The sequence below is a fragment of the Alkaliphilus metalliredigens QYMF genome (genome assembly GCF_000016985.1).
Lineage (GTDB): Bacteria > Bacillota > Clostridia > Peptostreptococcales > Natronincolaceae > Alkaliphilus_A > Alkaliphilus_A metalliredigens.
In genome coordinates, this window is record NC_009633.1 from 3,513,127 (window position 1) to 3,570,797 (window position 57,671).

Sequence of the window (57,671 nt, forward strand, 5' to 3'; positions counted from 1 at the left end):
AGAAGATTATTGATACGCGAAATATCACAAAGAACATTCCAGATCGAGAAAACAACGTCATTCTTATGTAATCGTATAAGTAAAAAGAGAACCCCTTGTGAAAACAGGAGTTCTCTTTTTACTTATATAGTATCTATGATTAAAAAAGTCGGATTGCTTTTGATGTATTTAATGTCCTTATTTTTTAATCTAATATAAATACCATAATTATCCCTTTCCTTTAAACGCCACTTTTTTTCAAAGCCTGTCATATCAATGATGATTTCTTCCTGCCCCGGGGCGCATTTTAGGATTTGTTTTTCTTTAGAACGAAGAGGAAAATCGCCTTTCTTCATGGCTTTCTCGCTCCACCCTGTTGTAATCTCCTTTATATACACAGTGGTGGATGTTGAAAATGACAAAAGTGGTACGTGAAGGACCATGGAAGTGACATTCATATCACGGGGGATGCCCGCTAAATTAAAAGAAACAAATAATTTATCTTTTTTTATAAACATCCTGCTAGGTAGAAAGAACATTTTCTTCTCTAGAGAGATCAACATAAATCACCTTCCTTCACTTAAAATCATGGTTACAACTACCTGCTATAGTGCAAGATTTGTTTTGTCATCACCCCTTACACTACAATTGAGAATAAATAGATAGTAATTTATTTACCACGACAGTTCTTTCATGAACCTGCTCAACATACTTCCTTCCTTTAACACCCAAACGTTTCCTTTCGCTTAGACTTTCCAATAACATTTTTATTTTTTCCTTCACATTATCAGGATTTCCATTGACGATAGGTAGATTAGGCGGAAACTTATTAACTAGATCCGGGCGTATAAAAGTAATGACCGGTTTTCCCAGTGCCATAGATTCAACACTTAAAAGCCCGTATGAACCACATCGGATTTGGTCCACAATGATATCTGCTTCTTTATAAAGGGTAACCACCTGCTCATGACTCATTTTTTCTATCCGTCTATAGTCAAAGTCGTGGGTAGACCTTAATTCATCAATTGCCTTTTCGATAAAGGCAGTCCCCTTAAAGTCTGGATTTGTTGGTGCGTGTAATATGAGAGGTCTTTTTTTTCCTACATTGGGATAGGATGGCGAAAATTTACCTAGGTCAATGGCTAAAGGTAAAACATGTACTTTTTGATAATACTTTTCTACATAGGGTAGCACTTCATAGTCCTGAACAATGGCTTGGGATATATATTTTGAAATAATTGATAGCTTCCGATGAATTTCTTCATTAGAGGGGGAATCCCCTGTATAAACATAGGGATTATTCAATCGAGCCATGTCATGAAAGCGTACATCATTTCCCCAGTGATGCATAATGACTTTTTTACCTTTACGTTTAATCCATTTTAAATCTTTAAACTGTCCCGATATAGTACTAGCATAATGATAATGGAACAGATCATAGAAGTTAAGAATATGCTTAAAATCTTTGCGTAACTCAACAGCATCGGTGTTAATAAGATGATCCTGATAGCCTAAATAAGAATGAAAAGTATTATATCCAACAGCTATATTTCCTTTTTTCTTTAGGGCACCACATAAAATTCCCATTTGTCCAGCAATCTCTATAATACCGTGGAAAACCTTCATCGAATTTTTTCCTCCTCTAGCCATTTGAAGGTTTTTTCCAGCCCTTCAGAAAGAGAATGATTAATTCTCCACTGCAATTCCATTTGAATTTTCAAAGAATCTATATTTCGTCTTGCTACGATATCAACGGGCCGCTTTCCCTTAAACGCCTTTAGATTTTGTGTGGATCCTGTCACTGTCTTTATTTCCTTTGCTAGCTTAATAATTGGCGTTTCCATTCCTGTCCCAACATTATAGACCTGACCGATAGCTTCCTCATTTATGGTAACAAGTAAAAATGCGTCTAGTGCATCTTCGATAAAGGTAAAATCCCGAGTTTGGTGTCCATCACCATAAATCACTAGGGGTTCATTTTTTTCCACAGCTTCAAAAAACTTAGCGACTACTCCACAATAAGGATTTGATGAAGTTTGGCCGGGACCATAAACGTTAGACAGACGCAATACTGTCACCGGAAGCTGATACATATGATAGTAAACACTACAATAATGCTCAGTGGAAAACTTACTAGCTGCATAGGGCAAACTAATCTTATAATAATCTTCTGTTGTGGGAATGTTCGCTGCATCACCATAGATGGAGGTAGTGGAAGCATAAACAAACCGCTTTAAATTGGAACCGTAAATTTTAGCACTTTGGAGCAATAAAAACCCACCTAGCAAATTGGTATGAAAATCCAGATCCAGATCATCAACAGACTTCAAAATATTGGAACAGGCCAAATGAAAAACATACTCTACCTTTGGTATAATATTTTTTAATACTTTTTTATTTGTTATACTGTCTTCAATAAAAGTGATTTTAGGAGAGATGGGAATCGCTTCCCTCCGTCCCGTGGATAAATCATCAATTACATAGATGTGCTGGCTCAAGGGTAGGATTTTTCTTATCAGTTGCGAACCAATAAAGCCAGCACCACCAGTTACTAATACATTGCCAAACATCACAGTAATCCCCTCCTCTGGTTACATATTTCCTAGCTTTTGTTCTATTATCCGCTCTAATTTTGGCCAAATTTTATTGATATGCTGTTCATAAGTGTATTGCTCCATTACTTTCCGCCGAGCATTGGCCCCTATTTCATGCCTTAATTCTGGTCGATTGAGATAGTATCGAACCAAATCAATGGTTTCTTCTGGGGAACTGGTCAGGAGAACCTCTTTTTTATCTTTAAAAAGTGCTGTCATTGCTTGGGTTCGACTGGCAATCATAAAAGCACCGGAACCTAGTATCTCAAATGTACGCTGTGTCACCTGATCCATGGCATTCTGTACACCTAAAACAATCTTTGATGAGCGATAAATAGAGCCAGACTTCCCATACAAAAGATGTCCTTGAAGCCAATCCCGGGGGATCTTTTTTCCAAACTCCTTTGCTATCAATGCTTCATCCTTTCGCCAACCTGTGCCCCAAATATGTGCCTTTTCCCCTATTTGAACTAGAGGAAATAATAAGTGTCGAAGGCTTTCAAAACGGTAGGTTTTTTTAAAAAGATGTGTGGCACCAACAAAAGAAATATCGTATATCTCTTTTTCATTTTTTTTCTTTTCAGGAAACATACGGGGGTTAAATGCAAAATTTAAATAACTAGAAGGAATACCTAGTTTCTCATATTTTTTAATACAATCTGGATGAATGGTCCACACAAAATCAGGTCTAGTCCGTTTTACATATGGAAGTGACCAGCTTGTGTGATTAATAAGATCTTCTGTGGCCCAATACAGGTGAAACAAACAGTACTTTTTACATAATCCAGATATTTTATCTGCAAAAGGGGAAAAAAGCCTACGATTATAGCCTACGGTAATGAGGATATCTGGCTTGAAATATGAAATCCCCGCTTCTATCTCTTCAGGTACCCATGAGGACTGATACATTATTTCATGGCCCATTTGGGCTAATGAATCACCTAGTGTGTTTATACAATATGTCCGGTGATCCAGAAAAAAAATTTTATAAGTCTTCATACATTTCTCTCCTTTAGAAGAGTCTCTCTTGATAAAAACGTAACCCTATTTTATATTTATTTATGATTTTTCCTTAGATAAAATGTTACAAGGTCACTGCCTTCTGATCTCGATTGGATAAATAGATGGCCTCAATCAATGCCAAAGACTTTCTTCCAGCCCTACCATCAACTAAAGGACTTTCTCCTTTTGTAATGGCATTAATCACATTTTCATAATACGCATCATGACCAAAACCATAAACCGAATCAGTGTGGGCAACAGGTCTACTAACAATCAACTCTATTTCTTTATCACTAAATTTCCAGTATAGTATTTCATTAACCGCAATACCACCAACACGAACAGTCCCTTTTTCTCCTATAATTGTGATTGAGCCTTCAAAATTCTTGGGGTAGGTCAGCATCGAAACATTAATCGTCGCAATGCATCCTGAATCAAACTTAATCATAGCAGCCCCTGTATCCTCAGCCTCTATCTTTCTTGCTAATGTGTCTGTTTGAGCCATTACCGATGTGACTGGCCCACCAAACCATTGAACAAGGTCTACATAGTGGGAAGCTTGGTTGCAAAACGCACCTCCATCTAAAGCCCAGGTTCCCCGCCAGTCTGCCAGATCGTAATATGCTTGGGGACGTGACCAAAATACATTGGCAACAATCATATAGAGTTTCCCGAAACGTCCATTATCAATGGCCTTCTTGACCATCTGAATTGAAGGATTTAAGCGATTTTGCAATACGACAAAAAGTCTAACACCATTTTCATCACAAGCTTCAATTAGTTTATCTGCATCAGTTAGCTTGACCCCCATGGGTTTTTCCGTTAGAACATGTTTTCCATGGTTGGCTGCCATGATTCCATGTTCTGGATGTAAACCCGAAGGTGTACAAATACTAATTAGATCGATCTCTTCTTGTTTTAACAATTCTTCATAATTGGTGGTCCAATAGGGAATATCATAGGTGTTTGCAGCCTCCCTAGCCCGTTCCTCAATAATATCGCAGCACCCTACTATTTTGGTATTAGGTATTTTTCTAATGGCTTCAAAATGATTTTTAGAAATTCTGCCGCAACCAACAAGACCGATACCCACGATTAACACCTCTCTCTTTCTTTCACAACTGTATCACCAGTCATTTCATATTCAGATCCGCAAGAAGTACATCTGGCCAGTTTATTCTCAAATACCAGCTTTTCTGAGCATTTACAAACCCACCCCGTTTGTTTTGCTGGCACCCCATACACAAAGCTAAAATCCGGGGTGTCTTTAGTCACAACTGACCCAGCTCCAACTAATGTATATCTGCCGATGGTGTTTCCACAAATGATCGTAGTATTTGCTCCAATTGATGCACCTCTTTTCACTACTGTTTGTTTAAATTCATCTTTCCTTTCAATAAAACTCCTAGGATTAATCACATTGGTAAACACCATTGAAGGTCCAAGAAATACCTCATCCTCACAAATCACACCAAAATATATCGATACATTGTTTTGAACTTTAACATAATCCCCCAAAATAACACCCGATGCAATAAATACGTTCTGAGCAATAATACAGTCCTTACCAATCACTGCATTGCTCATTATATGTGAAAAGTGCCAAATTTTTGTGTTTTCCCCAATTTCGCAGGGCTGATCTATGAATGAAGATTCGTGGACAAAGTACTTAGACATTAAGTCCCCTCCTTCTTTCTCATTGATTTACTCTCTTTCTATCCATATATTATGAGAGGTGGGTCTTAAGTGTGCAGTTTTGCAATAGTCCTAATTAACCTCAAAAGTGCTACTTAAGTTCATAAGACAGCACCATGTAAGTCACAGCATCTCACCTCATGGGTAGTCACCTTTTGGGAATCAGTTTAAATTTTTTCAATTATAATAATTTCCTTTTACCAAGGAGCTAGCATACTCTAAGGGCAAACCATATATTTGCTCACAAGCCTCAGGGCTTGCTTCCCTGTACGCTATGCTACTGGGTCTACTATTCGCCTCAAGTAACCACAGTTTACCATCTCTATCTAATGCCACATCTAAACCTACCTCTCCTAAACTACCAAAAGATTTTTCCATAGCATAGACTGTCTTCAGACTAAAGCTTTCTAACATATCCCAGGAAAGAGCAGCATGAAATAGTTCTTCACCAGGTGATACAAAGAGATCCCTAGCACCAGCAGAAAAGTTAGTTACGATTGCCTCAGGTTTGGCAATTCTAAAGTTCAATCCCGAGACAACCCAACGGCGATCAGGTTTTTTTTGAACTAAAATACGCATATCAAAGGGACAGTGATGGATTTTAGCCAGAAAAATCCCCTGTTGTAAGACAAGATTTGCTCCGTAGTTTATATGCAAAAATGAATGTAGTTTTTGCATATCAGTAAATTCCCAACTTTTAACTTCACTTCCACCAGTTTTGCAAATATAGAATCCTTCCCCCTTCTCTATACGCACAACTTGACGGCCACCTCTGCCATAATTATTTTTTATAAAACAGTGCTTATATTTTTCTAAAAATGACATCAGTTTCGATGAAGTAAGCAGAGCTGTTTCTGGTAGGTATTGAGACGTTTTTCTAAACAGACTTAGAGCTTGAAAAGTTTCCCACTTACCAAATGTTCGTGTGGTATTGATCCATTGAATATTATGTGCCTTTCCTTTGTGATTGAAACTTTCTACTGTTTCGGGTCCAGGATAAGACCCCCTGTCGTGGATCACCTGAGGAAGGGGTATTCTTTTTTTTACCCATTCATTGTTGGTTGGATCTAAACAGTATGCTTTAACTAAATTCGTTTCCCAGTTTACCCTATTGAGGATAAAACAATAAAACAGAATGCCTTTTTCTAAGGCTAATAGCGCTCTTTTCTTAACAGCGTGACTCTTATCAATATTTTTCCATGTATAATGAGATATCGTTAGTCCTAGGGAAGGCCCTAAAACAAATTTGTTTTTGGAAATGAAAATTGCCTTTAAAGGCTCTCCTTGGTAATAGTACAGATCTTTCAATACGTTACTTGATAGATAAAGCATATTCATTGAAGGATTAATATATTGTGTTGCCACTTCTACTTGTAATTCTGTCATACCAACTCGTAAAATTAGATTTTCACCAGGGGTGAACTTCAAATTTTTCAATTGGATATTGTTAAGAAAAAGCAGTGTTTTATATGATTCTTGATTCAAAACTCCCAAAGTAAAAAGTCCATAACGTTGATGGATTTTCATTAATTGATTATCTCTTGTCATATTAAAGTCCCCTCTACTTATTTCATTAGAATAATATAACGTTTAGAGTCCATAAAATCTTTCCATAACAATCTATCTTAAGCATTAATACGATTTGATTGTCTATGGCTAGTAATCAATGTCACAACTATTTCTCATAAGCATATTATTCAACTTCATAATCAAGGTTACTTTTAATGTATGGGGCTCTATTCCGCTATCTGTTTGGGGTTATGCTCTATTCCATTTTGAGCATAAAGCTTTTCCATTGGGCCCGGTATGTAATGTGCTATAGACAGTATCACACTAAAAAAAACTAAATCCCTGTGAGTCTAATGACTGGGATTTAGCTATGGCGAACTTTTGTTAAACATTCTTCCGGTCTTCTAGAAGTGAAACTCAATATAGAATGTATTCCCAGCGGCTATGATCCCTATCATCTCATTTAATAGCACCTGTTGCGTTCTTAGCATATACTGTAGTGCAAGTTAGACAATATAAAAGGAGGAACAAAAATGGGAATTAGACTCTGCCAGTGTCCAGAGCGAATAGCTGATTTTATTAATCAGGAAGTAGTCGTCAATACCATTTGTGAAAATGAGATAGTAGGTACACTAGAAGAAGTTACAGACGAGTATCTTGAACTCAGCGGTGTTGATCCGAACTTAGGTCCTACTATAATCATTATTCTTTGCTGTCACATATGTGCCGTTACAGTTTTACAAGAATAACCTTATCTATATTAATTCTAAAATGTCTAGACTTTATAAAGTACATGACAGCAATATTTTGCTTTTCAAGGGGGAACCATCATGAAAAGAAAACCATTAATTGGGATTTTAGTGGGCAACAGTAAAATAAGACCCTCTTCATACTTTTTATATAATCAATCCAAAGTTAATTTATTCTGCTTTACTCGGAGTGCAATCAACTGGTCTAACATGACAATTTCAGGGTTATTCCTAGACAACAACCAGTGGAAGCGAGGAACATTTCCATTTCCAGATGCAGTATACAACCGTTTATATAATAAAAGTCTCAGAAATGTTATTAAAAAAATTTCAAAACAAATTGGCCAAGAAAAAGTGTTCAACACTTTTAATCATCTCGACAAATGGTGTGTCTATGGCATTTTAAATGGTTCAAGTTTAAAGAATCAATTACCTAATACTTTTCTCTATAATGAAGTCAATTTAATTGATAGCTTACAATCACACCAACAAATGATTTTAAAACCCCGTTATGGAAATTTGGGCAGAAATATTTATAGCATCGAAATGAAAGACGATGGTGATTTATATCTTTATAGACAAACAACCAGGCCACATCTAATATTTAAGGACCCAAGTGCCTTCTTGGAAAAAATAAATAGTTTGATTGATTGTAAAAAGTATATTTTACAAAAAAAAATAGAGATAGCTAATGTCAACCAACGGATTTTTGATATCAGAACCCTAGTTCAAAAGAATAAATATGGTCAATGGCGCGTTACAGGTACATTATCTAGAATCGCAGTAAGAAATTTTTACATCACTAATGTATCCCATGACGTAAAATCAGTTGAAGAAACACTCCTACAGGCCGGAATGAATTATGAAAATGTGATAGAACAAATTATTAAAATAAGTTTAGAAACTGCTAAATGTCTAGACGGAAAGCTGGGACTCATGGGAGAAATAGGAATTGATCTTTGCCTGGATTACGAGGAAAAGCCATGGATTCTTGAAGTCAATGGCAAACCAATGAAAAGTTTGTTTACACAATTAAATGATGAAAAAGTAGTGGAGCGTGTATTTTCCACGCCCATAGAATATGCAACATTTTTATCGCGAATAAAAAACTAACTGTTTATTCTTTAAAAACTTAAAATTGGAGGTATTATAATGGCTAGAGCTTGTAGATGTCCAGAACGATTAAATGATTGTCTGGGCTATAATATAACCGTAGCAACACGCTGCGACAGTTTTACGGGTACGTTAATTTCAGCCAATGAAGATACAATTGAGTTACTCTTAGAAAACAATAGCGTACAAGTCATTTTATGTTGCATGGTATGTGCCATCACGATTCTACCTATATCCGCTATCGACCAACCTTTTTTCGATGATTTTGAGGATGAACCATTAGGAGACGTAGGTCCCGGTGCAAATGATGGCCCCTGGGCTGGAGCAGCAGATAACTTTGCCTTTGTGGTGAATATCGATGCCGAAAGCATCCGTCCAAACACCCCTATTGACAGATTTGGTTTTCAGCTTCTTAGATTCGATAACCCATTCGCAGCAGGCAGTCCACCATCCATGACCATTGACCAAGCTAGTAGAGAGTTTAATAGTACGCCTGTAGGTTTAGACTTCGAAACCCCACTTATTCTTACTTTTGATATCCGAACAATTCAGACAGTATCCTTAAATCCTGGGATTCATGCCGAAGTAAATATAGGCCGTGCCCGTGCAGGAAGATTTGTTTTTACCACAGATCCAGCTGGTGAACTACGGGCTGTATTGTTTTCTGGTAGTCCTCCCACCCCAGTTTTTTTCTCAGAACCCTTAGTTTTTGGCCAGTGGTATCGTATTAGTTATGAATTAGATGTGGCCAATAACCGCTATAATTATATTGAAATTGACGGCATACGTTTCGATAACGATGGCGAAGGATGGGAAGCCAATGTGGGTGTATTTGGTACTGATATCCAACATGTTCTCTTAATTCAAGGAAGTAGCGATGCAGATCAGGAAGGTATTTACTTTGATAATGTTTCAATTTGGGCTCCCATTACGTGTAATGGGTAATTTGCAGTCAAATTATATGCTAAATATCAGACGCCTTAGTCCTAGGAATCCCCCTATGTGTTAGGATAGTTGTCGTATAGAATTAAAAGTATATAATAAAACTACGACAATAATCTGATGATAATTCTCTCACCACTTATCCTACTCTATTACTCATAAACGATGGTTTTAATCTATTAAAATATTGTATCCTATATATAGTAAAGGTAGGTGAACCTCTATGCCAAAACTAACTGCCATGATGGTTGTGCGGAATGAGGCTGATGCTTTCTTAGATCGTTGCCTTAAATCTTTAGAAAGCTATGTAGATGAAATCATCATCTTAGATGATGGATCTACTGATGAAACGCCTGATATCTGTCTCAGCTTCCCAACGGTAAAACTTTATCGTCACAGCACCTCACAATTTCTTATCAATGAAGCCCAGTTACGTCAAAAACTATGGCATTACACTACATCCAGGGATCCCCAGTGGATTTTAGCTATTGATGCTGATGAATTTATTGAAACAAGTTATCCAAATGAGATCTCTCATTTATTAGAACAAAATTATTTTAATGCCATAAGCTTTCGTCTTTTCGACTGTTGGAAAAGCGAAGCATATTATCGAACTGATGGTCTTTGGAATCCGTGGTTACGGGGGTTTTCTATCTACATGATAAAGTACCAACCACAACTGCCCTCAGATTGGCCTTCACTAAAATTTCACTGTGGTCGTATCCCCCTAGCTTATCGAAAGTTACCCTCTTATGAAAGTCACCTAAGAATCAAACACTTGGGATGGGTCAACCCAGCAAATGTTCATGCCAAGTACCAACGGACAATGGGTCAGGATCCTACCTGTAAATATATGAGTAAAGAACATTATGAAAGCATTCTTTATCCACCAGAAAAAATAGTACTTGAAAAATGGTAGGGAACTATCTTAATAATGTAATCATATAGTATACCAAAGAATGATCTCTAAAGTATATTTCAGGGGATTTCTTTTAATAAAATATCAACATGGGGGGATAAAAATGCCATTTACCATTTCAACTACCAATAGTGGCAATACTGCTGGTACTGCTAATGTCTCTATAACAGTAAGTCCTGAAGATGCTTTGTTTTCAGAAACTAGTTTGATTCCAGGTGAATCCATTGGTTCACCGTCTTTGGAAGTTTCTAATGATGGTGATGCAGATGCATACTACTTTATTTTTGCTGATTGGAAAGCTGAGGGAGATACAAGCGCAGTGCAGGCACAAATTTTAGCTGATCGTCTAAATATTGCGATTGAAGATGATGCAGCAGCCGAGATTTATAATGGTTCTGTGGCTGGTCTTTATGAGCAGCCTGCAACCGGACGTCTCTTAGATGCCACTGCAAATGAAGAGATAACATTTGTCGTTAGCCTGCCACAAGATGTTGGAAATTTAGTTCAGGATATGGAAATTAGTGTGGACTTAGTTTTTGTTTCACAGGCTTCACCTATAAGTTAATGGTTCTTTTTAAGTACTGTAGTCTGATGGATCTTATTAATAGCCCAGCTTTCTTTGGGCTATTAATATACTTATACAATACACGATTAACTTACTAAGGAGTGTGCTATCATAAATGACAAAAAAAATAGCTTTACTCACAACGAACTTTTTTAATCCTACAGGAAGTAGAATTATTATGGGAGGTGCGGAACGCTATCAGGTGGATCTCTGTAGATTGTTAAGAAAACTGGGTCTTCATGTTGAGGTTTGGCAAATAGGTGATCAGTGGACCAAGGAGTTTGATGGGGTTAAAATTCATGGTATTGCTACAAACAAAACAGAATATAATACCTTTCCTGAACTCAATATGGCTTTTTATGAAAATTCTATGTCCTTTGATTATTCAATCTATTTTATCCTCTCTTTAGCTTATCCTATCGCTCATGAGAAAAGTATCGCCATCAGCCATGGTGCCTATTGGGATTCTCCAGGGTTTCACACAACCACAGGTCGGCAGGAAATTCAACAAGAATGGCTGAGACGTATGGGAGGTGCCCTAGCTGGACCTCAAAAACTAATTTCAGTGGACACCAATACCATTAACTATTTTAATACTACTTTGCCTAGCTTCTATCATAAATGGGAGTATCTCCCTAACTACGTAGATACCGGGATTTTTTATCCTATGGAGCATACTGAAAATAGCCATAATACTGTACGCGTTCTTTTTCCCCGTCGATTGGTACCCGTTCGGGGCATTAATGAAACAATGAGGGCTGCTGAAATACTTACAGCACGCTATCCTGAAATAGAATTTCATTTTTGCGGTCGGGGTCATGATGACAATATAGAAATGTTGATGTCTCAATGGGCTACTTCACAAGAACGCTGCTTTTACTATTGGAAGTCCTTTGAAATGATGCCTGAAATCTATCAGCAGGCAGATATTGTCCTTGTCCCTTCCCGTTCCACAGAAGGAACAAGCTTAGCTGCTTTAGAAGCTATGGCCTGTGGTAAGCCTGTCATTGCTGGACTGGCAGGTGGTTTATCTGATATTGTTTTGCATGGGTATAATGGCTATCTTATCAAACCCTCAGTAGAAAATTTAGTAACAGCTATTGAAGAACTGGTCAAAGATAAGAAGAAAAGAAATCAAATGGGTAAACGAGGAAGAGAAATAGCCATGAGTTTTAGCAAAGAAATATGGGAGGAACGTTGGACAAATGTCATGTCTACAGTCTTCCGATGACTTTTTAACATTCTTTTATTAGAGAGGTTATCTACTATGCCTTTTACATCTCCAAGTATTTCCAATAAAAATAACAACTTTCGCATTGGACCATTGGCTCCAGTACATGATGTGCTTATTATCGTACAAGAATGTATTGTATTTACTATTTTACAAGGGGTGTCACTGTTAGTTCCTAGCTTTCCCCTGTCTCTCGCTGAGGAGTTATCTATTGAGTCAAATCCTACGCATATCCAGTGTATTAATACTGATTTGGTGTTAGATTCTCGTTATCAAATTGACGAAAATATGCTTACCATAAGTCTACCCCACATACCTAAGAAAATCATTTCATGTACTATAGACAATATCACGCTAAAAGAAAAACTAAACCCCTGTGAGTCTAATGACTGGGATTTAGCGATCGCGATATACCAATATAATGTGGTCGTAAAATATACAGATTTTTTTGAAAACCTTTTTACAATTAGTCAAAGGTCATGTTCTCGCTATCAACGAACTTTTGTTAAACATTCTTCTGGTCTTCTTGAAGTGAAACTCAATATAGAATGTATCCACTCCAAAATCTAAGAAGATCATGTTTTTTAATCAAAAATACGAAAATTATTCAACAGTCTGGAGTCATCTACAATGGCTCCTTTTTTGTGTAATAAGCCACCCCTATTGCACCAGGTCCTACATGTAACCCAATCACAGGGCCTATATCCTGTATCATAATCTCAACATCTACCACTTTTCTTATTTCAGTGGCTACATTTTTAGCTTCATCTGCACAATTAATATGATGAACCACAATTTCTCCTACACCAAAGTCCTCAATGTCTTTGAGCACCTGACCGATGATGGTCGAGGTAGCCTTTTTCTTTGTCCTGACTTTTTTAAAGATCGTTGTCATCCCATCTTCTACAGTTAAAATCGGAATGATTTTAAATAAGTTTCCAATAATGGCATTTGCACGGCCAATTCGCCCACCCTGCTCTAAGTATTTTAGGTTATCGGGTATAAATAAAAACCTACTTTTTTTCATATTGTCCTCAGCTGCTTTTTTCACTTCTTCCAATGTTTTGTTTTCCTTAGCAGCCCTTGCTGCTTCTATGACAGCAAATCCTAGTTGCATACAATTTGACCTAGAATCTAAAATTTCTATATTGGCATTGGGATAACTCTGTAAAACCATGTCCTTGGCCATATGAGCCGTAGCATATGTGCCACTCATCTCTGAAGATAAAAAGAGACATATCAATTCGTCCCCTTCCTTAACCACATTTTCCATCTCATGGCATAACTCCCCCATAGGGGGTTGCGATGATTTAGGAATCCCTTGCTCTGCCATCATTTTATAGAAGCGCTCATTATCTATCTCTGTTTCTTTAAAAGTATGCTCTGAAAATGCGACCCTTAAGGATACAACCCTTATGGCTAGCTCATCTTTTATAGACTCACTTATGTAACTTGTACTGTCAGTCAAAATTTTAACAGTCATATATATATCCCCCCAACGATTGATTTCTATTGTAGCAATTTTTCTGATCTCAATATATATAATATACCAACGCTCAAAATCTAGCAACAACGTGAAAACACCCCTCAGTTTAGACCTTTTAAATGTCAACTCTGTGGGGTGTTTTTGCTCTTCTTTTTCCAATTATCTTAATAGCCTTTTTACCATCTTCATCTTGTCTCTATATATTGTAAATCAAAGTTCTTGTCTGGATTTTTTTCATATCAGTTTAGATATGATAATCATACCAATACCCTTTATAAATTTATTCAAACGACATCGCTTGTATAATTAGGTTTCCCATTTCTGCTGTCCCAACTAACTTACATCCATCACTCATAATGTCTGGAGTCCGATACCCACCCTCAAGAACCCTTGTAACCGCTTCCTCGATTTCCTTGGCTTCATTTTCTAAATCAAAGGAAATTCTGAGCATCATTGCTGCTGATAAAATAGTGGCTATGGGATTGGCTTTATCCTGACCAGCGATGTCCGGAGCAGATCCATGAATGGGTTCATACATACCAAACTTTCCTTCCCCTAAACTAGCCGAAGGTAGCATTCCGATGGATCCCGTGATCATACTGGCTTCGTCAGAGAGAATATCCCCAAACATGTTAGTCGTTACTAAAACATCAAACTGTCTCGGATTTCGAATGAGCTGCATGGCAGCATTGTCTACATACATATGCTCTAGAGTCACCTCTGGGTAGTCCTTTGCGATTTCTATCATAACAGAACGCCATAGCCTAGAGCTTTCTAGTACATTGGCCTTATCAACACTGGTTACTTTTCTATCTCTTTTTAATGCCATTTCAAAGGCCAGTCGTCCAATACGCTCTACTTCACCCACACTATAGGCTTCTACATCAAAGGCCTCCTCACCCATATCATCATTATTTGTTCGACGTCCTTTTTCTCCAAAATAAATGCCTCCCATAAGCTCCCGTACGATACAAATGTCAATACCCTCTCCAACAATGTCAGACCTTAGGGGACATGCATTTTTTAAGGACTCATGTAATATAGCAGGACGAAGATTGGCATAAAGTCCTAGCCCCTTCCTTAAACCCAGTAAAGCTGCTTCAGGACGTTGATGTCCTGGGAGTCCATCCCATTTTTCTCCCCCCACTGCTCCTAGAAGTACTGCATCACTTTTTTGACAGCTATCAAGGGATTCCCTTGGTAGGGGCTCACCGGTGGCATCATAGGCGCATCCCCCTACCAACACTTCTTCAAAGTCAAACTGATGTCCAAAAGTGTCACCCACAGTCTCCAATACCCTCACAGCTTCCTTAATTACCTCAGGTCCGATTCCATCCCCTGGTATTAATGTAATTTGATAGGCCATGCTACTCCCCTCCACTCTTTTGTTGTGCTAAGCCTTTAGCAATATATTTGATCAATCCATCGGATTCCATGATTTTTTGTATAAATTCAGGAAAGGGCTGGGCTTCATAGAATTCCGTTTTTGTCATATTATGAATGATACCTTTTTTGAAGTTGATCTCAATGACGTCACCATTTTCAATTTTCTCAACAGCCTCTGGACACTCTAAAATCGGCAGTCCAATATTTATTGCATTTCGATAAAATATTCTTGCGAAGCTACTGGCAATGACACAGGAGATCCCCGATGCTTTAATGGCCAAGGGGGCATGCTCTCGTGAAGAACCACATCCGAAATTTTTCTCTCCAACGATGATGTCTCCACTTTTCACCTGACTGGAAAATGTTGAATCTAAATCCTCCATGCAGTGCTTTGCTAGTTCACCAGGGTCAAATGTACTTAAGTATCTTGCAGGGATAATGACATCAGTATCCACATTACTTCCATATTTAAAAACCCGTCCATTTGTTTTCATCATCTCACCATCCTCCATTTACACGATATCCTTGGGATTCGTAATTTTTCCAGTGATTGCAGAGGCCGCTGCCACTGCGGGACTAGCTAAATAGACCTCTGATTCTGGATGTCCCATTCTCCCTACAAAGTTTCGATTTGTGGTTGCAATGGCTCTTTCACCCTTTGCCAACACACCCATATGTCCTCCAAGGCAAGGACCACAGGTAGGTGTACTTACCACTGCCCCTGCTTTTATAAATGTTTCCAGTAGCCCTTCCTTCATTGCATCAAGGTATATCTTCTGGGTAGCAGGGAAAACAATGACTCGAACACCCTTTGCAACCTGCTTTCCCTCCATTACCTTTGCTGCCATTCGAAGGTCTTGAATCCGACCATTTGTACAGGATCCAATCACAACTTGGTCAATTTTCACATCTCCCACCTCGTCAATGGTACGGATATTGTCAGGTATATGTGGGAAAGCCACCGTTGGTAATAAACGACTTAAGTCGATTTCATAGGTTTCTTCATAGACTGCATCTTCATCTGCTCTATACACAGTATAGGGTCTTTTGGAATGAACCCTTACATACTCCAGGGTTAGCTCATCCACTGGGAAAATACCATTCTTCCCCCCTGCTTCAATGGCCATATTTGCCATGGTAAAACGATCATCCATGGTCAGGTGTTTTATGCCCTCCCCCACAAATTCCATGGATTTGTATAGGGCTCCATCCACACCAATTGTTCCAATGATATGAAGAATGATATCCTTTCCGCTGACCCACTCTTGAGGTTTACCCTTTAATATAAATTTCAGGGCACCAGGTACCTTAAACCAACATTTCCCCATGGCCATTCCCGCTGCCATATCCGTGCTTCCAATTCCTGTTGAAAAGGCCCCTAGGGCGCCATAGGTACAGGTATGGGAATCCGCTCCAATGCCCACATCCCCTGGAACCACCAGCCCTTTTTCCGGGATCAGAGCATGCTCTATTCCCATCTGCCCGATTTCAAAATAGTTTTCTATCTCCATCTCATCTACAAACTCACGAATCAGTTTACAGTTCTCCGCAGTTTTAATATCCTTATTGGGTGTAAAATGATCTGGTACAATGGCTATTTTTTTCTTATCGAAAACCTGATTAACTCCGATCTTGTAAAACTCTTCCATAGCCACCGGTGTGGTAATGTCGTTGCCAAGGACTAGATCAAGATCCACTTGGATTAACTGTCCCACCTCTACTGTATCCAAGCCTGCATGAGCCGCTAGAATTTTTTGCGTCATCGTCATTCCCATTTTTTCATCCTCCTCATACTCTCTTCTTTATTACATCGCCGCCTGTTGGCCCTGTGGTATATTTTCACTCATCATTTTATTAATGGCGTTGATATAGGCTTTAATACTCGCTTCCACAACATCTGTACTCAATCCTCTGCCATTGTATATTTCATTGTTTCGCTTTATTTTCACCACAGCTTCTCCCAGGGCATCTTCTCCCTCTGTCACCGATTCAACAGAGTAATCTTCAAGTTTAAAGTCTCCTCCAACGATATTGTCAATTGCCTTAAATGCTGCATCTATAGGTCCAAATCCCTTGGCAACCTCTTCAAGTTCTTTACCATCCTTGATTAATTTGATATTTGCCGTAGAGGTAATTATATTCCCACAGTTAATGACAAATTCTTTTAGTTGGTAAATTTCTTCAAAGTTTTGTTTTTGATCTTGCACCAATGCCTCTAAATCTCGGTCATAAATGACTTTCTTTCTATCGGCTAGGATCTTAAATTCCTTAAATACTTCATTTAATTTTTCTTTTGAGATTTCATATCCTAATTCCTTTAGGCGATCCTCTAGGGCATGGCTACCAGAGTGTTTCCCAAGGACTAATTGGTTTTTTGATAAACCAATTGACTCCGGTGTCATGATTTCATAGGTACTTTTGTTGGCTAACATCCCATGCTGGTGAATTCCCGACTCATGGGCAAAGGCATTTTCACCTACAATGGCTTTATTATGCTGAACCTTCATCCCAGTCACTTTACTTGTTAATCGACTGGCCGCATAGATTTGGCCTGTGTCAATATTTGTGTACATTCCATAAAGATCCTTCCGGGTATTAATCCCCATGACAATCTCCTCTAAAGCCGCATTTCCTGCTCGTTCACCAATTCCATTAATGGTACATTCTAGCTGGGTTGCTCCCGCAGCTGCTGCAGCTAAGGTGTTGGCCACCGCCATGCCTAGGTCATTGTGACAATGAACTGAAATTTCAGCTCGATGGATGTTGGCTACATTTTCCTTGATTCCTTTTATCAATCTATAATACTCATCTGGAGTTGTGTATCCCACAGTGTCAGGTACATTAATGACCGTTGCCCCAGCTTTAATCACAGCCTCAAATATTCGATATAAAAACTCAGTTCGACTTCTAGAAGCATCCTCTGCTGAAAACTCAACATCATTACAATAACCCTTTGCCCGCTTTACCATGGCAACCGCCTGTGCTAATACCTCTTCCTCTGTGCTCTTTAGCTTATACTTCATGTGTATATCTGAAGTGGCAATAAATGTATGGATTCTTGGATTTTCAGCATACTTTACTGCTTCATAGGCTCTATCTATATCCTTTGGTAAAGCCCTTGCAAGACTAGCAACAGTGGCATTTTTGACTATTTTAGCAATTTCCTTCACTGCATTAAAGTCTCCTGGGGAAGCAATGGCAAATCCAGCTTCAATCACATCCACTTTCATCTTCTCTAATTGCATAGCCACCTCTAGCTTTTCTCCGAGATTCATACTACACCCTGGAGATTGCTCTCCATCCCTTAATGTGGTATCAAAAATTTTAATTTGTCTTGTTGTTTCCATATTGACCATTCCTCCCTCTACTCTTTTTGTACAATATAAAAAACCCCGCCTCTGCAAAATGTTGCCTTTGCAGGGACGAGGATTAATTCCACGCGTTACCACCCTAATTGTTTCTATCAATAAGAAACCTCTCATCTAGGTTCTATCAAACCCATCGTCTATAACGGGACTTCCCGTTTACCTATAATCACACGTTGAACCAACGTCTTTCCAGGTAACTGCTAAGGAGTGAGTTGCATTCTACTACAGTATCGGTTCGCACCACCCACCGACTCTCTGAAACTGCTTTGTAAAACACTAGTCTCCCTAATCACATTTGATTTGTTTTTTATATGTTTTTTATATTGTTTTCAATATTAACAGATAACTTCCCATACGTCAATAGTAAATTTAGAATTATTTTTATTTTCTGTTAATCTCTTAGTAAATTTTACTGTTTCCATTAATTTAATCCTTTATTTATATTTTCTCTTTTAGTGGTAAAAAATATAATGCAATTATATTTTCCGATTTAAAATCCAGTCACACTGAGGAGTGCAATCATATGTATGGCGTAAATAAAATTTGGAAGCCTGAGATTTTTCAAGGGAAATATAAAAAGCGAAACTATTTTGAAGGCTGGTACTTCAAACTAATTAACGCTCATCAAGATCAAGTTTTTGGTGTGATTCCCGGTATTTCCTATGGATCAACTCCTCAGGATGCCCATGCCTTTATACAGGTTTTAGATGGAATAGCCTGTCAATCCCATTATTTTCCCTACCCCTCTGATGCTTTTAAATTCTCTCAAAATAAATTTGAAGTGCGCATTGGCCAGAATGCTTTCAGTAGGGATCGAATGATCCTAAGTCTAGAAAATAAAGAGACTAAGGTTGAGGGCGAACTTCATTTCTCGAATATAGTCCCTTTTCCAAGTACCCTCATCAATCCAGGGATTATGGGTCCCTTCTCATTTATTCCCTCTATGGAGTGCTATCATGGCATTGTTAACATCCATCATGATACCATGGGGAGTTTAACTGTGGGAGATCAAAAGCTCAACTTTGATCATGGTTATGGCTATATCGAAAAGGACTGGGGTCAATCCTTCCCCGAAGCCTACATTTGGCTTCAATCCAATCACTTTTCCAGAGAAGACGTGTCTATTATGTTTTCCATAGCGAAAATCCCATGGCTAGGAAAGCATTTTATTGGACATATTTCTTTTTTAAGAATCGGAGAAACCTTTTACCGATTTGCCACCTATACTGGAGCTAAGCTTATCAGCTTGGTTGTAACAGACCAAGGAATCGAAGTTATTTTACAGGACAAGCATCACCGACTAGTAATCACAGCTATCTCAAGTAAGTCCAGTATGCTAAAGGCCCCCCAAAAAGGACTTATGAATCGTGAAATATTAGAAAGTATCACTGCTCAAGTACAGGTTTTGTTGACAGATCCCAAAGGAACAGTCATCTTTCAAGGGGAGGGTGTCAATACTGGATTGGAAATGGTAGGGGATTTGTCTATTCTGTTTCTGTGTTAAATAAATTGATTCCATTAGTTAACCAAAACAAAACGGCTACACTCTTTTAAGAGCGTAGCCATTTTTATCTATTATTATTTAGGGGGAAGTTAACTATTTATTCTTTGCAGCGTTTTCGCCAGCAATTCTTCCATAAACTGCGATGTCAGCTAAAGCGTTGCCACCTAAACGGTTAGAACCATGGATTCCTCCTGTTACTTCACCGGCTGCATATAAACCAGGAATCACATTTCCATTTACGTCAAGAGCCTCAGCATTTGTATTGATTTCGATTCCACCCATGGTATGATGAACGGTGGGTACCCGTGCACCAGCATAAAATGGTGCAGTATCGATCTTCGTATCAAACAATGTTCTACCAAATTCGTCTGATCCACCTGCTTCTACTACTTTGTTGAACTCCTCTACTGCTTTCACTAAATTATCTGGATTGACTCCAATTTTCCCAGCTAGTTCTTCAAGGGTATCACCTTTAAAGGCTCGATCTTGGGCAATTAACTCTTCTATTGTTTCATTAAAGTTATTTGTTGTTTCTGGTGTTGGATAGTTTTTCTGATCAAGAACCACCCATAAGAAGGCATCTTCTTCCTCAAGCAGTGCTTTTGTCATCACATCTCGTCGAGCTCCTTCGTCAACAAAACGATTACCAGATTTATTGACAAAGATTCGATTTTCAACACCTTGCTCAATATTTCCACTCAGACTTCCCGTATTAGGATCTCCCAATGGAAGCAATTGAAGATGTTCTAACCCAATCAGACTGGCTCCAACAGCTTCAGCTATTGCTAGACCATCTCCTGTTGCCCCTGGGTGATTAGTGGACTTCACATTTGCAAGGGAAGGCCAGCTTTGGTTATATTTTTCTATCATCTCAGTATTGGCACCAAAACCACCAGCTGCCATAATCACGCCATTGTTAGCATGTACAATCACATCTCCACTTAACCCAACTGCTTTAACACCAACGACTCGTCCATCTTCAACTAATAATTCTATTGCTTCAGTATCAAGTAAAATCTCAATACCTTCATTGGCATTAATATAATTTTGATAAGTATCGATAAATCCAGTTCCTAGAGGTGTAGAGGGTTTATGAGCCCTTGGCCACAGTCCACCTAATACAGTAAATACTTCATCATTAAAATTCATACCTAAGCTCTCTAGCCATTCAACGGCTGGATATGCATTCTCAACAAGAGTTTGAATTAGATCGGTATTTCCTAGTTCATCCCCACCCTCATATGTTTGTGTAAAATGTTTTTCAACTGAATCTTCAATTCCTTGGGCAACCTGTCTTGGCGAACCCGCAGCATTTAATGCACCACCAGCAAGAATTGTATTTCCTCCTAATCTCGGCATTTTTTCAAGGACGATTATTTGGGCACCATTTTGATGGGCTGAAACAGCCGCTGCTAAACCGGCACCACCACCACCTATAATAACAACATCAGTTGTATATTCAACAGTTTCACCTACAACCCTTACATTCTCACCTTTAACACTTAGTGCATCAATATCTGCACCTGCCTGCTCAAGGGCATTAATAACCGCTGCAATAATTGCATCACTTGTAATTGTTGCCCCAGAAATAGCATCTACGGCTAATGTCTGTCCATCAACGATGGCGTTTGGAATTCGATCTATTGCTGGATCTGCTATTCCTTGACTTTCATTATGCTCTAAAATGTTCACACTCTGAATTTCGTTTTCATCAACAGTCACTTCCACTGTGATGTCTCCATTATGTCCTGGTGCAACACCTGTGTATGTCCCGGCTTGAAATAATGCTTCTTCTACTGTAGTCTCAGTGGTAGGTCCAGATTGGCAACCGACCATCAGGATCGCCAGTACAACACACAGGCTCATAAATACCACTTTTTTCAATAATGCTTTTTGCTTCATCAATAATCCCTCCATTATCCATTTTTAAGTACTACTTAAACAATTTTTTAAGGACTTTTTTACTTATTTGCTACTTTCAATTCATCATGGAACTTCTTTTCAATACCACAAATTTACTTACATCAATGAGCCTATTGTTCTTAGTTCTGTTCAGTGAATCCATTCATTGAACAGATTCATTTAACAATTACATTTTATACTATTGTTATTTTGTTGTCAATACATTTTACTACTTAATTATTATGATCGGATATATTTCACATTAAAACATAAGTTTGCTACAATCAAATCATTTGCGTTAACGCAACTCATAATTTGTTACGGTTCGTGGTCCTGTATACAATTGGTGCTTACATGATTCTATTGCACATCATACAAGCAACCGTACTATATACATAGCACGGTTGCTTTTTAATGAAGCCTTTTACTTCTTCTTAACTCACCTATATTAACAATTTGTCACTTCTATGCTTCTATCTTTTTATCTACTTCAAGAGGTGTAATTGTAAATCCGATATAACCATAAATAACGGCAATGATAGGTGTTAAGATATTTAAGAATGCATAGGGACCATAAGCAACAGCACTTACTCCTAGGGTTCCGAACATGAAGGCACCACATGTATTCCATGGAATCAATACCGAAGTCAGGGTTCCTGAATCCTCCAATGTTCTTGAAAGTACCTTTGGATGAATTCCTTTTTCTCTATAGGTATCCTTGTACATTCTACCAGGGACAACAATAGCTATATATTGCTCTGCAGCCAATAGGTTCACAGCAATACAAGTTAAAACAGTGGCTAAGATTAAAGATCCTGTACTTTCAGCTAAGCTTAAGATCGCTCGACCAATAGCGTGGAGCATACCTGATTTCTCCATAAGCCCACCGAAGGACATGGCAATTAGGATTAAGGATACAGTCCACATCATACTATCTAGACCACCACCACTTAATAGGTCATCTACTATTTCTACACCAGAATCCAAATAAAATCCATAATGAGCTGCATCGATGATGTCTCCAATGGCTGCGCCTTGGAAGATTGCAGCGAAGAGACCACCTAAAAGTGTACCGGCCATTAATCCAGGTAAGGCAGGTACCTTCAACACAACAATTGTAATAACAAGAATCGGTGGAATTAATAATAGTGGGGAAATCATGAAGTTAGAACTCATTGCACCAAGCATTTCATTGATACCGACCATATCTAATTCACGACCTGCATATCTTGATCCAATAATTCCATAAAGAATTAAAGAGATGATTAAAGCAGGAACCGTTGTGTAAACCATATGCTTGATGTGTTCAAACAATTCAGCGCCAGCCATGGCAGGTGCTAGATTTGTTGTGTCGGAAAGAGGAGACATTTTATCTCCAAAGTAAGCTCCAGAAATGATTGCACCAGCCACAAGACCTGCAGGCATTCCTAGACCTAGACCGATTCCCAGTAAGGCAATACCCACTGTACCGGCAGTTGTCCAAGAGCTTCCTGTTGCAAGGGAAACTACAGAACAAATAATTGCTGTGGCCACAAGAAAGATTCCTGGCGATAAGATCTGTAGACCATAGTAAATCATGGTTGGGACAGTTCCACTTAGGGTCCATGTACCGATAATTGTACCAATAACCATTAAAATTAGAACAGCTTGCATTCCCATTTTAATCGTATCGATCATACCTGCTTCCAGTTCACTCCATGTGAACCCTAGAGAAGTAACGGCAACAATAGCCGCCACAATAATAGTGGCAATCAGCGGGATATGAGGATCAGCACCAAATACAATGATTGAGGTGGATAGTGAAACGACTAGAAACAAAATTGGGATAAACGCATGTTTCAGCGTTGCTTCTTTTTTAGTTTTCATTGAATAAATTCCCCCTTTAAAAATATTTTTTCCAATTTAGAATGAGAAATCCAAATCCTGATGACGTAGTATACCATTCCCCGCTTACCCTAATGTTATCAAAACCACACTAAAAAAATCCTCATTTCTTGCTGTCGAACATACTAATTTCAATAAAAATTTCGTGTTCATTCATCAACAAAGTCCAGTAAAGGAATCTGGTAAGTTTAAGGCCACCAAAGTTTCTATGTCTAAGCGTGGATCTAGACTAGCTAGAAGGGTCCTTTTCACCATTGCTATTAGTTCTGTTATACATGAAGTCTCTTACATTATTTTTGCTGTATTTAGAAATAACAAACATTTTACTTTGGCTTATTTGCTGTGAATTTTTTATACCTTCTATTTTAAACTTTCTTTAAGAATTCTCTTGACTATTGCTAACTGGTCTATATTTATTGGCTCTTAATACCTTATTGACTCATTATAGAGCTCAATGAATATCACCTTTAAAGATTCATTGTACTATTTTAACTTGTTTTTTGTGGGTTACTATGCCTATAATATTGGTAACTATTATTGAAATGGAGTGATAAAGTATGGCTGCAAAAGATAACTCTTTCGATGTTGTTTCTGAGGTGGATATGAATGAGGTTACCAATGCAATGTCCCAAACAGAAAAAGAAATTGCCCAGAGATTTGACTTAAAAGACAGTAAAACCATTATTACAAAAAGTGAAAATGAGATTAGCATTGTTACATCTGATGAATTTAAACTTCAAAATGTAATTGATATCCTACAAACAAAACTTGTCAAACGAAATGTATCTATCAAATCCTTAGAGTATGAAAAAATCGAAAAATCCTTAGGTGGAAAAGTAAAGCAAGTCATTAAAGTGAAACAGGGAATTACCAAAGAAGAAGCAAAAAAAATCACCACTTTAATCAAGGATTCAAAGCTAAAGGTACAGGCTTCAGTGCAAGGAGATGTTGTCAGAGTCTCCGGTAAAAACAGAAATGATCTACAAGATGTAATGCAAGCCTTAAGAGATGCCGATCTAGCCTTTAGTGTACAATTTACTAACTATCGATAAATTTACATACTAAAAAGGAGTCGATTTTCTTAAAAAATCGACTCCTTTTTTAACCATTTTTCAGACCCCATGCAAATCATTACAGGTAGTCCCTTGTAAGTTTGATCCCAGTCTATACAAAAATCCACCATTCTTCCCCTTCATTAAATAACTCAATCAGTCTTCCATCAATATTGCATTTATATCTGATGGCATTATTGAAAAGCTTCATGCTTCTCACTGGATCTATTATTTCAAACTTTTCATCATTGTAAGTCAATTCAACAGGGATATTCCATTCGTTATCATCAAGTTTACCTTCAACCTTGACAAACATCTTATCAACTTTATTTCCCCAAGCCATATTTAATAACCTCCTCCATCAATTCTTCAACTAGTCTCTATTTTCTATCTCTAATCCCTTTAAGAACCCCCTGGCATACTTATCAGAACACTCTTTGTAATGCTTATGCCCTTCCTTTCTAAATAGATCACTTAATTCTCCCTTTGATACAATGACCCCTGCTTCTTCAAATATATCAAGCATATCGGCACTTGAGAATGATAGGGCTATTTTTAATTTCTTAAGCATTATGTTATTAACCTTTTCATTATTCTTTATGGCCAGTACTGGCCTTTCAGGTTGTCCTGGTTTTGGATCTTGTTTGCCTCTTCTAAATACAATAAAGCCATTTAAAAATGACTCTAGGGTACTATTGTCGCATTTTATATTCTCTTCTTTTTCTTCTGCTTCCTCTTGATCCTCAACTTCATCAGGGAAACTGTCTTTTGATTTTATGAGCATCTTCCTCACTTCTTCTTCCGTTAATTCAGCCCCACCAAGTTTAAATATCTCTACCATAGCTGTGTTTTTTATATCCAAGGCATCTGATAATCTAATTAATATCTCATTATTATTCATTTATAATCCTCCTATGCTAAAGCTTTTTCTAATTATACCTCTATTATAGCATAATATACCTTTTATTTTTGACATGGGAAGAGCCAACCCATTAAGATTGACTCTCTGCCTTAACTAATTTATGAAACTAAGTATCTGGAATGATACAGTTCATTATTTACAATATTATTATGTTATACTAATAATTCTTGTTTTACCTGTATTAAGAAACACTGCCCAAGCTTTATTGGCATGGCTCATGATATTACCAATGTTTTTTTTATCATCTGCTGTTTTACCACCTATATATCCATTTCCTTCATCAGAAGTCCCCCATCGAGTAACATAATTCATCTTTTCAAACTCAATAGGATCTTCTTCATCATGATATTTAACGATTTCAAAAATCCCATCGGTATTTAAAATTAGATGTTGTTCTTCATTACCCTTTACTGATGCAATTACATCTAGCAGTTGTTGTTTGTTTAGCATTTTGCACGCTCCTTTATTTTTCCTAGTTTTATTATATAGGCAAATATCTTCTTTGTAAATAGCTTAACTCATTGAAATAACTTGATTTTAGGATCATGGCAGACTACGATGTCCTAGTTCCTTTCCCTATGGGTCCGTCATAGCCAAGAACATAGTCATCGTCATCATCCTTGTAGAGTAGGTACTATGAGGAAATGATCCGCATAATGTGGTGATAAAAATCCCATAATATAGAAGATGTATTCTAGATTTTCCATAGATTAAAGTCGAATGAAAGAAAAATTGAAATTAACAAGGAACCTATGTTTTAAAAGCAAGACCCTGGGTAATAATGGAATAGATATAATTTAAAATGAAATTAACGAGGAGGATTTACATGAAAAATTACACAAAATTAAATGAATACTTATCAAATTTAGCTGTTTTAAATGTAAAACTACATAATATGCATTGGAATGTTGTGGGCATGCAATTTGTTCAAGTCCATGAATTCACTGAGTCAATGTATGATGATTTCTTTGCAAAGTATGATGATGTAGCAGAGCTTATGAAGATGAGGGGCGAAAAGCCTTTAGCTAAAATGGCGGATTATTTAGAAAATGCATCTATCAAAGAATTAGATAAAGATAAATTTTCCAGCACTGAAGTTCTTGAAATAGTTTTAGCTGATTTAAATAAAATGATGGCTTTAGCAACTGAAATCAGAAGTGCAGCAGATGAAGCTGGTGATTTTGGAATAGTAGCTGAATTTGAAGATCATATTGCTGGTTACAGTAAGAATTTGTGGTTCATCAATTCAATGCTTGCATAGCACCTACTTTACATTAACTAAATGTGTTTATTTTAAAGACTAACTTCTATATTTTAAGAAGTTAGTCTTTTTTAATTTACAAAATACTTCTTTTTAATTAATCATAAATTTTTATATGCCAACCACAGGAATTGTCCCCTTGGCTGCCAGCCTTATTTAATTTTGCTTGTTCTCGTCTTCATCAACTAGGGCATCATCAAGAACGACTGCAGAGATGACTTCATTGATTACATGGTCTTCCCTTACAGATATTAATTTCTTCCTAACAATTTCTTCAACTTCAAATTCTTGTTTCAGTCCTGCATAAAGAGAATAAATAATGAGTAATAGAATAATCGCAAAAGGCAAACCAGTAATGATAGAAGCCGTTTGTAAAGCGCCAAGTCCACCACCAAGCAATAAAGTAGCCGCAACAACGCCTTCCATAATAGCCCAAAATACTCTCTGAGGTACTGGTGAATCTAATTTTCCTCCAGAAGTCAAGTGATCGACAACTAAGGATCCAGAATCCGAGGAAGTAACAAAAAATACAGTAACCAACATAATCCCTATGAAAGACGTTACACTGGATAAAGGTAGATTTTCTAGCATTGCAAACAATGCAATTGAAACATCCTCATCAACCACAGTGGCAATATCTGCAATGCCACTTGTTTCAAGAAAGATTGCAGTTCCACCAAATACTGACATCCAAAAGAAAGATAATAGAGTTGGGATAATCATAACACCTAAAACAAACTCTTTAACTGTACGGCCTTTGGATATTCTTGCAATAAACATCCCAACAAATGGTGACCAAGAAATCCACCAAGCCCAATAAAAAATCGTCCATCCACCTTGCCAACCGGTATCTCTAAAGGTTTCTGTCCACATACTCATTTCAGTAAAGTTAGATAAATAATAACCGATGTTCTGAGTAAAGCCTCCGAGAATATATACAGTAGGCCCTACAATGAGAACAAAAAGTAAAAACACACCTGCCATCACCATATTGATCTCACTTAATCGCTTTACGCCACCATCAAGACCCATGACAACTGATCCTGTAGCAAGAGCTGTAATCCCAGCTATTAGTAGCACTTGTACTGTGATGCTTATATTAATACCAAACAAATAATTGAGTCCTGCATTGACTTGTGCTACGCCAAACCCCAGGGAAGTAGCAAGACCCGTTAGTGTAGCTAATACAGATAAGGTATCGATTAGATTACCCCAAAAGCCATAGATTTTATTTCCGATAATTGGATAAAATATCGAGCGAATGGTTAGAGGTAGTCCCCTATTAAAAGAGAAAAAAGCCAAACCTAACCCAACTAAAGCATAAATAGCCCAAGGGTGAATTCCCCAGTGGAAAAATGTTGTTGCCATTGCCGCTTGGGCTGCTCTTGGTGAACCTGCGAGTAAATTTCCAAACATGGGTGATGGCGTATTTAAATGTGTAATAGGCTCGGCAACACTCCAAAATAGCAAGCCAATGCCCATACCAGCACTCAAGAGCATAGAATACCAAGCAAATTTACTGAACTCCGGCTGGGCTTTGCTTCCACCAATTCTTATATTGCCGAACTTTCCGAAAGCAAAGGTAAGAGCCGCAATAATAAAGAGGTTGGCTACTAATATAAAGAACCATCCTGCATTTTTGGATATAATAGTCATTGTATTGTCAAAAAACACTTCTGATGCCTCAGTAAAAATTAGCGTTAAGCTTATAAAGGCAGCTAGAAACACAACTGAGAACATGGTCACTTGAGGATGAATATCGAAACCAAAGCCTTCCCAATTGTTCTCTCCAGGTTCTTGTTTCCCAGCTTCATCAAACAGTGAAACCGTCGGACGAATTTGAAGACCTTTAAAAGGTTTTCTTGCCTTAATTGCCTTTTTCCTTGCTTCTATTTCAGCGTTCTTTAGCTTTTTTGCCAGTGCTTTCCGTGGGTCGATTTTTTTATCTTTATCCTGATCCATTTAGATTAATACCCCTTTCTTCTTCATCACTTAGATTCACTTCAATTCAATTCCATTATTTTCTTAAATACATTCATTTAATATCACCTTGATTTATAGCTAACTTGCAAGGAATTTAGAATTCACAAAATACCTTCTATATTGTACCATTTTCGTCACATATTTTCTATACATCTGGTAATTCTTTTGTATATGCCCTGACATTCATATATTCAAATGTAAATATATAGAAACCTATCTCCATCATCAACACCCTTATATTCTCCATACTCATTGTCTAGTATACCCACCAATTGGCTTATTGTATTACTACTACCTGCTTAGGTTGGCAGGTTATCAGTATGCTCTTTCCTGCTCTTTCTAGCTTCCCAGCTTCAAGTCTCCACCTTCTTTTTGTTTATTCTTTTTAGTACACAAAAAGAGCCAATCGGCTAAGATTGACCCACTAATATGTTAAGTGCCTGGCTTGATTCATTTGATTACTTTTTTCCTTAATTCTTCAAAGTTGGTATACTCAATAGGGGTTGTATCACCTAAATAAGCCTTCACCTGGTCAATAAACTGCCAGGAATGTTCAATCTCATCCCATCTAGGAAAAAGAGTGGTATCTCCTAATACAATGTCTAAAAGCAACTTTTCATAGGCCTCTGGTAAGTTTCCTATGGCCTGACATCCATGACAATAGTCCAAAACCACAGGCTTAACATCGGAACTTAATCCCGGTATTTTTGTATTGATTTGAAAGGTGATGCCATCTTCAGGATCCACTCTGATAATCAATCGATTTGACTGGATACTGTCCTTTGGCCACTTTTTATGACTATGACTGTTTTCTAAAAATTCAATGATGATTTCAGACTTCTTTTCGTCAAGTTGCTTACCCGTAAGAATATAGAAGGGAACACCCTTCCATCTCTCCGTATCGATTTCTGCCTTTAAGAAAACAAAGGTTTCTGTTTTTGAATCAGGATCTACACCTTTTTCTTTTTTATAACCTTTATATTGTCCAACCAAAAGATTTTCAGCATTAAAATTTGCTTTTAGTTTTTGAATCACCTGAACCTTCCTTTGACGGATATCATCAGTATCAAAATCCTCTGGAGGTTCCATAGCGATAAGACTCAACATTTGCATCAGATGATTTTGAACCATATCCTTCAATGCCCCTGATCCATCATAGTAGCCTCCTCGATTCATAACCCCTCCTGTTTCCTTAGCTAAAATTGTTACACTTTTGATTCCCTTATTGTTCCATATATCTTCAAAAATCTTGTTGGAAAATCGAACAACCAAAATATTCTGGATCATTTCCTTCCCTAAGTAATGATCAATTCGATAGATCTGATTTTCATCGAAGTAATCTCTCACCATCTGATTATATTTTTTTGCCGAATCCAAATCTTCACCAAAGGGCTTTTCAAATACCACTCTTCCCTTAAGGTCTTCTTTACTTACTAAATTCCCCTCACTAATCCCCCTTGCAATTATTGGGAACAAACCTGGTGCAGTGGCCAGGTAAAAAATACTATTGTCTGTGTACATTTGACAGTTGTTTTCAATAAAGGTTTTTAATGCTATGTAATCCGGCATTGATTCAATATCCATTTGATAATAGAACAAAGATTTTTTGAACACTGACCAATTGATTTCTTCTTTGACTTGAGTTAGGGCATCTTCGATGTAGGATTTCGTTGTAAAATTTTTTCTTCCAATGCAAATGATTTTAGTGGCACTGGAAATTAAGTTTTGATCCATTAGGCGATAGAGGGCAGGAAGGAGTTTCTTATAAGTTAAATTTCCAGTTGCACCGAAAATGACAAATAAATTGTTCTTCATTTATTCACCTATTTTTGATGGATCGCATGACCACCAAATTCCTTTCTCATGGCAGCAACCACCTTCTCTGAAAACTTGGTTGAATCTGTAGACTTATATCGAGCGAAGAGTGCATTGGAAATAACCGGCATGGATACCTTTAGTCTTAAGGCTTCTTCTACTGCCCATTGACCTTCACCCGAAGCATCTACAATCCCTTGTATTTCCTCTAATTTTTCGCTTTTTTCAAAGGAACTTAAAACGCATCGCATGAGCAAACCTTCAATAATAGAACCATGGCTCCAAACCTTTGCTACATTCTCAAAGTCTAAGCTAAAGGGTCCAGCATTTAACAACTCAAAACCCTCTCCAATTGCCTGCATCATCCCATACTCAATGGCATTGTGAACCATTTTCACATAGTGACCGCTCCCCGGTGTTCCCATGAAGGAATATCCATTTTCAATAGATATATCCTGAAATAGAGAGCTAATTTGCTCTACAACATGGGGTTCCCCGCCAACCATCATGCATGCCCCTGTTCTAGCTCCTTCAATTCCACCACTGGTGCCCACATCTATGTAATCAATTCCAATATCTTTCAGCTTTTCATATCGTCTAAGGGTATCTTGATAAAAAGAGTTACCACCATCAATCAAAATATCTCCGGATCTTAAGAAGGTTAGCAATTCATCAATCATATTGTCCACTGCCTCACCCGAAGGAATCATCATCCATAAAATCCGTTTCCCCTCCAAAGAATCATAAAGAGCTTCAAGACTATAGACTCCTTTAATTCCTTCTTTTTCAATCATCTGTGTTTTATCTGGAGTTCTATTATAGGCAACAACTCTGTGTCCATGATCCCTCATATTTAAAGCAAGATTGTAACCCATTTTCCCCAAACCAATCAATCCTATTTCCATTGTAAACGCCTCCTATTTATTAATTTAATAACTTATTACCCTCATAAGACTCTTTCATTCAGGATGATGATTTTGATTCTTCAACAAACCCAGATCTTTGTAAGCGTCATGATCAACAAACCATTGTGTTTTTCCCTCAATGGGAGAAACCAACTGGGCAGGGATCATCTGGGAAGGGTTGCTTAAGAATACCCTCTCCAGAATAGAGGATTTCCCTGCTCCTAAGGCAATATAAGCCACATGACGGGTTCTGTTAAGGAGGGGCAAAGTGAAGGTCATCCGTTCTGGAGGTGCTTTAGGGGCGTCCATAAGAGAAGAAACCCAGTGCTTTTCTTCCTTTAAAAGGGGATGCTGTGGGAATAGGGAGGCCGTATGCCCATCTTCTCCTAAACCTAAAAGAATTAAATCAAATTGAGGAATTTCTTCCGATCCCGTTGTAAAGACCCTAGATAGCATATTTTCATAAGCCCTAGCAGCCTCATCAGGCTTAAGACCAGTGTCATAGGGATGTATCTGATTTTTGGGAATGTCCACATGGTCTAAAAAAAGTTCCTTTGATTTACAATAATTACTGTCTGTACTGGTTAGGGGTACCCAACGCTCATCTACCCAAAAAACCTGCCATTTAGACCAGTCTATTGAAGCCTTAATTTCCTTATTCAGTATGCCCTTTGCAAAAACATCCATGGATGAACCACCGGACAATCCTATGGTAAAGCCACCATGCTTCCTGATGGAATCCATGGCCAAAGCAGTTACATATACCCCTAGCTTCTTGGCAACCTCCTGGGGGGTACCCAGGACAATATTTCCTTTATGCATATTAATTTCCTCCATTTCAGGCTATTTTATAGGTCTATAACTATTGATAAATGATTTAAGTGTAAATCCTTTTAGTAATTATTCTATCTTAGCATATCCATATCCTTCACCCTAGAATCAATTTTCCTAGGAAATATATAATCATAATTCCCATACAATGTTAGATGACAATTTCTTGACTTTGAAACTTATCTACCATTGTAATATGTTAATTACCTGGCACGACACTCCCTGTTCTTTCTAGTTCTCAAACCTTTAACTCATTATATCCTTATCATATGATTTAGAGCATGAAAAAAAAGGCAAACTATTTAGTTTGCCTGTGAATTTTCTAATGAACTGGTTACAAAGAGAACCGTCCCCATTGTATTTTTTGTTAAGTAGCTGGCTCGATTCATCCCTATTAATTTAATCTCCCGGCTTGCTGAAGCTCATGAAGCATGTATACAGCTTCCCCCCGGGTAACATAGTTTTCCTTAGAGCGAGTGTACTTTTCATACATCATTTTGTCTGCTATTTCGCTCCAGCTGAAGTTTGAATCACGTAAAACCTTTTGCATAATCAACTCAACTTCTTCATGGGATACTACCCCATTTAAATCTGCTTGATCTGTTAACTCATCTGAACTAGATTTTCTAACGGTACTCAACAAGTTTAGAAAATCTCCTTTCGATATGTTATTATTTGGCTTAAAGGTACGGTCGCTATATCCTTGAATATATCCTCTTCTTAAATAAGCATAGAGCTCCTTTCCTGCCCAGTGAGTTACAATATCACTTAACTCTACATAGTTATCATCAATGAGGACTGCATATTTACCCCCAGTGTACATCATTGCTGGAATTTTTGTGATAATTTTACCTTCCTCTAAGGTACTATATTGATAAATCCATTCATTATTGATCAATCTATAGATTCCCGCTCGATCGGAACCATAATACTCAAAGTTTAGGTTTACAGGTTTTCTAAACTGGGTCTGATTCAAATCATTAAATATTCTCACTTCAAATACCTTTGATGCAGGTTCATAGCTTCCATAAAGCTGATTAAAAGAACCTTCTTCTTTTAAAAGTCCAATGTATGTATCTCTATAGACAGTACCTGATTCAAATAAGAGCTCTACGAGCTTAACTGTATTATTTGATTGACTCCCACTCACAAAATTAACAACAGTTTCAGAATACGCTATGGTTTCTTCAAACATATTTACCCGTTTCCAATTTACATTCTCATTGGCAACTCTCATGTTTAGATCTTGATAGGATTCTGAAAAACTAGATCTGAATCCATCCTTAAAGCCCTCAAGAAACCCTAGTCGATACTGAGGAGTTTCACGTAATAAAAGAAATCGACTAGATAGCTGTTGTTGACTTTCATATTCACTCAATGCACTTTGCCAGCTATTTCCGTTGCCCTGAACATAGTAGCTGATTCCCATAGCAGATCCGACTTGCTCCCCAGCCTCGATCCCATGCTCAATTCCCATTTCTTTAGTAACTCTTTGAACATCATAATTAACTGTTCTGTATGAAAAAAGGTATTCTTCTTCGTACCCTAATTTATAACCGTCTATAAAAGCATCTAAGTATACTTTAGAGTCATTTTTTAGATGGTATTCTTGGATAATGGCACTTTCTGCTGGTAGGTTTCGTTGCCAATCACTTTTCAACCCTTTACTATAATCTTGTCGTCCCTGTTTTTCACCCAACATTCGTCCGAAAAATTCTCCATGCTCCAAACCAATACTAGTTGCACTCATGGCACTGTCAAAGGTTGTATTCCGATAACCTTTTTCATACCCACTTTCAAATCCGACTTCAAAAGCTTCTTGAAAACGACTGCGATATGGATAGGATTGACTACTAAGATTGTATTCTGACACAACTTTTGTTTTAACTTCTTTATAACTTCTTTCCCAGTTACTTCTTTCTTTATTTACCTTGTCTCTGTATCCATAAATAGAGCCCGTAGCATCTCCCCATTTTAATCCATCTTCATAACCTATTTCTCGATCTTCTGCATCTTGCTTTGCATCCGCATAAACAAGAGAAAAGTTTACAAGAAACATACTTATAATGATACAAAGTACTACAATACGTGGCCTAGTTCTTTTTGTCAAAACAAGTCACCTCTTTTCTACATAATATGATTTTAATTTGAAATATACATCAGATTCATTAGATTACTTAAAGAAGTACTCATACCTATTTAATTAGAAAAAGGAAGTATATCTCGATATAGTACTTCTAGTTTATCAAATAAGAAGTGTCCCTTTGACTTATCTGAAAAACCGGTGCTCTCAACATAGAGTCTTTGAACAGTGGCTGGATATGTTATTTCAATAGGGAGGCTTACTTCTATATTATTCCAACCCGTCCAATCTACATTATTAACTAAGGATACTTTAAATTCACGACCCTTAGAATCTATAAGCACAGCACCTATGCTATGATTATTTGTTTCAAAGCTATAAGCCCATAGGCCAAAGGTTTCTGGCTGTCTGTCAATGGTAATCGGTTCACCTTCAAAAACTAAATTGGCAACACTGTACTCTCTACTTCTAATAAAATCATATTCTAGTTTTGTAGCATATCTTCCTTCCATACTATTTGTGTTTTGAGAAACACTTCCGATTATATCCCTTGGGTTCCCAACAAAAAAAGTATTTTGAGCTTCAAAACCGTAAATTGTATCCTTTTTCCACGAGTCATTATATTCGTCGTATTCTAAATAAACTTCTTCCGATTCCCTTTCTATTAGATAAAATCCATCAAAGGGATTAGGCTGATTTTCAGCCTCTATATCATCAGTTGAAAAATAGGTTAATACACTGGGTTTTTTTGGGAAATACTTACTGACCTGCGGTACTGCATAAAAATCAATCGTCATATTTCCTGACAATAAACCATTCATATCATTGGTTATATTCAAACTATTCACAATAATCTTTTTATCATATTCACCAATTTCTTTTAAAAAGCTGATTAATCCTTCATAATTTGTTTGGTAATTAAATTGAATGGAAGTAACTTCAATAGATGCACTGTCTAAGTAAGTATTTTCATTATCCTCTTCTCCTTGTATTATTTCATTTCGCGGTTGTGTAAAATTAATCTCTGGAATTTTTATGGTCTCATATAACAGAAATTCGTTTAAAATGAGTATTGTATCCTCCTGTTCTAATTCACCAAAATAGTTTTTAGCAATATCAAGAAAGTCACTGTTTAGATTTTTGAAATCCTCATCTATGTTTATTTCCGATTGAAACGACTGATTCATCGTTATGTATCCTTGCTGCTTTAATTCCTTATCAATTCTCAACTGACCAAGGGCTTCAACTTGGGGTACAATTAAAAATTTATAATAGCTTCCTAACAATACCGTGCCCATTAATAAAAAAGCAAGGATTTTTTCTCTTTTATTCAGTATCATGATCATGCACCTCCCTTACTTTAAAAGTAATGGAAAAGCTATAAAATCCATCATTTTCCGTAATGGAAGGAATAAATATTTCATAAAAATCCCCATTATAACGCAAATTATGCTCCATTTGAGCAATGTCTAATTTAAGGTATGCATTCCCTTGAATGTGAACCTGTTCTCCATTAATGCTCATAGATTCAAAAAAAATGTCATTAGGAATTTGTTTTGAAATTTGCAACATCAATTCATCATTAATAACATCTCGGTTTTTTATTTGATGATCTAACTGGAGTAATATATCAAATTCAGATTTGAAAGCTTCCAGACTTTGTTTTTTGTTTTGAATTGTATCTAATTTCTTCTGATTCTCCAATGAATTTAGGGATTCATTTATAAAAGTGATCTCATTCTTAATTGACTTTATTTCAAAAAAATTAAGGATTGGGTAAAAAATCAGTACAAAGATAAGAATCGTTGTTAATGCTATCAAAATTAATCGCTTTGAACTTGTTTTTTCTGGCTCTACGATATAAGGTTCAAAAAAATTCAGATCTCTCATATTTCTAATAATCCCCCCCATGTTATCTTCTGATTATTGCTCCAATAGCATTAAGATATATTGGTAATTGACCTGCAACAGAATGATCTAAAATTTCTATTCCATTTAATTCATAGATTGTATCCGTAGGTATATTTAGTAAAGAATCCATATGAGATGCGATTTGATCAAGCTGTGCACTTCCTCCGTATAAATAGATATTATCGATGGTATTCTCGGAAAATCTACTGGTATAATACTTGAAAACTTTGTTAATTTCATCAACCCATGTATTCATAGTAGATCTGATCGCATCTACAGTCATGCTATTCATACCTGAATCCTCATATGAAAAGTCACCTAGCCTATCATCAGAAAGATCTGCTGACTTATATAAAGAAATTGCATCCTCAGCTACTGCTACTTCTTCTTGAAACGCTATACCTAAACCTGTAATTTCATGCTTCATCTCCCGAGCTTCAGCTAAGTTTATATTTAAGTAAGACGCAATGATTGTGTCTATTTCAGTTGCTCCGGTAGATATAATCCGATTAAATTTGTATTCTCCTCTATCAATAATAATCACATTAATATGACTGTGCCCAATATCCAATACAGCAACGGTTTTGTCGTAGATAGCAACCTTATTATTAATTAGCGTATCTTTGTGAAATAGTTTGCTAATCACATTAGAGTGAATATCTAATGCAACAGGATTTAAACCTAAAAAGTCAATAAGTTCAAAGTGATTTAAAGCAATTTCTGCGGGCACTGCTGCCACAAGAATTTTCTGTTTTGTTACATCTTCTTCAATAAATTCTTCAATTACTTTAAATTGCACGACATATTTATCTAATTCAATAGGTAGATACTCACCAATTTCATAGTTAATCATTTCTTTCATGTCCTCTGGACTCACCGATGGCAAAACGATTTCTCTAGTAAGTATCTGAGTGCTCTCTATACTAGAGATAGTAGATTTGATATCTATTTTATTTTCTTCCAATGCTCTTTTTAATACTTCTTTTAATTCCAGCATATTAATAATTTTCCCATCCTCAAAGCAATCTTGAGGCGTAAGTATGGTGACAGCTTTATCAATACTTACTTTACTATCAGCAAATTTTCCAGTGACTAGCTTAATACTGTAGTTACCAATATCCATGGATAAATAATCAGTGTTTTTTGATAAAAAGCTCAATCGATTAAATTTCAATGTATCCCTCCTCCTATGTTCACGATATAAAGTTAAACCTTCTGATAGGCTAACCTTTGAATCAGTTGATATTAGTGAATAGAATTATATTGCAAAAGCATTTTATTGTATCAGTAAATTAAAATACCACAGTACAATTTCCTCATAAAAAAACATGTTTATAAATGTTGATATAGCGATAAATGGTCCAAAGGGAATTGGATCTTTTCGTGTCTTTAGTTTTGTTCCTAACAAGAAAATAGAAATTATACTTCCTATGATAAAAGACAAAAAAGAGATAAGAAGTATGCCCCTCCAACCAAACCAGAAACCCAGCATCCCCATTAATTTAATATCGCCTCCACCCATACCACCATTTGAAATAATTGCAATGAGTAAGAATAATCCACCACCTACTAATAATCCTGTAATGCTACTTAAAATCTCAACTGATTGGTTTAAAAGTATGAGTGCTGTTAACTTATAGGCTAGTCCAAAAGCAAAACCTAATAATACAATTCCATCAGGAATAATTTGATGATCATAATCAATAAAGGTAATACAAATCAATAAACTTGTTAATAATAAATAAAAAAGCAAATGAATACTCAAACCATATTTAGAAAATAAAGCCATAAACATAATACCTGTCAACACCTCTACTAGCGGATACCGGACAGAAAATTTCTCAGCACAATACCTACATCTTCCTCTTAATATCAAATAACTGAAAATAGGAATCAAATCTATAGGTTTTAATAATGTGTTGCAATTTGAACAATGTGAAGATGGGAAAGCAATAGATTCATTTTTAGGTATTCTAAAGATACATACGTTTAGAAATGAGCCTATAAGTAGACCTAGTATAAGGATAAGGATAATAATATAAAAGTACAATTTAGATCAAAACCTTTCTCTACATTTCTTTCCAATCTCGCACTTCCCATCCTGAATTCACGGGCTCGAGTATGTGAGGGGGATAATGATAAAACATGCGTGGATCATGAACATATTGCTTGCCATAACCCCGAGTTCCCACACGAACAGCATAACGTTTATTTTGAGTCATATTTCCCCACAAATAAATCGTATCTTTTCCTGCTCCTTGATCGTAATCTTCAAACCCAAAACCTTCATTTAATGCAAACATTGCCGCATGAATATGGATATTTGTGGGTGCCACATCATATGTCCTATTGTTACGTGACGTTCGACGCCAATTCTGAAAAGTTGACCACCAGCCCCAGCCAGTGGTTCTTTTTTCCCACTGATAGTTCCAAAAATGGCCATTACCATCTGAACCATCCCGTGGCCAACCATAATGCATCACATAGACATTGTTATTTGCCACAAGTCCCAGCATATCCTTTCCTTCTCCTGTAATGGTTACTTCGCCCGTTGCGGGATTCAAGCTAAACTGTGTGTTTTGGTAATAAATACCACCGTTTACAGAGAATCCAGGGGGGGATGGAGGCACTTCCGATTCGTTAGAATAATTTAACTCACCGCTATTCCAATCATGGTCGTCATAAAATTCTGTTGGATTGCTATGAGTGATATATATATTGTTTTTTGCCGCAATGGTTAACTCTCCTGATAATGTACCGGCTATAAATAGATTTCCAGTTTCAGGCTCCCACTTACCAACACCATCTCCACCGTCAATGTAAATAACACCATTAGGAGGTATGTCGATAACATCTTCTGTATAACCAGTTAACACATTAGACGCGTTGAATTCCGGATATTTTATTCGGATTTCATCCCCTTCTAGATGAACAGATGTACGTCCATAGTAGACTGCATCATCCAATTCAGCCCACTGTTTTAATTCTGCATTAGTTTCCTGCATTGTTAGTTCTTCAACTTTTTGAGGCACTCCCCTACGGTAGGTAGGGTTCCCAGTATTTATATAACCACTAACATACGTTACTGTGTTAAAAAACTCCGGATTATCCATTGTTCTCAAAATACCGTTAGTATGAACAGGACCGTAGAGTTTGTCTGATCTCCCAAAAGAAATATTAGTCCCTTCCGATTGACTAACATAGACTTGATGAACAAACTGTTTTTTCTGTAACTGAACCTCAATCGTTCTCTTTGTCTCTGGTGACTCCTTGGACCAACCAGTAGAGGTAATCGTAACATAGCGATCTAAATCTGATGGCCATGTGACCTCAAGTTGATAATATCCATTGTCATATTCAATCGGTATTCCCAACATGTCGTCACTTTCTTGGGTTAAGTAAAAGGTCACATGGTCATTGAGTTTCCATAAATATTTACTGTATCCAGCCTCTGCATATTGAAGGGCTTTTTCCTGTGCAATAAGACCTACTTTGGAGCCACTTTCTGTTGTACCAAGTGAACCCGTTATTATTCCTTGGTTATCAACCAAAGAAAGAAGAGATACAGCAAAAATCATAACGACTAAAAATACAATCATCGTAAGCGGCAACATGAATCCATTATTGTTTTTGAGTCTTTTCATATAACCCCTCCTGACACCTATATACTTCTGTACTTCCTTTGCTTTAATCAGTCTGCCTCTACCCGACTCCTTGACATTAAAAATTTTTCGATTTCAAGGCTTCCCCCACGGATATCCAGACTATCTATGACAATCTTTAAACTTAACTTCCGTCTATAATCTGGGGGGCTATAGGTATGTTCAGGTATTGTCACTTCCTCTGGTTCTGAAAAAATGTCATTATTTGAGATATTTATTATTAGTCTTCTTTCATTTCCGTAGCTACCGCTATATGTGTAGGGATACTCAGCATTTGAACTACTACGATAACTTCTTTTAAACACTCCCCCATCCACCAAGTATCTAATTTGCTCAGGCTTGCCATCTTGAGTAATATCTGTATAAATAATTAACTCTTGAGAGTTTATGCGAACAACTGGATCTTGATCGTCATTGGGCTTTCTAGCCTGTCTAACATCACGTTCAATTTGAGCGATAACTAGTTGGATTTCCATGGCAACGAGACTATCTTCACTAATCTTCTCATAAGCAAACAAACCGAGAAACAATATATTATAAACAGCCATTAACACAATCAACAAAAGAGCAATCACTAAAATGAGTTCTATTAATGTAAATCCTGATTTTTTGCGTATCCTATTCAATCCTTTGTAAGAGTGTAACGACATAAATAATCACCTCTCAATAATGTCTTTTATCCCATGAAACTCTCTGGAACCATTTCGTCAATTTTCGTCAATTAACAAAATTCCATTTGTCATGCTATCCTCCATACGTGAATACCCCCAAAGCGGTACAGCTGATGTACTTTTCAGCGCATCATCAAAATCATCAGAATTGGGAATGTTAATATATAGCTGTCCACCTTTATTGTTACTTGCATATTTGAACAGGTTAGAGAATTTATTGTTTTCTTTCTGATAACGTGTATCTACAATTGTGAGAATCATTTTTTGGGGATCATAACCATCACGTTCTATGCTATATCCAATCTTGTCAATGTTGGAATAGAGATGATCTGAAATAATGTTTTTCATTTCAGAATTATTTTGATTGAGTAGCGACTCTTTGCTTGCAAAATAATAAATCTGATCAGCATGAGAATCAAGTTCATACGTCCAGCGATTCTCAGCATCCACAAAATTATTGCTGCTAAATTGAATTGGGAGGGTTTTCTCTCTATCGAGATCACTTCCATCTAAAACAGCAGTAAAAGAGATTTCAATAACTACATAGCCTATTGAAAAATCAATTTCTTGGTCAGGATCATCAGGATCTTCGATAGTAATTTCACGGGTACCAAACTTAAACCCGCCTTCCTTTATTGACTTATCCACTTGCTCGTCAATAAAGTCAAACCCAAAGTGAAGCAAAACTCCCTTGATTGAAGGTGAATTATTTGGAGGAGTAAATTTACCCTCCCATTCAGACCATTCATCCTCGACCTCTTCTGCAATATAAAAGTTTTCGTTGCCTTTATTGATGGTGTATTCATAGGTCCAAACAGGCCAAAAGTTTAGCTTTTCTACATTGTTCAACGAAACTGTAATCGGGTGGATTCCTTCTATATCTCCTGTGTCTGACTCAATGGTAATATTAGTTGAATCAGGAAAACCGTCATCGTTATAAAAATCAAGGCGAGCAGGAGAATCGACAACAAAACTAATTTGATTAGGCACTTCTGTAACTGTAAGGTGTTGAACCCAACGCTGATCAGTTGGTCCCGATACATTTTCAACATCATTTGGTCTTACCATAATTTCACCATAATCCCATAATTTTGGAATAATAGTATATGTGTTTGTTGTACCTTGGGGTAAATTTGGAAAAATTGCCCTTCCATCATAGTCTGTAAAAGTGGATGCAAAAGCTGCACCCGACTTTTCAATAAGTACTCTCTGAGCTCGGTTCTCATCATCAAGAACTCGTTTATATGTAACCACACGAATACCTGGCAAAGTAGGACCTCCCTGTCCTTCAAATGTAAACATGGTACCAAGAAGCGAAAACTCCCTTTCAGTTTTAGTGAAGGGATTATAGGCATATACAACAATATCAGCCTTTTTACGGGCATCATCTACCTGTCGTCCAGTTATACTAGTATCATCATCCCATGCTATTCTTGTTCGAACACGATACTCCATCCCATCAATTATGTACGGATCCGAATCAGGTCTATTTTGAAATAAGTTCTCATCTACAATTCCATCAGGTGTATATCCCCCGACTAAACCAAGTTCATCCTCATAATCTAAAGTCCTTAACCATTCCAATTGATTGCTGGCGATTTGAGCAGCAGACATTGATTGACGATGAAAAACACTGCTCTGTATTGCAAAGTTGAAAACTGGCAAAACTAAAATGGCAATGATCCCTAACAATGCTAATGAGAAAATCACCTCCACCAGTGTAAACCCCTTATTATCATGTTCAGACACATTTCTATCCATTTCTATTCCTCCTGATACCAGTATGAAATTGGTAAAATAACAGTGTTGACACTGCACTATAATTCCTATAATTCAAGCACCTGGGAAAACTCTGAAAAACTTCTTGTTAGCTCTTTTCAATTTTTCAGAGCTTTCCCTGATACTAAGCTTGAATTTTAAAGGGACAAGTAATTTTGCCCCTTTAAGATTCCATTTGATAAGTTAAGTGCCTGGCACTACTCACTCTTGAAATATGAAGGGTTTAAGGAATTATTTTTCTCAAACCCTCACCTGTGAATATTCATTTACAGTTATCATATTTATTTATTGCTTATAGTTTTTCGGAGGTTCCCTGGCACTAATCAGTCTCCTTCTCAGGCACTATTCTATTAATCCAGGAGATACGACACCATTAACAATTGTGTAAGCATCGCCACCAGTAGGATTAGCAGGTACTGCTTGTAAATAGTCTGGCGTAAGTACATCAATATCGTCCATAGCATCTAATGCAGTATTTGTGTTAGCCATATAAACCGATACCGCACTTTCTATTGTTCTGACGTTTGCATTATGAGCTTTATTCTTTGCATTATCTTGAGTTGATGCAAACCTAGGCACAGCAATCCCAGCCAAAATCCCCAAAATAGCAATAACAACAATCAATTCAATCAATGTAAAACCCTTCTTATTTCTAATCTTCTTACTAAAAATTTGTATCATTTCTTCTTCCCCCTTTAATTTTTCATAATGTTTTATTTAGCCAATGGTCTGCATCATGTCAAACATCGGCATCATCATTGCAATGACAATAAATCCAATAATCACAGCCATCACCACAATCATCAACGGTTCAAGCATGGAAACCATTTGTTGAATAGCTGCTTCTAGTTCCTCATCATAAAAATCTGCTGTTTTTGAAAGCATATCATCCAGAGAACCTGATTCTTCTCCAATACTCACCATGGAGACCATCATTGGTGGAAATACATTCATTTTCTTGAACAATACGGCTAAGCTTACCCCCTTTCGAATATCATCTACCACCATTTCAATGCCATCAGACACGACTTTGTTGTTGGTTACATTGGCTGAGGCTTCTAGTGCAGAAATGATGGGAATTCCACTGGTTAGTAAAGTGGAGAGTGTTCTAGTAAATCTTGCAGTAACTATTTTGGTAATAGAGCCCTTCACTATAGGAATTCTAAACTTCAATCGATCATAGGCTCTTTTACCATCATCTGTACTGAGCATTCTATTCAATAGAACGACAATACCAGAAATACCAATAACAAATAGATACCAAAACCTTGTAAGTACATTACTAAGGGCAAGTAGTATTCTTGTAGGTAAAGGTAGCTGAACCCCTGAAGATGTAAACATAGTCAAAAACGTTGGCATAATAAATACCAGGAGAAAAATAACGACAAGGATGGCTACGATGCTTAGAATAAGTGGATAGATCATGGCACCCTTTATTTTTGAGTTGATTTTATTCTCCTTTTCAAAATGCACACTCATTTTTTCTAAAACATCGTCTAATGTTCCTGTCATTTCGCCAGCTTCTACCATGTTAAGTAAAATTGGTGGAAACACTTTCTTGTGTTTTTTCATAGCATCTGACAGTATATCGCCTTTTTGAACTTGGGTAAAAAGATCTTCAATTACAGCCTTCAATGTTTTGTTTTCAGTCTGATCCATCAACACCTCTAGGCTACTGGTTAATGACATCCCTGCATTCAACATGGTATAGAATTGCTTGCAAAAAACTGTGAGATCCTTGGTTTTTACTTTTTGTTTAAAAAGGTTAAGGTCTTTTACCTCTTTTGATTTGTCCTTAGTTTCTTCTACCTTGACAGGAATCTGCTGTTTTTGGCGAATCATTCGGATCACTTCATTTTTTGATTCTGCAGTAAATGTTCCCTCTACACTCCCCCCTTCACTAGTAACTGACTTATATTTAAAGGTACTCGCCAATGAATCACCACCTTTCCTTATCTTTAATATTAAGGTTATCCTTTAAATACCTAATTGACGGTTGACCATATCTAAGTCTACTGCATGCTTTTGTAGGGCTTCTCTAGTAATTATTCCTTTATGATACAGTTCCATTAATGAAGCATCCATTGTCTTCATTCCTAGCTTTGATTTTGTCTGAATCACAGTTTGCATCTGGTGGGTTTTTCCTTCTCGAATTAAGTTTCTTATGGCAGGATTGCTAACCATGACTTCAAAAGCTGCAACTCTTCCAGATTCATCTGCTTTTGGTAGGAGCTGTTGGGAAATCACCCCTTCCATTACAGATGACAGTTGCACTTTAATCTGCTGCTGTTGATGGGGAGGAAATACGTCGATGATTCTGTCTATTGTTTTAGCAGCACCGATTGTATGTAAAGTGGATAATACTAAATGTCCAGTTTCCGCAGCGGTAATGGCAATGGCAATGGTCTCTAAATCCCTCATCTCTCCCACTAAAACAACGTCTGGATCTTGCCTTAGTGCTGCTCTTAATGCATTAGAAAAGCTGTAAGAGTCATTTCCTATTTCTCTTTGATTGACAATACTCTTGTTATGCTTATGTAAATACTCAATGGGGTCTTCAAGGGTTAAAATATGTTCACTTCTATTTTCATTCATATAGTTAATCATCGCTGCCAAGGTCGTGGACTTTCCACTACCTGTTGGACCTGTCACTAATATCAGTCCTCGTTTTTTCTTCGACAGTTCCGTTATTATCGGAGGTAGATCCAGTTCCTCCATTGTTGGTATTATCAAAGACACAACACGAAGTGCCATAGAATAGCTTCCTCTTTGTTTATATGCATTGACTCTAAACCTACCTAAACCTGGATTTGAATATGAAAAATCAAGTTCACCTTTTTCATGAAAGAGGATTATCTGCTCTGGGCTCATCATCTTCTCTACGATTCTTTTAGTATCTTCTGGCATCAGTTTAACTTCTCCCATTTTAACTAATTTGCCATTGATTCTAACAATAGGTGGCGAAGCTACTGTAATATGTAGATCTGAAGCTTTTGCTTCTACTGTTTTAGTTAATAGCTCTAATATATCCAAGATTGTTCACCTCATTTAAAATTTGTATTTTTCTATATGTCGATGCCATAGGTTATTTTTAATAACTCATCAATGGTAGTTGTCCCATTGATGACAAGCAATTTACAGGACTCATGAAGTGTTTGCATACCATTTTTTATGGCGTTATCCTTAATGACATCAATGTCAGCCCTATGATTGATTAAATTGCGAATTTCTCTATTCACTGCCATAACCTCATGGATGGCAGTTCTTCCTGAGTAGCCTGTATTTCCACAGGAGTTGCACCCCTTCCCTTTAAATAAATTTAGAGGTTCATTTATACCTAGTAACTTTTTATCCTTGTCAGTAGCTTCATACTGTATTTTACAATGTGGGCAAATTTTCTTTATCAATCGTTGAGCAATTATTCCTACAACAGCAGATGAAACCATGTAGGGTTCAATTCCCATATCAATTAATCTAGAAATGGAGCTTGCCGTATCATTGGTATGTAAAGTACTTAAAACCAAATGCCCTGTAATCGCAGCTCTAGTAGCAATTTGTGCAGTTTCAGCATCTCTTATTTCACCTACCAATACAATGTCAGGGTCCTGTCTCAGTATTGAGCGAAGGCCTGTTACAAATGTTAAACCTGCCTTTATATTTACCTGAACTTGATTAATGCCATCAAGTCTGTACTCCACAGGATCTTCTACAGTAATGATATTTTTATTTATTTGGTTCAGATCCTTTAATACCGTATAGAGGGTTGTGGTTTTGCCACTTCCAGTTGGCCCTGTCACTAGAATAATCCCCTCTGGGCTTTTAATAATTCTATCAAATAATTCCAGGTTTCTTTCAGTAAAACCTAGCTGTTCTTTTGTTACGATAATATTGTTTCTATCTAATATTCTGATCACTACCTTTTCTCCATATACAGTTGGTAGCACTGATATTCTCATGTCTATCGTTCTATTTTCAATAATAGTCTCTACTCTGCCATCCTGAGGAATTCTTTTTTCTGATATGTCTAATTTACCTATGATTTTTATTCTTGTGATAATTGCCGAGTGTGTAGATTTTGCAGGAGACATAATCTCCTTTAGTTCTCCATCAATCCGAACACGAATTCTTACTCTTTCCTCAAATGGCTCAATATGAACATCACTGGCTCCTAGTTTCACCGCTTGGCTAATAACTTGATTAACGAGTCTTACCATGGGTGCATTATTAACATCCTCCATTAACTGACTATCAGACTCATCTATATCTTCTAACTCATGTTGCGTTTTAAACTCTTCAACGGCTTTATCCGCATACTCCTTACCATCATAATATTTATTGACAGCATTTAATATCTCCTTTTTCGTAGCAATGACTACTTCAATGTCAATTCCCGTAATGATCTTCACGTCATCTATAGCAATCAAGTTTAAAGGGTCTGCCATGGCAACCATAAGCTTACCTCTAGTCATACTGATTGGAATCAAATTATGTTTTCTAGCAATATTTTCATTAATCATCTTAACTGCCTTAGGATTAATATGATATTTATTTAAATCAATATGTGGTATGCCCAATTGAAATTCTAAAACCTCTAGAATCTGACTTTCTTTTAAAATCCCTTCATCAACGATAAGCTCTCCTAATTTTTTTCCCTTTATTTTTTGAAGCTTCAGTATCTCATTAAGTTGATCTTTTGTTATCAAACCTCCTTCAATCAGGATGTCCCCTAAACGCATATTTTTTTGCATCATTTTATTCTCCTCAGTTCATGAAATCGATTTATATTCAAAAAAATAGAGACTAACAATCTAATTGAATATTGTTAGTCGGTTACGCCACTACATCCCTGCAGTTTAAGGCGTCCATGTATACCTGCAGTTCATTTGCTCTACATTTTTCGCTTTAATGCTTCACTTGATCAAACTATTAACAATATCCAACACTTATTACTATTACACAGTTCTACATTATACAACGAAACCCTCTTTTCTACACGAAAAAAATCGGCAAAAAGTCCTATTGACCTAGCCAAGTATTTTTCGTACATTTTTAGTAAAAGCACTGATGCTTTTTCACTGAAAGCGGCGTAAATCAAACCTTATCTTGAACTATATCCAATATATTCCTCTTAAAATCAACATATTGCCTATACTTTATCACGACATATACCGTCAAAAGTTTCCCATATTCATATTTATTTATTTGTATACTGGTTTCACTGTCTAAGGCTGGGTATTAATTAACTAAAATTTCCATTATTTATTGACGGGGAAATATTTTAGGATACCGTCTCCTGTACTACACTATTTTTCTGTGTCAAAAACCCACAAGTTCTTTAAAACTCGTGGGTTTTTTCACTTAAAAAGTCGAATAAATTTGTTAACGATTGTGGGATCAAATTGGCTGCCAGAGCATCTTATAAGCTCTTGGATTGCTTCCTGGTGAGAAATGGCTTCTTTATACACCCTGGCATTTGTCATGACATCGTATACATCCACCACAGCAATAATACGAGAGAGCAGAGGGATTTCGTCACCCTTTAAGCCCTGGGGGTATCCTGCACCATCCCATCTTTCATGATGATATAAAATATACTTAGAGATATGGATTAATTCTGGAGATGTTTCTGCAATCCGATAGCCAATTTCACTATGTCTTTTCATTTGTTCCCATTCCTGTGACGTAAGTGGCCCTGGTTTTTGCAGTATAGCATCAGAAATAGCCATTTTTCCAATATCATGAAGTATGGCCAATAAACCCAATTCATTTATTTTATCATTATCAAGATTTAGACTTTTACCTAATACAATACTCAGTTCCTTCATGCGCTGGGCGTGTTCTTCTGTTTCATGACTACGCTCATATAATGACTTTTGCAAAGAATTGATAATATGACTTCTATTACTCTTGCTTTCCAGTAATTTATTTCGATACATTTGTTCTTCTGCTTCTTTCATCACATCTATCATGGGTTCGATCTCTTTATATTTAATACCATAGCCAAGTGCAATACTGATTTGTATGGGTGTATCCATTGATTCTTCACATAGATGATAGATTCTCTTACAGATCTTTTTAATCCCTTCTTTGTCTATATGAGGTAAGAGGATTGCAAATTCATCTCCTCCCCATCTACAGACAATATCTTCCTTACGACAGGCTTTTTTAAGGATCTGTGCAGTATTGGCTAAAAGTTGATCCCCTGATAGGTGGCCGAAAACATCATTTGTTAGTTTCAACCCATTGACATCACCAATGATGATGCCCAGGGGAAGCTGTCTCTTGGTGTCAAGACGTTTCAGTTCTTCTTCAAAAAAAGCGCGATTATATAGGCCCGTTAATTTATCATAATAGCTTAAGTACTTTATTTGGTCTTCAGCTTCTTTTCTGGCTCGAATATCTGTATAAATAGCATGATCCCCAGTCACTTGACCATCAATAATGATAGGGCCTCCCCTAATACAAACATCCACTAAGGTGCCATCCTTAGTTCTTCTCACGGTATCCACTTCTATTTTTTCATTTCGGGAAGCTAGGTCATTAATCACTTGAGCTTCTTCAAAATACTCTTGGCTGGTAATTAATTCATCGATGGTTTTTCCAATGCATTCATCGGATGTATAGCCAAATATATCTATAAAGGCCTTGTTGATTTTTTGGATCTTACAATTCATATCAAGATGTACGATCCCATCTGGAGAATACTTGAAAAGAGATTCCAGTATTTTTTGTTGTGTTGTAATCTGTTTTTTTGCTTCTTTTATAAATCTGACATCAGTATAAATGGCATAGCCTCCAACAGTTCTTTTGTTGATGACAATGGGTACGCCTTTAACAAAAACATGAATTGGATTTCCAGATCTATCAAATCGCACAGTCTCTCGAAATTGACAATCTCCCTTTTTCAAAGCCTCGTAGGTAAGATGCCCCTCTATTTTTTGGAAGGGATCAACAATGTCATTAATATGCTTGCCTTTAACCGCTTCTATTTTATAGCCAAATAACTGCATAAATTCTGTATTCACATCTATAATACGTTCTTTTTCATCAAAATGAACAATGGCATCTAATGAATTATTAAAGAGACATTCATAGGATTCTTTCATGGCTTCTTTCTCTTTTAGCTCTTCATAATTTGCACGCAATTCTTCTTCATTTGCAGCTAATTGATGTAGGGTCGCTTCTAGCTCTTCGTTTAATTCCTGAAGCATTTGTTCGTTTTCTTCAAGTCTTTTTTCTTTTTCCTTTAGGGATGTCACATCAGTGATAAAACCTTCAAGATACAATTCATTACCCTCTATATCCTTTATGATCTGCATATTTAATAGGGCATTTACAATACTCCCATCTTTACATTGATATTTTACTTCGTGGTTCGTCACCTTACCTGTTCGTCTTATCTGCTCCACTATTTCTGCACGATTATATTCTTTTGCAAGAAGCTGGGTATCTATACTTTCAATGGAAGAAATGACTTCCTCTGGTGAGTCATATTTGAATATGGTGGAGAGTGCTTTATTGGCATACGTAAACTTTCCGTCAAAGGTACTATGAAAAATACCGATTAGTGCATCATCAAATAGGGTCATATAAGTATTGGTATTGGTATTGGTATTGGTATTAGTATTTACATTTAACACCCTAAGCACCTCCGAGTTTAAAAGCAATTTTATGCCTTGCATTCTCTACTTCTATTCTATAACTATTTACCATAAAATTCTATCTTTTTCTTTTTTAATAACAATTCTCTCTGATTAATGATCGAATTTATCATTATTCGTCAATTTTTTCAACAAGTTATTTTTAAATAATATTTGGTGTAATTTTTCGCTTTATTTGATATCGATAAAACAAATTCACCATTACGTAAAAAAAAGCGCGATCCATTCTCTTGAAGAACCCTTTTTGCCATAGGGTTCTTTTTACGATGGATTTGTAAGAAAAAACCTCATTGTATAGCTCCCAATAGGCTGTAGTCAGCTCTTGGGGTGTCATGTTTTGTGGAATATGAACTGCTTCACTTCCATTATAGGAATATATGTCCTCTTTATAAATTCGCCCGGCAGACTTCATTTCATCAAAATATTTAGTTCCAGGGATGGGGGTCAGGATATAAAACCTAGGTACCACAATTTTATTGTCCTCAATAAATTGGGCTGTGGCGGCAATGGACCCTAGGGTATCTCCATCTGCCCCTACTACCATTTCCGTTGAGACATCGATGCCTGCCTCTTGAATGGTCTTAATGAGATGAGGATAATGGCTTGGATTGGCCCAGGATTTATCCATATCGTTCAGGCTTTCCTGGGTGATACTCTCTAGACCAAAGCTCAAGGCAATACAACCACTATCGGCCACAGCTTTCAGTAGCTCAAGATCCTCTCCAATGGTAATGGCGCATTGGGAAATCCACTTCATCTTAAGCTTTTTAATTTCACCACAAAGGGTCATGAGGTAATCCCGGTCTGCAATAATGTTATCATCTAAAAGCAAGAACTTTTTAAAACCTAATTCTTTTATCTGAGCAATATCCCGTAGCACATCTGGTATGGCCCTTTTCAAGTACTTGTTTTTATATAAGCAATGAACAGAGCAAAAGCTACAGCTGTTGGGACAGCCTCTTCCGGCTTGCACTGGCAGAAAATCCCCAATGTTTTTCCCCATGATTAAATCAAATCGAGGCAGGGGTGTGGACAACTCATTTAATTCTTCTTTATAAAAATCCTTCAATTGGCCACTTTCATAATCCTCCAGTAGCTGACCCCAGACTCCTTCTGCATCTCCAATCACGACACTATCGCAATATTTTTTCGCTTCTTCCCCCATGAGGCTGGCCATATAGCCTCCCATGATGACGGTTTTACCCCTCTTTTTAAATTCAGTGGCAATGTCTATGGATCGAATAATGGCATGACCCATACTACCAATGGCAACCACATCTGCATCGCTTTCAAAGGGGATCTCCTCTATGGTCTCTAAAACAATTTCCACCTGCCAATCCTCTGGTGTCAGGGCTGCCAGTAGGGGGAGTCCTAATCCTACGAAGTACAGTTTATTCTTTTTAATGGGTCGTCTTTGGGAGTCATAGGGGGTGGATTGAATTAACAATAGTTTTTTCATATTATTTACCCCTTACTATCTTTCCGATATATTGTTGGGTGACCCGACTACTGCCTATGGAGAGCTTTAGGACATCCTTAAACCCATATTTTCTAATTAATTTTACAACACTTTTGGGATCCATGGTGATTTTGTAATACAGTTTGATCATTTCAAAATAATAGCGTCGTACTGACATTTTTGTTGGAGCCAGCACCAAATGGGCTAAATCCCATTTCTCATATTCCTGCTTTTGGATGATAAAATGTTTTTCATAGGATTCATAGATTTCTGTTCCTGGTAACGGGGTCAAGGGCTGTAGGTTCACAAATGTGAGATCTAACTTTTTAATCCAGCCATAGAGATCTTTAAAGTCCTCTTTAGAAAAATCCATGTCTAATATAAAGGTGCCATAGATCTCGATATCATGCCTTTTCAGAATTTTCACAGCCTCTTCATTTTCTATGATATTTGTACCCTTATTGTATTTATCTAAATCTGCTTTTTTGAAGGATTCTAATCCCACAATGACAGCCCTAAGGCCGGCTTCTTTAAATGTTTTCATCACCGATTCATTTTTGTATATAAAATCTGCCCTACCATAGACCAGGAAGCGTTTGTGAATATTCTCCTCCTGTAGTCTTTGACAAAACTCCAATATCCGTTGGCTTGAGAATAAAAAGTCGTCATCTACAATGTATATTTCCTGTTCAGGAATCCCCTTAAGCTCTTGGATGACAGAATCAATACTTCTTGTGTAATATTTTCCGTCGGTGATTTCCTTGCAAAAGCAAAAGCTACAATTGTAAGGGCATCCAAATGATGTCTTAATTAGACTACAGGGATTATGAAACATATAGTAATATTGATTTCGATATTTTGCTACTTTGTTTCTAGCGGGAAATTTGTAGGAAAATGTGGTCTCCTTTACATTTGTTTTACCTGGTTGATAGGTCCCCTGGATGTCCTTTTCCCCCGGATGATTGATGATCTGGTTAAATGTTTTAATGGGATTTGCCTCTACGATATAATCAATAAAGTCACTGACAAAATCCTGGGGTACCACCTCTGCATGGACGCCACCCACCACCACTGTTGTATCGGGTTTAATTTTTTTAATCCTTTCTCCATAACCCTTGATGACTTCCACATGGGTTATATAGCCACTCAAACCTACAATATTCGGCTGATGCTTTTGGATAAAGTACTCCAATGGCTTTTTCTCTAAAATCATATCTATAATTTCAACACTTGCCTCTTTGTCCTCGATGTTGGCAGCGATATATTCCAGCTCTAGGGGCTCACAGATCATCACATGCTGTAGCCCAATTGTTTCTTTATGTGGTTTAGGTCTAATCAATAAAATTTTCATGATTTTCTCCTTTGTCCTGTCTTTCTTCACTTTCTACTTTCAATACAAAAAAGATAATAGAAGGCATAAAAAATCCCTTCTTTATCTTCATCATGTCCAACACTTGAAAAAGTCCCTGGGCCATGTTTACAATGGCTTCTACACTTGGGTAATGAGCCCTTCCCACCGTCAGCTTCACAAAGGACATGACCACTTGATCATATAAATTATTTTGGGAGGCCTGGGCAAGGAGTAGATGTCCATTGGTTTTTAAGTTCTCTTTAAATAATTCAAGAACAGCCCTTTGATCCTCATAATAAGGAAATGAATGGCTACAAATGATAATGTCAAATTGGCCTTCTAGTGAGGTGAGCTCCTTGACATTTAATTGCTCATACTCAATACTTCCTCCCATTTCCTTGGCTCTTTTTATCATGTTTTGAGAAAAATCAATACCGGATAATTGTAAATCATAATCATCCCTTGAAAAGGTCTTAGCCATTTCCCTAAGGAGTTCTCCTGTGCCACAGCCTACATCTACAATACGATATGTCTTACCCTTCTCTAAAAGCCCCTCTAGATACAGAAGTATTTTCTCTCTTGTGGGTGCCAGTGAGTTTTTCTGTACCCATAGGCCTTCGTAATGCTGGGCCCAAAAGTCCCATATTTTTTGATTATTCATGATAGCCTCCAGGTTTTAGAATGTGTTTCAGGTTTTTAAATAGATATTGTCTCACGGATTTGCTTTGGAAAAACAGTTGTCCATAAATCAAATAGAATTGAATATAAAAAGAAAACTTCGACATGTAGTAGGGTTTCATTGTTAAATGTAGAAAATCAAATTTACTAAAATCAGTCTCCTGAATTTTCTCTTCATAATCACCGTAGCCCTGGGTCCCCTTCATGGGAGTAAAGATGGAGACCGTAAAGCTTTGCAATTTTCTCCTTCGTATCCAGTGACGCATTTTTTTGAAATCCCCTACTTTGAAGTCAATTCCAACAATAAATAAAGCCGTTAGTTTAATGTCATATTTTTTTAAAAGTGTTACAGTGCGACTGTTTTCATCAACAGTGGCTGCTTTATTGAAGTCCTTCAACATACTGTCATCCACGGCCTCCATGCCGATGATCAACTCTATGAATCCAATTTCCTTCAACTGTTGAAGGATGTCCTCATTGTTGACCACAAAATCCACCCTAGAATAGGCAATGAATTTTTTTCTGATCCCGCTTATTTTAATTGCCTCTATAAATTGTCGTGTTCGCTGTCTATCTAGTAAAAAACTATCATCCACAATCCAGATATACGGAGCTCCAATGCCACTTATTTCTTCTACAACTTCATTGATTTCCCTTGTGGCATACAATCCTGTATTTAAGAGCTTGCAGTAGCAAAAATGACAGCCGTGGGGGCAGGATAGGGCTGTCTTGACAATGGCCACAGGACTGTAGGACATATATTTTGTTCGATGCTGATGTTTTTCAAAATAATCTCTATTGGGAAGGGGCATTTGGGTCAATGCCGTGGGGACACTTTCATTGACAGTCCATTGGTCACCATGCCGAAGGGCGATTCCCTTTAGGCCTCTCATGATTTCTAGGTGAAAGTCATGCTGTAGTAATTCATTTAATGTCGAGAGTCCGTTGGAATGAACAATGATATCGATGGTATCCACAAAGAAGTCCTCATAATTGATCTCCGCATGGACGCCCCCCACAATGACCTTTATCTGCCTGTGACTTTTTTTTGCATATTGAGAATAGGCTATGATTTTGCCCACGGCGGTGATATATCCCGTCAGTAACAGTACATCAGGTTCATAGGCCTCAAATACTGCTCTAAATGATCCTTTCTCTAAAAGGCCGTCATAAACCCTATGTTGTATTTCTAAGTTTTCAAGTAATGCCGATAAATACTCTAGTTCTAAGGGCTCTGTCACAATGGGCTCTATTTTCGAAAAAATAGTTTTTTTATGACATTTTACCAGTAGGATCTTCATGATTCTCCCCCTTGAAAATATGATGGGTAACCCGATACTGTCCATAGGAGAACTTAGGTGCCAGCCTATGGAGTATCCTTTTCACAACAGGATTGTGATGATGTAAATACATTCTTTTTTCATGGGGTATGGCGCCAATTTTTGTTTTGGTTTCCTCCGCGGTTTGTCCAAAATCAATAGATTGGAAGCCATTTTTTATGCCATAATCCACGATATACAGTAACATATTCATATACAAGTCATATTTGTGATTTAGAGAATGCTTAAATCCACCAAAAATAAATAAAAGAGACTCCTGCCGAACCACCAATTGCACAAAACCTATGGTCTCTTCATTGGCTGTAAATGTAATTATTTTCGATGGAAAGTCTCTAAAAAATTCAATGGGTAGCTTTTCTAGTTTCTCTTTCGAGTTTTCATATACCGCCTCATATAGACTGTATAGCTCTTCATCAAAGAGACTCTGATCCTCTAATTCTGCTACTACAACAGTCTCAAAACGCTTCATGGCCTTTTTAATTCGATATCGATAATGGCTCCTCATGTCAAGGAGATATTCATGAAATGTGCTCCATTTTATCTGCATTTGATAGGTAGGAAGGGTGTGGCCCTTTGGGAATTTAAAATGATCCTGGGAATTGAGCATAATATAAAAACCCCTGAGGGTGGTGATATATTGAACTAAGTCCTCCCTATGGCCTTCCTCTTTAATGGCATAACCACAGCTTGAGACCGACATGGGAACACCAATCATATTCACAGGGATCCTCCAAGATAAGCGCCTGGAAAATGTAAATAAATCCAGCTTTAGTTCATAGGACACCAAGGCCATGCCCTTTTCCTTGTTAAAATGATAAAGCTGCTTACAAGGATTAACCTCCTGAAGACATTTTAGGACACTTCTTTTTAAAAAAGGATGATCCCCCACGACTTCATCCCATGATGCTGGTAAATCCTCCACCCGATGATAGATATGAAACATATGCCTCTTCCCCTTTTACAAATTGATAACAAATGCTTTATAGTGCTTATGAACCTGATCGCCCCATCGAAGCCCCAGTCCTGTGGAGGCATAATTCTCCTCTAGGATCCATCCCGACTCGCAGAGTTCATATCGATCCTTTACAATTTCCCAGCATCCATGAAAGAGGGCCACAACGGCTCCATTTCTTTGAAAGCCAGGCAATATCCCTATTTCTACAATCTTGAACTTTTTAATTTTATGGGAAAATAATTTGTTTTTAATCACAGTCTTTACACCCAGTTGCTCTCCTGGTTTCATCAGTTCATTAAAATCAGGATACCAAAGCATAAACCCAATGGGTGTCCCTTTGTATTCAATGAAAAGCAGGTTTTCTTCCTTGAGTAATATTTTGAACTCATTTAAAAGCTCTAAATCTTCCTGTATTCTTCTTTCATAGTAAAACTTATGATTGATAAAGGCCTTGTTGTTCAGATGGGTATAAATGGCTGCGTCCTTCTCAATATTCTTAAAATCCGCAGCTCTCACCCTATATTTTTCCTTCACCCGTTGAATGAGTCTAGGACTCATACCAAAATCAAATTCTTTCATCTTGGTCAAGTAACTGGCAAGATTGATTTCTTCGTGGGCATATTCTTTGAAATAGTCAATATAATAGGGAGGATTGTAGGCACTACCAAAACTGTAGGGCTCATGAAAGCCATCTACCAGCAACCCCAGTCCATAATTTACATGAAGGTTTAGTCCTACCAGTATCTTCTTAATACCATGCTCCTTGGCTAGATTTTTTCCATAGGCCATCATCATTTTGATGGCCGGTTCTTGATGGGCTAATGCTTCAAAATAAGCCAGCTGAAGGGTATCCTTCATTCGATCTACAATTGCAAATGTGCATACGGCTACAATACTACCTCTGTCCATCACCATGATGGGTCTCAGGACAGTCCCATTACATATTTCTGCCCTTCCCATCAGAATTCCTTTCATAGAGGTGCTCAGGATATCTCGGTATTCATTATTATTTTTATAGACCTCCTTACAAAAGCCTATATATTCCTTGACGTAGGCATGATCAACCACTTTAATTTCCATAATTCACCTCAATAAATTCCGCTGTTATTCAGTGATTGCTAACACTGCCCTGAATTAAGCTTTATTTTCTTTTTATCATATCATAATTTTTGTTAAACAGAAAAAAATCCCTGCAGACTGTTGAATTACCAACAATCTTAGCAGAGATTTTCATGGGTACAATCATGGAGATTTCAACACATTACGATGATGTAAATAACCCATTATCGAAAACATGGCCCAGATGATAATCTCCATGCTTCTTTATGAGACATTGGCTATATAAATGTCCTCGTTTTTATTATACCTCCTTTCTCTAGAAAATAATCAAATGATTATACTTTATCTTAATTCCTGTGGGTTTCCTAGATTTGCTTTGAAAATTATCTGAATATTAGAATTATGTTGATTGTTTTTTTTATAGCATGATATAATGAATCCATTGAAACACAGTACGCCATTCTA

Annotated in this window: 51 protein-coding genes, 1 pseudogene, 1 riboswitch and 1 other annotated feature (1 of these 54 running past the window's edge); of the genes and pseudogenes, 12 read left to right on the top strand and 40 right to left on the bottom strand. The window is 37.1% G+C overall.

Going from position 1 to position 57,671, the window contains the following annotated elements:
• Positions 1 to 71, top strand: partial view of a nucleotide sugar dehydrogenase gene (locus tag AMET_RS16900; RefSeq protein WP_012064530.1) — the 3' portion only. 1,237 nt of this gene lie to the left of the window's left edge; the window shows 71 of its 1,308 coding nt (coding positions 1,238–1,308); its start codon lies off the left edge, out of view; its stop codon occupies positions 69 to 71.
• Between the two features lie 51 nt (positions 72 to 122).
• Here AMET_RS16900 and AMET_RS16905 read toward each other — a convergent pair whose 3' ends face one another.
• The 7 genes from AMET_RS16905 to AMET_RS16935 all read right to left on the bottom strand — a co-directional run bounded on the left by AMET_RS16905 (position 123) and on the right by AMET_RS16935 (position 6,818).
• On the bottom strand, positions 123 to 497 hold the full coding sequence (locus AMET_RS16905) for a hypothetical protein (protein ID WP_157047281.1): 375 nt from the start codon (positions 495 to 497) through the stop codon (positions 123 to 125).
• A gap of 124 nt (positions 498 to 621) precedes the next feature.
• Entirely contained in the window at positions 622 to 1,605 is a 984-nt protein-coding gene (locus AMET_RS16910) for a glycosyltransferase (protein ID WP_012064532.1), read from the bottom strand.
• Positions 1,602 to 2,549: an NAD-dependent epimerase/dehydratase family protein gene (locus AMET_RS16915; RefSeq protein WP_012064533.1), complete on the bottom strand. Its 948-nt coding sequence runs from the start codon at positions 2,547 to 2,549 to the stop codon at positions 1,602 to 1,604. Before AMET_RS16915 ends, AMET_RS16910 begins: the two co-directional genes overlap by 4 nt.
• A 21-nt stretch (positions 2,550 to 2,570) precedes the next feature.
• On the bottom strand, positions 2,571 to 3,572 hold the full coding sequence (locus tag AMET_RS16920) for a CgeB family protein (RefSeq protein WP_012064534.1): 1,002 nt from the start codon (positions 3,570 to 3,572) through the stop codon (positions 2,571 to 2,573).
• An 85-nt stretch (positions 3,573 to 3,657) separates the two neighbouring features.
• On the bottom strand, positions 3,658 to 4,668 hold the full coding sequence (locus AMET_RS16925) for a Gfo/Idh/MocA family protein (protein WP_012064535.1): 1,011 nt from the start codon (positions 4,666 to 4,668) through the stop codon (positions 3,658 to 3,660).
• A gap of 2 nt (positions 4,669 to 4,670) precedes the next feature.
• The gene (locus AMET_RS16930; RefSeq protein WP_012064536.1) at positions 4,671 to 5,252 is read right to left on the bottom strand and encodes an acyltransferase; all 582 of its coding nucleotides are present in this window, start codon (positions 5,250 to 5,252) and stop codon (positions 4,671 to 4,673) included.
• Between the two features lie 195 nt (positions 5,253 to 5,447).
• On the bottom strand, positions 5,448 to 6,818 hold the full coding sequence (locus tag AMET_RS16935; RefSeq protein WP_012064537.1) for a YheC/YheD family endospore coat-associated protein: 1,371 nt from the start codon (positions 6,816 to 6,818) through the stop codon (positions 5,448 to 5,450).
• Positions 6,819 to 7,312: 494 nt separating this feature from the next.
• Here AMET_RS16935 and AMET_RS16940 point away from each other — a divergent pair, with 494 nt between their 5' ends.
• The 7 genes from AMET_RS16940 (at position 7,313) to AMET_RS16970 (ending at position 12,868) form a co-directional block, all read left to right on the top strand.
• A complete protein-coding gene (locus AMET_RS16940; protein WP_012064538.1) occupies positions 7,313 to 7,528 on the top strand; it encodes a hypothetical protein in 216 nt (71 codons plus the stop codon).
• An 81-nt stretch (positions 7,529 to 7,609) separates the two neighbouring features.
• Complete coding sequence (locus tag AMET_RS16945; protein WP_012064539.1) at positions 7,610 to 8,641, top strand: YheC/YheD family endospore coat-associated protein; 1,032 nt, start codon at positions 7,610 to 7,612, stop codon at positions 8,639 to 8,641.
• A 39-nt stretch (positions 8,642 to 8,680) separates the two neighbouring features.
• Complete coding sequence (locus AMET_RS16950) at positions 8,681 to 9,586, top strand: hypothetical protein (RefSeq protein ID WP_012064540.1); 906 nt, start codon at positions 8,681 to 8,683, stop codon at positions 9,584 to 9,586.
• A 220-nt stretch (positions 9,587 to 9,806) separates the two neighbouring features.
• Complete coding sequence (locus AMET_RS16955; protein WP_012064541.1) at positions 9,807 to 10,502, top strand: glycosyltransferase; 696 nt, start codon at positions 9,807 to 9,809, stop codon at positions 10,500 to 10,502.
• A 103-nt stretch (positions 10,503 to 10,605) separates the two neighbouring features.
• Positions 10,606 to 11,067 carry a hypothetical protein gene (locus AMET_RS16960; RefSeq protein ID WP_012064542.1) on the top strand — a complete coding sequence of 154 codons (462 nt, stop codon included), beginning with the start codon at positions 10,606 to 10,608 and terminating at the stop codon, positions 11,065 to 11,067.
• 115 nt (positions 11,068 to 11,182) lie between these two features.
• A complete protein-coding gene (locus tag AMET_RS16965; RefSeq protein WP_012064543.1) occupies positions 11,183 to 12,298 on the top strand; it encodes a glycosyltransferase family 4 protein in 1,116 nt (371 codons plus the stop codon).
• 36 nt (positions 12,299 to 12,334) lie between these two features.
• Positions 12,335 to 12,868, top strand: a complete 534-nt coding sequence (locus AMET_RS16970; protein WP_012064544.1) for a hypothetical protein — start codon at positions 12,335 to 12,337, stop codon at positions 12,866 to 12,868.
• Positions 12,869 to 12,923: 55 nt separating this feature from the next.
• Here the strand turns inward: AMET_RS16970 and AMET_RS16975 are convergent, their stop codons facing one another.
• From AMET_RS16975 to AMET_RS16995, 5 genes are all read right to left on the bottom strand, one after another.
• Complete coding sequence (locus AMET_RS16975) at positions 12,924 to 13,781, bottom strand: DegV family protein (protein ID WP_012064545.1); 858 nt, start codon at positions 13,779 to 13,781, stop codon at positions 12,924 to 12,926.
• A 283-nt stretch (positions 13,782 to 14,064) separates the two neighbouring features.
• On the bottom strand, positions 14,065 to 15,150 hold the full coding sequence (gene leuB / locus AMET_RS16980; protein ID WP_012064546.1) for a 3-isopropylmalate dehydrogenase: 1,086 nt from the start codon (positions 15,148 to 15,150) through the stop codon (positions 14,065 to 14,067).
• A gap of 1 nt (position 15,151) precedes the next feature.
• Positions 15,152 to 15,667: a 3-isopropylmalate dehydratase small subunit gene (leuD, locus tag AMET_RS16985; RefSeq protein WP_012064547.1), complete on the bottom strand. Its 516-nt coding sequence runs from the start codon at positions 15,665 to 15,667 to the stop codon at positions 15,152 to 15,154.
• 15 nt (positions 15,668 to 15,682) lie between these two features.
• Positions 15,683 to 16,945, bottom strand: coding sequence for a 3-isopropylmalate dehydratase large subunit (gene leuC / locus AMET_RS16990; RefSeq protein WP_012064548.1), 1,263 nt, complete (start codon positions 16,943 to 16,945; stop codon positions 15,683 to 15,685).
• Between the two features lie 30 nt (positions 16,946 to 16,975).
• Positions 16,976 to 18,517, bottom strand: coding sequence for a 2-isopropylmalate synthase (locus AMET_RS16995; RefSeq protein WP_012064549.1), 1,542 nt, complete (start codon positions 18,515 to 18,517; stop codon positions 16,976 to 16,978).
• A gap of 68 nt (positions 18,518 to 18,585) precedes the next feature.
• Positions 18,586 to 18,837: a binding site (T-box leader), on the bottom strand.
• Positions 18,838 to 19,061: 224 nt separating this feature from the next.
• On the opposite strand from AMET_RS16995, the gene AMET_RS17000 reads away from it, so the two are divergent.
• Positions 19,062 to 20,042, top strand: coding sequence for a tocopherol cyclase family protein (locus AMET_RS17000; RefSeq protein WP_012064550.1), 981 nt, complete (start codon positions 19,062 to 19,064; stop codon positions 20,040 to 20,042).
• 93 nt (positions 20,043 to 20,135) lie between these two features.
• On the opposite strand, the gene AMET_RS17005 is transcribed toward AMET_RS17000, so the two are convergent.
• Positions 20,136 to 21,944, bottom strand: coding sequence for a flavocytochrome c (locus AMET_RS17005; protein WP_012064551.1), 1,809 nt, complete (start codon positions 21,942 to 21,944; stop codon positions 20,136 to 20,138).
• Between the two features lie 465 nt (positions 21,945 to 22,409).
• Positions 22,410 to 23,810 carry a Na+/H+ antiporter NhaC gene (nhaC, locus tag AMET_RS17010; RefSeq protein ID WP_012064552.1) on the bottom strand — a complete coding sequence of 467 codons (1,401 nt, stop codon included), beginning with the start codon at positions 23,808 to 23,810 and terminating at the stop codon, positions 22,410 to 22,412.
• Between the two features lie 187 nt (positions 23,811 to 23,997).
• Between nhaC and AMET_RS26610 the strand changes: the two are divergent.
• Together AMET_RS26610 and AMET_RS17015 are read left to right on the top strand one after the other, a co-directional pair.
• Positions 23,998 to 24,099 (top strand): annotated as a pseudogene (locus AMET_RS26610) (transposase); the annotation flags it as partial.
• A 286-nt stretch (positions 24,100 to 24,385) separates the two neighbouring features.
• Positions 24,386 to 24,880: a YajQ family cyclic di-GMP-binding protein gene (locus AMET_RS17015; RefSeq protein ID WP_012064553.1), complete on the top strand. Its 495-nt coding sequence runs from the start codon at positions 24,386 to 24,388 to the stop codon at positions 24,878 to 24,880.
• A gap of 112 nt (positions 24,881 to 24,992) precedes the next feature.
• Here the strand turns inward: AMET_RS17015 and AMET_RS17020 are convergent, their stop codons facing one another.
• The 3 genes from AMET_RS17020 to AMET_RS17030 all read right to left on the bottom strand — a co-directional run bounded on the left by AMET_RS17020 (position 24,993) and on the right by AMET_RS17030 (position 26,252).
• The gene (locus AMET_RS17020; protein WP_012064554.1) at positions 24,993 to 25,223 is read right to left on the bottom strand and encodes a hypothetical protein; all 231 of its coding nucleotides are present in this window, start codon (positions 25,221 to 25,223) and stop codon (positions 24,993 to 24,995) included.
• 30 nt (positions 25,224 to 25,253) lie between these two features.
• Positions 25,254 to 25,781 (bottom strand): YehS family protein, encoded by a 528-nt coding sequence (locus tag AMET_RS17025; protein WP_012064555.1) that lies wholly within the window; start codon positions 25,779 to 25,781, stop codon positions 25,254 to 25,256.
• 168 nt (positions 25,782 to 25,949) lie between these two features.
• Complete coding sequence (locus tag AMET_RS17030) at positions 25,950 to 26,252, bottom strand: hypothetical protein (RefSeq protein WP_012064556.1); 303 nt, start codon at positions 26,250 to 26,252, stop codon at positions 25,950 to 25,952.
• Positions 26,253 to 26,628: 376 nt separating this feature from the next.
• On the opposite strand from AMET_RS17030, the gene AMET_RS17035 reads away from it, so the two are divergent.
• On the top strand, positions 26,629 to 27,063 hold the full coding sequence (locus tag AMET_RS17035) for a Dps family protein (protein WP_012064557.1): 435 nt from the start codon (positions 26,629 to 26,631) through the stop codon (positions 27,061 to 27,063).
• 156 nt (positions 27,064 to 27,219) lie between these two features.
• Here the strand turns inward: AMET_RS17035 and AMET_RS17040 are convergent, their stop codons facing one another.
• The 23 genes from AMET_RS17040 to AMET_RS17150 form a co-directional block, all read right to left on the bottom strand.
• Entirely contained in the window at positions 27,220 to 29,025 is a 1,806-nt protein-coding gene (locus tag AMET_RS17040) for a BCCT family transporter (RefSeq protein ID WP_012064558.1), read from the bottom strand.
• Positions 29,026 to 29,496: 471 nt separating this feature from the next.
• A complete protein-coding gene (zwf, locus tag AMET_RS17045) occupies positions 29,497 to 30,861 on the bottom strand; it encodes a glucose-6-phosphate dehydrogenase (protein WP_012064559.1) in 1,365 nt (454 codons plus the stop codon).
• Between the two features lie 8 nt (positions 30,862 to 30,869).
• Positions 30,870 to 31,766: a phosphogluconate dehydrogenase (NAD(+)-dependent, decarboxylating) gene (gene gnd / locus AMET_RS17050; RefSeq protein ID WP_012064560.1), complete on the bottom strand. Its 897-nt coding sequence runs from the start codon at positions 31,764 to 31,766 to the stop codon at positions 30,870 to 30,872.
• A 54-nt stretch (positions 31,767 to 31,820) separates the two neighbouring features.
• On the bottom strand, positions 31,821 to 32,588 hold the full coding sequence (gene pgl, locus AMET_RS17055; protein WP_012064561.1) for a 6-phosphogluconolactonase: 768 nt from the start codon (positions 32,586 to 32,588) through the stop codon (positions 31,821 to 31,823).
• Positions 32,589 to 32,991: 403 nt separating this feature from the next.
• Positions 32,992 to 34,707 carry an S-layer homology domain-containing protein gene (locus AMET_RS17060; protein ID WP_012064562.1) on the bottom strand — a complete coding sequence of 572 codons (1,716 nt, stop codon included), beginning with the start codon at positions 34,705 to 34,707 and terminating at the stop codon, positions 32,992 to 32,994.
• Positions 34,708 to 34,796: 89 nt separating this feature from the next.
• The gene (locus tag AMET_RS17065; RefSeq protein WP_012064563.1) at positions 34,797 to 36,020 is read right to left on the bottom strand and encodes a hypothetical protein; all 1,224 of its coding nucleotides are present in this window, start codon (positions 36,018 to 36,020) and stop codon (positions 34,797 to 34,799) included.
• Positions 36,007 to 36,570, bottom strand: a complete 564-nt coding sequence (locus AMET_RS17070; RefSeq protein WP_012064564.1) for a PilN domain-containing protein — start codon at positions 36,568 to 36,570, stop codon at positions 36,007 to 36,009. Before AMET_RS17070 ends, AMET_RS17065 begins: the two co-directional genes overlap by 14 nt.
• Positions 36,571 to 36,592: 22 nt before the next feature.
• Positions 36,593 to 37,765 (bottom strand): pilus assembly protein PilM, encoded by a 1,173-nt coding sequence (gene pilM, locus AMET_RS24490; protein WP_012064565.1) that lies wholly within the window; start codon positions 37,763 to 37,765, stop codon positions 36,593 to 36,595.
• A 102-nt stretch (positions 37,766 to 37,867) separates the two neighbouring features.
• Entirely contained in the window at positions 37,868 to 38,641 is a 774-nt protein-coding gene (locus AMET_RS17080) for a prepilin peptidase (protein ID WP_012064566.1), read from the bottom strand.
• Positions 38,642 to 38,660: 19 nt separating this feature from the next.
• Complete coding sequence (locus tag AMET_RS17085) at positions 38,661 to 40,235, bottom strand: hypothetical protein (protein WP_012064567.1); 1,575 nt, start codon at positions 40,233 to 40,235, stop codon at positions 38,661 to 38,663.
• 47 nt (positions 40,236 to 40,282) lie between these two features.
• Complete coding sequence (locus AMET_RS17090; protein WP_012064568.1) at positions 40,283 to 40,903, bottom strand: prepilin-type N-terminal cleavage/methylation domain-containing protein; 621 nt, start codon at positions 40,901 to 40,903, stop codon at positions 40,283 to 40,285.
• Positions 40,904 to 40,960: 57 nt separating this feature from the next.
• Positions 40,961 to 42,685: a type IV pilus modification PilV family protein gene (locus AMET_RS17095; RefSeq protein WP_012064569.1), complete on the bottom strand. Its 1,725-nt coding sequence runs from the start codon at positions 42,683 to 42,685 to the stop codon at positions 40,961 to 40,963.
• A gap of 360 nt (positions 42,686 to 43,045) precedes the next feature.
• Positions 43,046 to 43,384, bottom strand: a complete 339-nt coding sequence (locus AMET_RS26965) for a competence type IV pilus major pilin ComGC (protein WP_012064570.1) — start codon at positions 43,382 to 43,384, stop codon at positions 43,046 to 43,048.
• Between the two features lie 36 nt (positions 43,385 to 43,420).
• On the bottom strand, positions 43,421 to 44,638 hold the full coding sequence (locus AMET_RS17105; RefSeq protein WP_012064571.1) for a type II secretion system F family protein: 1,218 nt from the start codon (positions 44,636 to 44,638) through the stop codon (positions 43,421 to 43,423).
• 42 nt (positions 44,639 to 44,680) lie between these two features.
• The gene (locus AMET_RS17110) at positions 44,681 to 45,736 is read right to left on the bottom strand and encodes a type IV pilus twitching motility protein PilT (RefSeq protein ID WP_012064572.1); all 1,056 of its coding nucleotides are present in this window, start codon (positions 45,734 to 45,736) and stop codon (positions 44,681 to 44,683) included.
• Positions 45,737 to 45,768: 32 nt separating this feature from the next.
• Positions 45,769 to 47,454: a GspE/PulE family protein gene (locus AMET_RS17115; RefSeq protein WP_012064573.1), complete on the bottom strand. Its 1,686-nt coding sequence runs from the start codon at positions 47,452 to 47,454 to the stop codon at positions 45,769 to 45,771.
• A 64-nt stretch (positions 47,455 to 47,518) separates the two neighbouring features.
• A riboswitch (cyclic di-GMP riboswitch) is annotated at positions 47,519 to 47,601 on the bottom strand.
• 456 nt (positions 47,602 to 48,057) lie between these two features.
• Complete coding sequence (locus AMET_RS17120) at positions 48,058 to 50,343, bottom strand: PAS domain S-box protein (RefSeq protein ID WP_049765299.1); 2,286 nt, start codon at positions 50,341 to 50,343, stop codon at positions 48,058 to 48,060.
• A 163-nt stretch (positions 50,344 to 50,506) separates the two neighbouring features.
• Entirely contained in the window at positions 50,507 to 51,823 is a 1,317-nt protein-coding gene (locus tag AMET_RS17125; RefSeq protein ID WP_012064575.1) for a B12-binding domain-containing radical SAM protein, read from the bottom strand.
• 1 nt (position 51,824) lies between these two features.
• On the bottom strand, positions 51,825 to 53,174 hold the full coding sequence (locus AMET_RS17130; protein WP_012064576.1) for a B12-binding domain-containing radical SAM protein: 1,350 nt from the start codon (positions 53,172 to 53,174) through the stop codon (positions 51,825 to 51,827).
• Positions 53,155 to 53,835, bottom strand: coding sequence for a class I SAM-dependent DNA methyltransferase (locus tag AMET_RS24495; protein WP_012064577.1), 681 nt, complete (start codon positions 53,833 to 53,835; stop codon positions 53,155 to 53,157). The genes AMET_RS17130 and AMET_RS24495 overlap by 20 nt, the downstream gene beginning before the upstream one ends.
• Positions 53,828 to 55,153 carry a B12-binding domain-containing radical SAM protein gene (locus AMET_RS17140; RefSeq protein WP_012064578.1) on the bottom strand — a complete coding sequence of 442 codons (1,326 nt, stop codon included), beginning with the start codon at positions 55,151 to 55,153 and terminating at the stop codon, positions 53,828 to 53,830. Before AMET_RS17140 ends, AMET_RS24495 begins: the two co-directional genes overlap by 8 nt.
• Positions 55,125 to 56,135, bottom strand: a complete 1,011-nt coding sequence (locus AMET_RS17145; protein ID WP_012064579.1) for a GNAT family N-acetyltransferase — start codon at positions 56,133 to 56,135, stop codon at positions 55,125 to 55,127. Before AMET_RS17145 ends, AMET_RS17140 begins: the two co-directional genes overlap by 29 nt.
• A gap of 15 nt (positions 56,136 to 56,150) precedes the next feature.
• Positions 56,151 to 57,227, bottom strand: coding sequence for a hypothetical protein (locus AMET_RS17150; protein ID WP_012064580.1), 1,077 nt, complete (start codon positions 57,225 to 57,227; stop codon positions 56,151 to 56,153).
• Positions 57,228 to 57,671 lie beyond the last annotated feature (444 nt).

Excerpts from the sequence above, each read along its gene's own strand:
- AMET_RS17035 (WP_012064557.1), top strand. The coding sequence starts at position 26,629 with ATGAAAAATTACACAAAATTAAATGAATACTTATCAAATTTAGCTGTT.
- AMET_RS17090 (WP_012064568.1), bottom strand. The coding sequence starts at position 40,903 with ATGTCGTTACACTCTTACAAAGGATTGAATAGGATACGCAAAAAATCA.
- leuC (WP_012064548.1), bottom strand. The coding sequence starts at position 16,945 with ATGGGAATGACGATGACGCAAAAAATTCTAGCGGCTCATGCAGGCTTG.
- AMET_RS16905 (WP_157047281.1), bottom strand. The coding sequence starts at position 497 with ATGTTTATAAAAAAAGATAAATTATTTGTTTCTTTTAATTTAGCGGGC.
- AMET_RS16955 (WP_012064541.1), top strand. The coding sequence starts at position 9,807 with ATGCCAAAACTAACTGCCATGATGGTTGTGCGGAATGAGGCTGATGCT.
- AMET_RS17030 (WP_012064556.1), bottom strand. The coding sequence starts at position 26,252 with ATGCTAAACAAACAACAACTGCTAGATGTAATTGCATCAGTAAAGGGT.
- AMET_RS17005 (WP_012064551.1), bottom strand. The coding sequence starts at position 21,944 with ATGAAGCAAAAAGCATTATTGAAAAAAGTGGTATTTATGAGCCTGTGT.
- AMET_RS16915 (WP_012064533.1), bottom strand. The coding sequence starts at position 2,549 with ATGTTTGGCAATGTATTAGTAACTGGTGGTGCTGGCTTTATTGGTTCG.
- AMET_RS16940 (WP_012064538.1), top strand. The coding sequence starts at position 7,313 with ATGGGAATTAGACTCTGCCAGTGTCCAGAGCGAATAGCTGATTTTATT.
- zwf (WP_012064559.1), bottom strand. The coding sequence starts at position 30,861 with ATGAAGAACAATTTATTTGTCATTTTCGGTGCAACTGGAAATTTAACT.
- AMET_RS17070 (WP_012064564.1), bottom strand. The coding sequence starts at position 36,570 with ATGAGAGATCTGAATTTTTTTGAACCTTATATCGTAGAGCCAGAAAAA.
- AMET_RS16995 (WP_012064549.1), bottom strand. The coding sequence starts at position 18,517 with ATGGAAACAACAAGACAAATTAAAATTTTTGATACCACATTAAGGGAT.
- AMET_RS17095 (WP_012064569.1), bottom strand. The coding sequence starts at position 42,685 with ATGGATAGAAATGTGTCTGAACATGATAATAAGGGGTTTACACTGGTG.
- AMET_RS16930 (WP_012064536.1), bottom strand. The coding sequence starts at position 5,252 with ATGTCTAAGTACTTTGTCCACGAATCTTCATTCATAGATCAGCCCTGC.
- AMET_RS16910 (WP_012064532.1), bottom strand. The coding sequence starts at position 1,605 with ATGAAGGTTTTCCACGGTATTATAGAGATTGCTGGACAAATGGGAATT.
- AMET_RS17150 (WP_012064580.1), bottom strand. The coding sequence starts at position 57,227 with ATGGAAATTAAAGTGGTTGATCATGCCTACGTCAAGGAATATATAGGC.
- AMET_RS17025 (WP_012064555.1), bottom strand. The coding sequence starts at position 25,781 with ATGAATAATAATGAGATATTAATTAGATTATCAGATGCCTTGGATATA.
- AMET_RS17020 (WP_012064554.1), bottom strand. The coding sequence starts at position 25,223 with ATGGCTTGGGGAAATAAAGTTGATAAGATGTTTGTCAAGGTTGAAGGT.
- AMET_RS26965 (WP_012064570.1), bottom strand. The coding sequence starts at position 43,384 with ATGATACAAATTTTTAGTAAGAAGATTAGAAATAAGAAGGGTTTTACA.
- AMET_RS16945 (WP_012064539.1), top strand. The coding sequence starts at position 7,610 with ATGAAAAGAAAACCATTAATTGGGATTTTAGTGGGCAACAGTAAAATA.
- AMET_RS17015 (WP_012064553.1), top strand. The coding sequence starts at position 24,386 with ATGGCTGCAAAAGATAACTCTTTCGATGTTGTTTCTGAGGTGGATATG.
- AMET_RS17000 (WP_012064550.1), top strand. The coding sequence starts at position 19,062 with ATGTATGGCGTAAATAAAATTTGGAAGCCTGAGATTTTTCAAGGGAAA.
- gnd (WP_012064560.1), bottom strand. The coding sequence starts at position 31,766 with ATGGAAATAGGATTGATTGGTTTGGGGAAAATGGGTTACAATCTTGCT.
- AMET_RS16970 (WP_012064544.1), top strand. The coding sequence starts at position 12,335 with ATGCCTTTTACATCTCCAAGTATTTCCAATAAAAATAACAACTTTCGC.
- AMET_RS17145 (WP_012064579.1), bottom strand. The coding sequence starts at position 56,135 with ATGTTTCATATCTATCATCGGGTGGAGGATTTACCAGCATCATGGGAT.
- AMET_RS17130 (WP_012064576.1), bottom strand. The coding sequence starts at position 53,174 with ATGAAAATTTTATTGATTAGACCTAAACCACATAAAGAAACAATTGGG.
- pgl (WP_012064561.1), bottom strand. The coding sequence starts at position 32,588 with ATGCATAAAGGAAATATTGTCCTGGGTACCCCCCAGGAGGTTGCCAAG.
- AMET_RS16935 (WP_012064537.1), bottom strand. The coding sequence starts at position 6,818 with ATGACAAGAGATAATCAATTAATGAAAATCCATCAACGTTATGGACTT.
- AMET_RS17040 (WP_012064558.1), bottom strand. The coding sequence starts at position 29,025 with ATGGATCAGGATAAAGATAAAAAAATCGACCCACGGAAAGCACTGGCA.
- nhaC (WP_012064552.1), bottom strand. The coding sequence starts at position 23,810 with ATGAAAACTAAAAAAGAAGCAACGCTGAAACATGCGTTTATCCCAATT.
- AMET_RS17125 (WP_012064575.1), bottom strand. The coding sequence starts at position 51,823 with ATGAAAAAACTATTGTTAATTCAATCCACCCCCTATGACTCCCAAAGA.
- AMET_RS24495 (WP_012064577.1), bottom strand. The coding sequence starts at position 53,835 with ATGAATAATCAAAAAATATGGGACTTTTGGGCCCAGCATTACGAAGGC.
- AMET_RS16965 (WP_012064543.1), top strand. The coding sequence starts at position 11,183 with ATGACAAAAAAAATAGCTTTACTCACAACGAACTTTTTTAATCCTACA.
- AMET_RS16950 (WP_012064540.1), top strand. The coding sequence starts at position 8,681 with ATGGCTAGAGCTTGTAGATGTCCAGAACGATTAAATGATTGTCTGGGC.
- AMET_RS16960 (WP_012064542.1), top strand. The coding sequence starts at position 10,606 with ATGCCATTTACCATTTCAACTACCAATAGTGGCAATACTGCTGGTACT.
- AMET_RS17065 (WP_012064563.1), bottom strand. The coding sequence starts at position 36,020 with ATGATACTGAATAAAAGAGAAAAAATCCTTGCTTTTTTATTAATGGGC.
- leuD (WP_012064547.1), bottom strand. The coding sequence starts at position 15,667 with ATGATGAAAACAAATGGACGGGTTTTTAAATATGGAAGTAATGTGGAT.
- AMET_RS17140 (WP_012064578.1), bottom strand. The coding sequence starts at position 55,153 with ATGAAGATCCTACTGGTAAAATGTCATAAAAAAACTATTTTTTCGAAA.
- AMET_RS17115 (WP_012064573.1), bottom strand. The coding sequence starts at position 47,454 with ATGATGCAAAAAAATATGCGTTTAGGGGACATCCTGATTGAAGGAGGT.
- AMET_RS16920 (WP_012064534.1), bottom strand. The coding sequence starts at position 3,572 with ATGAAGACTTATAAAATTTTTTTTCTGGATCACCGGACATATTGTATA.
- AMET_RS17085 (WP_012064567.1), bottom strand. The coding sequence starts at position 40,235 with ATGAAAAGACTCAAAAACAATAATGGATTCATGTTGCCGCTTACGATG.
- AMET_RS16975 (WP_012064545.1), bottom strand. The coding sequence starts at position 13,781 with ATGACTGTTAAAATTTTGACTGACAGTACAAGTTACATAAGTGAGTCT.
- leuB (WP_012064546.1), bottom strand. The coding sequence starts at position 15,150 with ATGGCCTATCAAATTACATTAATACCAGGGGATGGAATCGGACCTGAG.